The organism is Desulfobacter vibrioformis DSM 8776 (assembly GCF_000745975.1).
Taxonomy (GTDB): domain Bacteria; phylum Desulfobacterota; class Desulfobacteria; order Desulfobacterales; family Desulfobacteraceae; genus Desulfobacter; species Desulfobacter vibrioformis.
The window spans coordinates 230687-288357 of sequence record NZ_JQKJ01000002.1 but is presented as its reverse complement, the minus strand read 5'-3'; the positions used below and the strand labels follow the sequence as shown (position 1 = coordinate 288357).

General features: G+C 50.4%; 44 protein-coding genes and 1 other RNA gene (2 of these 45 running past the window's edge). 30 read left to right on the top strand and 15 right to left on the bottom strand.

The features are described 5' to 3' along the window. The 5 genes from Q366_RS03045 to Q366_RS20005 form a co-directional block, all read left to right on the top strand. On the top strand, positions 1 to 226 hold the 3' portion of the coding sequence (locus Q366_RS03045) for a bacteriohemerythrin (RefSeq protein WP_035236156.1). It extends 194 nt beyond the left edge of the window; only the last 226 of its 420 coding nucleotides appear in the window; its start codon lies beyond the left edge, outside the window; it ends in the stop codon at positions 224 to 226. After that, positions 223 to 2181, top strand: coding sequence for an ATP-binding response regulator (locus Q366_RS03040; RefSeq protein ID WP_051957789.1), 1959 nt, complete (start codon positions 223 to 225; stop codon positions 2179 to 2181). Before Q366_RS03045 ends, Q366_RS03040 begins: the two co-directional genes overlap by 4 nt. 16 nt (positions 2182 to 2197) lie before the next feature. Next, the gene (locus Q366_RS03035) at positions 2198 to 3649 is read left to right on the top strand and encodes a sigma-54-dependent transcriptional regulator (protein WP_035236155.1); all 1452 of its coding nucleotides are present in this window, start codon (positions 2198 to 2200) and stop codon (positions 3647 to 3649) included. A gap of 180 nt (positions 3650 to 3829) precedes the next feature. Next, entirely contained in the window at positions 3830 to 4237 is a 408-nt protein-coding gene (locus tag Q366_RS03030) for a hypothetical protein (protein ID WP_035236153.1), read from the top strand. A 39-nt stretch (positions 4238 to 4276) separates the two neighbouring features. Continuing rightward, positions 4277 to 6277: a HAMP domain-containing methyl-accepting chemotaxis protein gene (locus Q366_RS20005; RefSeq protein WP_051957788.1), complete on the top strand. Its 2001-nt coding sequence runs from the start codon at positions 4277 to 4279 to the stop codon at positions 6275 to 6277. Between the two features lie 167 nt (positions 6278 to 6444). On the opposite strand, the gene Q366_RS03020 is transcribed toward Q366_RS20005, so the two are convergent. From Q366_RS03020 to Q366_RS03010, 3 genes are read right to left on the bottom strand one after another with little or no spacing between them, the layout of a single operon-like run. Beyond that, positions 6445 to 8370 carry an oxidoreductase gene (locus tag Q366_RS03020; protein ID WP_035236152.1) on the bottom strand — a complete coding sequence of 642 codons (1926 nt, stop codon included), beginning with the start codon at positions 8368 to 8370 and terminating at the stop codon, positions 6445 to 6447. Between the two features lie 44 nt (positions 8371 to 8414). Beyond that, complete coding sequence (locus Q366_RS03015) at positions 8415 to 8711, bottom strand: hypothetical protein (RefSeq protein WP_035236150.1); 297 nt, start codon at positions 8709 to 8711, stop codon at positions 8415 to 8417. 9 nt (positions 8712 to 8720) lie between these two features. Further along, entirely contained in the window at positions 8721 to 9032 is a 312-nt protein-coding gene (locus tag Q366_RS03010; RefSeq protein ID WP_035236149.1) for an STAS domain-containing protein, read from the bottom strand. Positions 9033 to 9226: 194 nt separating this feature from the next. Between Q366_RS03010 and ffs the strand changes: the two genes are divergently transcribed. The 6 genes from ffs to nadA all read left to right on the top strand — a co-directional run bounded on the left by ffs (position 9227) and on the right by nadA (position 15503). Then, positions 9227 to 9323: signal recognition particle sRNA small type (gene ffs, locus Q366_RS20705), an RNA gene on the top strand. A 154-nt stretch (positions 9324 to 9477) separates the two neighbouring features. Further along, positions 9478 to 10083: a nucleotide exchange factor GrpE gene (gene grpE, locus Q366_RS03005; RefSeq protein ID WP_035236147.1), complete on the top strand. Its 606-nt coding sequence runs from the start codon at positions 9478 to 9480 to the stop codon at positions 10081 to 10083. 22 nt (positions 10084 to 10105) lie between these two features. Continuing rightward, positions 10106 to 12016, top strand: coding sequence for a molecular chaperone DnaK (gene dnaK / locus Q366_RS03000; RefSeq protein WP_035236145.1), 1911 nt, complete (start codon positions 10106 to 10108; stop codon positions 12014 to 12016). A 296-nt stretch (positions 12017 to 12312) separates the two neighbouring features. Continuing rightward, positions 12313 to 13902, top strand: a complete 1590-nt coding sequence (locus tag Q366_RS02995) for a class I adenylate-forming enzyme family protein (protein WP_035236143.1) — start codon at positions 12313 to 12315, stop codon at positions 13900 to 13902. A 15-nt stretch (positions 13903 to 13917) separates the two neighbouring features. Further along, entirely contained in the window at positions 13918 to 14589 is a 672-nt protein-coding gene (locus Q366_RS02990; protein WP_035236141.1) for a LolA family protein, read from the top strand. Then, on the top strand, positions 14589 to 15503 hold the full coding sequence (nadA, locus tag Q366_RS02985) for a quinolinate synthase NadA (protein WP_035236139.1): 915 nt from the start codon (positions 14589 to 14591) through the stop codon (positions 15501 to 15503). The genes Q366_RS02990 and nadA overlap by 1 nt, the downstream gene beginning before the upstream one ends. 52 nt (positions 15504 to 15555) lie before the next feature. Here the strand turns inward: nadA and Q366_RS02980 are convergent, their stop codons facing one another. The 10 genes from Q366_RS02980 to Q366_RS02935 form a co-directional block, all read right to left on the bottom strand. Then, the gene (locus tag Q366_RS02980; protein WP_035236136.1) at positions 15556 to 15927 is read right to left on the bottom strand and encodes an SMR family transporter; all 372 of its coding nucleotides are present in this window, start codon (positions 15925 to 15927) and stop codon (positions 15556 to 15558) included. A gap of 12 nt (positions 15928 to 15939) precedes the next feature. After that, positions 15940 to 17622 (bottom strand): phospholipid carrier-dependent glycosyltransferase, encoded by a 1683-nt coding sequence (locus Q366_RS02975; RefSeq protein ID WP_051957787.1) that lies wholly within the window; start codon positions 17620 to 17622, stop codon positions 15940 to 15942. Further along, entirely contained in the window at positions 17619 to 18545 is a 927-nt protein-coding gene (locus tag Q366_RS02970) for a polysaccharide deacetylase family protein (RefSeq protein ID WP_035236134.1), read from the bottom strand. Before Q366_RS02970 ends, Q366_RS02975 begins: the two co-directional genes overlap by 4 nt. Then, positions 18524 to 20530 carry a bifunctional UDP-4-amino-4-deoxy-L-arabinose formyltransferase/UDP-glucuronic acid oxidase ArnA gene (gene arnA, locus Q366_RS02965; protein WP_035236132.1) on the bottom strand — a complete coding sequence of 669 codons (2007 nt, stop codon included), beginning with the start codon at positions 20528 to 20530 and terminating at the stop codon, positions 18524 to 18526. Before arnA ends, Q366_RS02970 begins: the two co-directional genes overlap by 22 nt. After that, the gene (locus Q366_RS02960) at positions 20527 to 21549 is read right to left on the bottom strand and encodes a glycosyltransferase (protein ID WP_051957786.1); all 1023 of its coding nucleotides are present in this window, start codon (positions 21547 to 21549) and stop codon (positions 20527 to 20529) included. Before Q366_RS02960 ends, arnA begins: the two co-directional genes overlap by 4 nt. Beyond that, a complete protein-coding gene (locus Q366_RS02955; protein ID WP_035236130.1) occupies positions 21546 to 22694 on the bottom strand; it encodes an aminotransferase class I/II-fold pyridoxal phosphate-dependent enzyme in 1149 nt (382 codons plus the stop codon). Before Q366_RS02955 ends, Q366_RS02960 begins: the two co-directional genes overlap by 4 nt. A 429-nt stretch (positions 22695 to 23123) precedes the next feature. Then, positions 23124 to 24206 (bottom strand): ribosome small subunit-dependent GTPase A, encoded by a 1083-nt coding sequence (gene rsgA, locus Q366_RS02950; RefSeq protein ID WP_035236128.1) that lies wholly within the window; start codon positions 24204 to 24206, stop codon positions 23124 to 23126. 53 nt (positions 24207 to 24259) lie between these two features. Continuing rightward, the gene (locus Q366_RS02945) at positions 24260 to 26341 is read right to left on the bottom strand and encodes an EAL domain-containing protein (RefSeq protein ID WP_035236125.1); all 2082 of its coding nucleotides are present in this window, start codon (positions 26339 to 26341) and stop codon (positions 24260 to 24262) included. 30 nt (positions 26342 to 26371) lie between these two features. Next, a complete protein-coding gene (gene typA, locus Q366_RS02940; protein ID WP_035236123.1) occupies positions 26372 to 28231 on the bottom strand; it encodes a translational GTPase TypA in 1860 nt (619 codons plus the stop codon). Positions 28232 to 28240: 9 nt separating this feature from the next. After that, positions 28241 to 28714: an outer membrane lipoprotein gene (locus tag Q366_RS02935; RefSeq protein WP_035236121.1), complete on the bottom strand. Its 474-nt coding sequence runs from the start codon at positions 28712 to 28714 to the stop codon at positions 28241 to 28243. 693 nt (positions 28715 to 29407) lie between these two features. Here Q366_RS02935 and mads1 point away from each other — a divergent pair. From mads1 to Q366_RS02855, 16 genes are all read left to right on the top strand, one after another. Continuing rightward, positions 29408 to 29611 (top strand): methylation-associated defense system helix-turn-helix domain-containing protein MAD1, encoded by a 204-nt coding sequence (gene mads1 / locus Q366_RS02930; protein ID WP_035236119.1) that lies wholly within the window; start codon positions 29408 to 29410, stop codon positions 29609 to 29611. A gap of 6 nt (positions 29612 to 29617) precedes the next feature. Continuing rightward, complete coding sequence (locus Q366_RS02925) at positions 29618 to 30229, top strand: DUF1819 family protein (protein ID WP_035236117.1); 612 nt, start codon at positions 29618 to 29620, stop codon at positions 30227 to 30229. 21 nt (positions 30230 to 30250) lie between these two features. After that, entirely contained in the window at positions 30251 to 30841 is a 591-nt protein-coding gene (locus Q366_RS02920) for a BREX protein BrxB domain-containing protein (RefSeq protein ID WP_035236311.1), read from the top strand. 14 nt (positions 30842 to 30855) lie between these two features. After that, positions 30856 to 34425: a BREX system P-loop protein BrxC gene (brxC, locus tag Q366_RS02915; protein WP_035236115.1), complete on the top strand. Its 3570-nt coding sequence runs from the start codon at positions 30856 to 30858 to the stop codon at positions 34423 to 34425. After that, positions 34422 to 35540, top strand: coding sequence for an AAA family ATPase (locus Q366_RS02910; protein WP_035236113.1), 1119 nt, complete (start codon positions 34422 to 34424; stop codon positions 35538 to 35540). Before brxC ends, Q366_RS02910 begins: the two co-directional genes overlap by 4 nt. After that, positions 35540 to 36037 (top strand): hypothetical protein, encoded by a 498-nt coding sequence (locus tag Q366_RS02905; RefSeq protein ID WP_035236112.1) that lies wholly within the window; start codon positions 35540 to 35542, stop codon positions 36035 to 36037. Before Q366_RS02910 ends, Q366_RS02905 begins: the two co-directional genes overlap by 1 nt. Positions 36038 to 36039: 2 nt before the next feature. Then, positions 36040 to 39591 carry a BREX-1 system adenine-specific DNA-methyltransferase PglX gene (gene pglX, locus Q366_RS02900; RefSeq protein ID WP_035236110.1) on the top strand — a complete coding sequence of 1184 codons (3552 nt, stop codon included), beginning with the start codon at positions 36040 to 36042 and terminating at the stop codon, positions 39589 to 39591. A 3-nt stretch (positions 39592 to 39594) separates the two neighbouring features. Beyond that, on the top strand, positions 39595 to 41316 hold the full coding sequence (locus tag Q366_RS02895) for a DUF262 domain-containing protein (RefSeq protein ID WP_035236108.1): 1722 nt from the start codon (positions 39595 to 39597) through the stop codon (positions 41314 to 41316). A gap of 2 nt (positions 41317 to 41318) precedes the next feature. Further along, complete coding sequence (pglZ, locus tag Q366_RS02890; protein ID WP_035236107.1) at positions 41319 to 43817, top strand: BREX-1 system phosphatase PglZ type A; 2499 nt, start codon at positions 41319 to 41321, stop codon at positions 43815 to 43817. A 14-nt stretch (positions 43818 to 43831) separates the two neighbouring features. Next, positions 43832 to 45895, top strand: coding sequence for a BREX system Lon protease-like protein BrxL (brxL, locus tag Q366_RS02885; protein ID WP_035236105.1), 2064 nt, complete (start codon positions 43832 to 43834; stop codon positions 45893 to 45895). Positions 45896 to 46320: 425 nt separating this feature from the next. After that, complete coding sequence (locus Q366_RS02880) at positions 46321 to 46863, top strand: hypothetical protein (RefSeq protein ID WP_035236103.1); 543 nt, start codon at positions 46321 to 46323, stop codon at positions 46861 to 46863. Positions 46864 to 46875: 12 nt separating this feature from the next. Then, positions 46876 to 48108 carry a toxic anion resistance protein gene (locus tag Q366_RS02875; protein ID WP_035236102.1) on the top strand — a complete coding sequence of 411 codons (1233 nt, stop codon included), beginning with the start codon at positions 46876 to 46878 and terminating at the stop codon, positions 48106 to 48108. A gap of 3 nt (positions 48109 to 48111) precedes the next feature. Next, the gene (locus Q366_RS02870) at positions 48112 to 48771 is read left to right on the top strand and encodes a DUF4178 domain-containing protein (protein WP_035236100.1); all 660 of its coding nucleotides are present in this window, start codon (positions 48112 to 48114) and stop codon (positions 48769 to 48771) included. After that, a complete protein-coding gene (locus tag Q366_RS02865) occupies positions 48746 to 50380 on the top strand; it encodes a hypothetical protein (RefSeq protein WP_035236099.1) in 1635 nt (544 codons plus the stop codon). The genes Q366_RS02870 and Q366_RS02865 overlap by 26 nt, the downstream gene beginning before the upstream one ends. A 12-nt stretch (positions 50381 to 50392) precedes the next feature. Continuing rightward, positions 50393 to 51289, top strand: coding sequence for a DUF350 domain-containing protein (locus Q366_RS02860; RefSeq protein WP_035236098.1), 897 nt, complete (start codon positions 50393 to 50395; stop codon positions 51287 to 51289). Further along, positions 51279 to 53000: a polyamine aminopropyltransferase gene (locus Q366_RS02855; RefSeq protein ID WP_035236096.1), complete on the top strand. Its 1722-nt coding sequence runs from the start codon at positions 51279 to 51281 to the stop codon at positions 52998 to 53000. The genes Q366_RS02860 and Q366_RS02855 overlap by 11 nt, the downstream gene beginning before the upstream one ends. A 385-nt stretch (positions 53001 to 53385) precedes the next feature. On the opposite strand, the gene Q366_RS02850 is transcribed toward Q366_RS02855, so the two are convergent. After that, positions 53386 to 54372 carry a potassium channel family protein gene (locus Q366_RS02850; RefSeq protein ID WP_084691680.1) on the bottom strand — a complete coding sequence of 329 codons (987 nt, stop codon included), beginning with the start codon at positions 54370 to 54372 and terminating at the stop codon, positions 53386 to 53388. Positions 54373 to 54530: 158 nt separating this feature from the next. On the opposite strand from Q366_RS02850, the gene Q366_RS02845 reads away from it, so the two are divergent. From Q366_RS02845 to Q366_RS02835, 3 genes are read left to right on the top strand one after another with little or no spacing between them, the layout of a single operon-like run. Next, positions 54531 to 55187 (top strand): protein-L-isoaspartate(D-aspartate) O-methyltransferase, encoded by a 657-nt coding sequence (locus tag Q366_RS02845; protein WP_035236092.1) that lies wholly within the window; start codon positions 54531 to 54533, stop codon positions 55185 to 55187. A gap of 44 nt (positions 55188 to 55231) precedes the next feature. Then, positions 55232 to 56371, top strand: a complete 1140-nt coding sequence (locus Q366_RS02840; protein WP_035236091.1) for a DUF368 domain-containing protein — start codon at positions 55232 to 55234, stop codon at positions 56369 to 56371. A gap of 48 nt (positions 56372 to 56419) precedes the next feature. Further along, complete coding sequence (locus Q366_RS02835) at positions 56420 to 57208, top strand: HD domain-containing protein (RefSeq protein WP_035236090.1); 789 nt, start codon at positions 56420 to 56422, stop codon at positions 57206 to 57208. Positions 57209 to 57323: 115 nt separating this feature from the next. Here Q366_RS02835 and Q366_RS02830 read toward each other — a convergent pair whose 3' ends face one another. Beyond that, positions 57324 to 57671, bottom strand: the final stretch of a protein-coding gene (locus Q366_RS02830; protein WP_035236089.1) for an Hsp33 family molecular chaperone HslO. 600 nt of this gene lie beyond the right edge of the window; the window shows 348 of its 948 coding nt (coding positions 601-948); the start codon falls outside the window, past its right edge — the gene reads right to left on this strand; its stop codon occupies positions 57324 to 57326.

Genomic DNA, 57671 nt, shown 5'->3' with positions numbered 1-57671 from the left:
AGAAAATTTAATGATGAAAACCGGTTTTCCCGGCCTTAAGGCGCATAAACTTCTTCACCGGTATCTTCTGAGCAATCTGAACGACAGAATAAACTATTACAGGTTGTCCCGGGAATCCGAAAAAGAGATAATAAGATTCCTCATAGACTGGTTTACCCGGCACACATTGGAAGAAGACCGTCTGTTCGGTCAATTTATGTGTGAAACGTCCAACCCGAAGAGATGACACAGACAGCTCAATCCATTTTTATCATATCAGATAACCGGAAATCCGGACTTCTGGCTGAAATCCTGTCCGGTCAGGGATATTGCCTTTTCCATGCATCACCCAAGGATGATATCTCCACATTGGTTAACCATGCCGGACCGGATCTGGTACTGATTGATATCGAACGGTCAATACGCAGCGGGATAAAGATCTGCCGGTCTTTGAAAAGGGAAAAAATATCAAAAGCGATCCCTGTTATAATAACAGCTATGCTCCCGGACCTGCAGGACAAAGAAGATGCCTTCAAGGCCGGCTGTTCTGATTTTATCACCAAACCTTTTTCATTTGCCGAAGTGATTGTACGAATAAAAAACAGTCTGCTTATCCGGAAAAATATGGAATCGCTTGAGCAGGTTGTCGATATTCAGACAAAACAATTAAAGGCCGAAAAAGAGCGTTTTTCAAAATTGTTCCTGTCAAGCCCGGATGCCACATGTCTTATCCGATTGCCAGACAGATGCATGATTGACTTGAATCCATCCTTTGAAATCATGTTTGGCTATTCAAAAGAGAAATGCGTTGGCAGGGGATTTGATGAACTCAACCTGTTTGCGGACAGTCAAATAAAAGAGGTCATGTTTGATTTGCAGGGCAGCCAAAAGCCGGTGAGGGATTTCGAAGGCAGGGCAATAAGGGCCTGCGGGGAAATATTTGACGTATCCGTATCTTCGGATGCCGCAACAATTGATGAAGAAAGCTGTTTGATTGCCATCATCAGGGATATCAGCGCGCGCAAGGCCTCTGAAAAGGAGAGAAAGGTGCTTGAAGATCAACTTCAGCAGGCCCATAAACTGGAATCCATCGGGACCCTGGCCGGCGGAATTGCCCATGATTTCAACAATATCCTTTCTGTCATCATCGGATATACCCAGCTTGCCATGCTCCATATTAAAAATGACCGTGAAACCTGTGGAAAGCTTGAGCAAGCCCTGGCGGCAAGCAGCCGGGCCAAGGATCTGGTGTCACAGATTCTTATGTTCTGCCGGAAGGAGACCCGGGAACTTAAACCCCTTAACGTCCAGATTATCGCAAAAGAAGTGCTGAAATTTTTGCGCTCGTCCTTTCCCAGCACAATTAAAATCAAACAGGATATCGCCCCGGATTGCGACATGATCCTGGCCGACCCCACCCAGATTCATCAAGTGATTATGAATATCTGCACCAATGCCTTTCATGCCATGAAACAGAGTGGCGGGACTCTGGATGTTTCCCTGAAACAGGTAGAACTTAGCGATCCCCCTGCGGCGGGTCTGGTTTATCTGAAACCGGGACAGTATATCAGAATACAGGTTAGCGACACCGGATCCGGCATTCCAAAAGATACCCTGCACAGGATTTTTGAACCCTACTATACGACCCGGCCAAAGGGAGAGGGGACAGGTCTCGGGCTTGCTGTTGTTCACGGCATCGTAACCGGTCTTAAGGGGGGGATAACCGTGGAAAGTGATCCGGGAAAAAAGACCATGTTCCAACTTTTTTTTCCGGTGGTCCCTCCCCTGGAAAAAAAAAGCCCCGAAGAAATTTTGACCGTCCTTCCGAGGGGCAATGAACGGATTCTTTTTGTGGATGACGATCCGATTTTGGTGGAGGTGAATCAGATGCAGCTTGAGGCTTTCGGTTACACAGTCACGGGCGTATCAGATAGTCTGACGGCTCTGGAGTTTTTCAGAAAGGATCCGGATGGATTTGATCTGGTCATCACGGACATGACGATGCCGGATATGACGGGTGATGTCCTGGCTGGTAAAATACTTGAGATCAGGCCGGAAATACCCATAATCCTTGCGACAGGATATAGTGAAAAGATCAACCCGGAGCGGGCTGAGGCCAAGGGAATTCGCGGCTACCTCAATAAGCCTTTTCTTCAGCGCCACCTTGCTTTTAAGATCAGGGAACTGCTGGATCAAAATTAAAAATGGGAGTTGACTGATGGCCAACATATTGATCGTTGACGACGATCCCCTGATCAGGACCCTGCTGATTGACAGTTTAACCCCCCTTGATCATTCGCTCATGGTTGCCGAAACGCTGTCCGAGTGCCTTTCCGTAATATCAACCGGCAAATTTGATCTTGTTCTGCTTGATGTCAACCTGCCGGACGGCAGCGGTCTTGATGCACTTCCCGATATCAGGCGAGTTGTATCCGATCCTGAAGTCATCATCATCACCGGTGAAGGGGATGCTGCCGGGGCAAAAATGGCAATAGAACATGAAGCCTGGGATTATATTCTCAAACCGTTTTCCCTGGAAAAAATCATTCTCAGCGTTGGACGGGCCCTTGAATTCAGGGCATCAAAACAGATATTCACTCCCGCCCCTGATTCTGTTTTTGACCGCAGTAATATTATCGGGACCAGCCCAAAGCTGACCGCATGTCTTTATCAGGCGGTGCAATGCGCCGGAAGTGATGCCGATGTTCTGATTACCGGGCCCACCGGAACCGGCAAGGAGCTGTTTGCCAGTGCCATTCACCAAAGCAGCCGTCAGAAAAAGCACAATTTTATTGTGGTTGACTGCGCTGCCCTGCCCGAGCAGCTGGTCGAGTCTGTTTTATTCGGAAACGTAAAAGGCGCTTATACCGGAGCGGATGCCCCAAGGGAAGGGCTGGTCAAAAAGGCGGATAACGGCACTCTGTTCCTGGATGAAATCGGAGAATTGCCCTTGTCCATTCAAAAAAAATTTTTACGGGTCCTGCAGGAGCGAAAATTCAAACCCGTTGGTGGAACAGACGAGATCCGAAGCAATTTCAGGTTGATATCGGCAACCAACAGGGATCTTCACCAGATGGCGGAGGATAATGAATTCAGGAGAGATCTGTTGTTCCGGATCAGAACCATCCACATCCAACTGCCGTCCCTGAAAGAGTGCCGTGAAGACATAAAGCCCCTGTCTCTTCATTATATCCATTCCCTGTGCACTCATCACGGTCTGGAAACAAAGGGATTCGGACCTGAATTCCTTGACGCGCTTGAATCGTATGACTGGCCAGGCAACACCCGGGAACTGATCCGCAGTCTGGAACAGGCGATTCTTGCAAATGTGGATTCGAGCATGATTTATCCCAATTTCCTGCCTCCCCATATTCGGCTCCACCAGATTCAGTCCTCACTCAAGATCAAAACAGGTTCTTCAATACCAGCTCCCGATTTCAACTCCGCCGATACAGGCGTAACAATATCCCTGCCCCGGGAATTACTCGACCCCATCGCACCGCTTAAACAGGTAAAAATCTATGCTGCAGGTGAAACTGAAAAACTGTATCTGTCACGCCTGATGACAGTCTCAAACGGGGACATGGAAAAAGCCTCGGCCCTTGCCGGCATCAGCAAGAGCCGCCTTTATTCTCTTTTGAAAACCTGTAGAACAGACGTTAATGAATAGACTGTCTTAAAAAACTGGAAATTCGTACTAAAAAATAAGAAAACTTCTTTTTTCAAAAACAAAGCTTTTGGGTTGTTTTGTTTATCTGATTGATATTATTGTAATTTATTTATTGTGTCGATTTGGCACGCCTTTTGTATTTCCTTGACATTAAACGACAATTAAACAAAAGGCAGCCACATGGACATCATTATCTATTCTCAACCGGACAACCCGCAGAAAGATATTCTGCTGAAAACGTTGTCTGAATTTATTAAGCCGGTGCCGGTTATGGTTTTTGACTTTGACGGGTTGTTTTGCCAGCTTCGCTCAAGAGTATCCGGCAGTGCCATTATCATTTTACTGATCAGTCATGAAGAAGAACTCGAACAGCTCATGGAAGACCGTTCCCGCCTTTTCAACACCAAGTGTATCGTTGTTCTGCCGGAAAACGGGGATGACCTGGCCATGAAGGGCTTAGCCCTTCACCCCAGGTATCTGGGGTATGCGGATTCGGATTTTTCCGACATCTGTCAGGTGCTGGAAAAAATGATGAACAAACACCGCCCCAGCCATAAAACCGGAATCTGGGGTTTCTGTGGCAGGTAGTTGCTATAAACAATTAATAATAAAAATATTGGAGAAAAAATGGATTTGAAAAATGTAACATTAAAAACAAAACTGGTTGCCGGGTTTAGCGTTGTAATCATCATGATGCTGATCGTTGCAGGGGCGGGATTCATTGCATTAAAACAAGCCGCTTCAGGATTTGGGGAATATCGTGAGATGGCAAGGGATACCAACCTGGCCGGACGTCTCCAGGCGAACATGCTTGAAGTGCAAATGAACGTGGAAAATTATTTGATATCCGGAAGCGATGAGGCCCTTAAGAATTACAACGCACGGTGGGCCTTGATGTCCAAATTCCAGGCCCAGGCCCAGGAGGATATAAAGGATCCCAAGCGGGCCGAAAAGGTTGATGAAATTGAAACACTGCTCAAGGATTACAAAAAAGGATTTGAAGCAGTGACTGCCCACAAAGCAAGGCGGAACCACTTGGTTAACGACGTCCTGAACGTTAACGGTCCGATCATGGAAAAATCACTGACTCAGATCATGATTTCGGCCAATGGTGACGGAGATGTGACTGCAGCCTATAATGCCGGAATGACCATGAGAAACCTTCTGCTGGCCCGTCTTTATATGGCAAAATTCCTGGATACGAACGATCAGGCCGCCGTGGACCGCGTTCATGGGGAATTCGCTGAAATGAAAAAGGCCTTGGACGTTCTGGACAGGGAGCTGGACAATCCCGGGCGCAGGGAAAAACTGGCCCTTGTCCAGGACGCAGAGAAAATTTATCTGAAAGCGTTTGACGACCTGGTTGTCACTATTTTTAAACGGAACGATGTTATTGAGAATACCTTGGGCCGGATCGGTTCGGAAGTGGCTGACAAAGTTGAAGCGCTTAAGCTTGATATTAAAAAGGTTCAGGATGAAATCGGGCCCCGGCTTCAGTCCTTTAACCAGAAGTCTGTTACCGTTATTTCAATCGTCAGCGTGCTTGCCCTGATATCCGGCATTCTGATCGTTACTTTTGTCACCAAGGGGGTTATGGCACAGCTTGGCAGTGATCCCCTTGAAATTTTAAAAATCGCTGAAAGCATAGCTGCCGGAAATCTCGTATTTAAATTTGATGAGAACAGTTCTAAAAACAGGGGGGTGTATGGCAGCATGAAAAATATGTCTGAGAACCTGTCAAAGATGATTAAGGACATTGCCAATGGGGTGGTGGTTCTTGATTCCTCTTCCGGGGACCTGTCTGCAGTATCCGAGCAGATGGCATCCAACGTCGAGCAGACTGCGGAGAAATCCAACAATGTGGCTGCCGCATCGGAAGAGATGGCTACGAGCATGAATTCAGTGGCAGCGGCTACGGAACAGGCCACGGCCAATATCCAGACCATTGTTACCGCAGTCGAGGAAATGTCTGCCACCATCAGCGAAATCGCAAGGAACACAGCCAAGGGCGGCGAAACAACAGCCCGGGCGGTTGACACGGCAGAGCAGGTATCCGGCAAAGTAGACGATCTGGGCCGGGCCGCGGCTGAAATCAGCAAGGTTACGGAGACCATTGCCGATATTTCCGAGCAGACGAATCTGCTGGCCCTGAACGCCACCATTGAGGCGGCAAGGGCTGGTGAGGCCGGCAAGGGATTTGCCGTTGTGGCCGCTGAGATCAAGGCATTAGCCCTGCAGACTGCCGAAGCCACCAGCGGGATCAGCTCCCGGATATCAGGTATCCAGTCCACCACCCGGGAATCGGTGGAAGCCATCAGTTCCATTGTGGCCATCATCAATGAGATCAATGAAATCGTCACCAGCGTGTCCGCGGCCATAGAAGAGCAGTCCGCCACCACCCAGGAGATTGCCAGCAACGTGAGCCAGGCCGCCGCCGGAATCAACGAGGTGAATGAAAATGTGAACCAGGTGTCGGCCGTTGTCGGTGAGGTTAATATGGATATCAATCTGGTGAATCAAGCGACGGATGATGTTCGTTCCGGTGGGCTCCAAGTGAAATCCAGTGCAAACAAACTGTCTGAACTGGCCGGAGAACTGAGCAACATGGTCGGCCGGTTTACGGTGTAAGCCCTGCCTCAATGCCGTTTCCTTGCTTGTTGTGGGTTTGAGGCCCATGTAAGTTTTATATGAAAAAGCTTAACCACGGAAATCACAGAAGACACTGAAGATAGAATCCTGTGATTTCTGTGGTTAAAATGTTTTTCATAGTTTGTTGTGTCCGCCAGGTCAGGCCCTTATATGGACCGGCCGGCTTCTTCGGCTTCAGCAACGCAGAACATTAAATGTCTGGGGGTTTTGGCATCTCCGATCATATGAAATTTTGCCCGGCTTTGTTTTTCCAGGTGTCTGGCATCCCTGACCGGCTGGTGTTTTTCCGAAACGACAACCGTATCAAACCCCTCAAGGGTCACGGGTTCTCCCCTGGACGTAAAGATTACGCCGTCGTGGGTAAAGGACTTAACAGCCACCCTCTTATATAAAGTGACGCCGCAGGCCTTCAGGCGTTCCCGCAGATAATACCGGTCATTGGAGGACATCTCTTCGGCAAAGCTTTTTTTGCGGTTCAGGACCACCACTTCTTTTCCTTGGTCACCCAGTTTATGGGCCGTGATCAATCCGGTGAAGCCGCCGCCGAGCACAATCACCCTGTTACCAGGAGGCTGTGCGCCGGTGAAGACATCCACACTGGTGATCAGCGTCATCTTGCTTTTAAACAGCCCTTTGACCACGGGCATATCCGGCATGGAGCCCGTGGCCAGAATCACATGATCAGGGTCAAAGGAGGCCAGAAGCTCGGAAGACAACGGGGTATTGTAATCCACAGCCACATGAAGACGCTCAAGTTCGTTTCTGAAAAAGCGTAAAATATCGCCCAGCTCCCCCCTGCCGGGGGCAGTGGCGGCCAGGGCCAGAAGTCCGCCCTGGTCCGGACCTTTTTCGCAAATTTTCACCTGATGCCCTCTTTGGGCAAACACCCTTGCGGCAGCAAGCCCGGAAGGTCCGGCCCCGGCCACAAGGATTTTCTGGCTTTTTTCCGGCCCCTTTTCTTTGGCCGCTTTATATTCCCGGCCCACGTCGGGATTGACCACACAGGAACCGGGTTCCTTGGCAAGCACGGCATGGATACACCCCAGGCAGCAGCCCACACAGGGCCGGATAAGTGAGGCATTTCCGGCTTTGGCCTTATTCGGATATTCCGGGTCTGCAATAATGGAGCGCCCCAATGCCACCATATCTGCTTTTCCATCCCTGATGGCGGCATTGGCCATGGCCGGGTCCTTGATCCGCCCTACGGTGATCACAGGCACATTGACCACCTGCTTGACCGCCTCGGCCAGATGTATAAAGCACCCCTGGGGCGTATACATGGACGGGATGGTCAGCTCTGTGGATCCGTAAACACCACCGGACACATGAATGTAAGCGACCCCGGCCTGTTCCAGGAGCGGGGCAATGCGCAGGGTATCTTTAAGTTCCCATCCGTTTTCAATGTAATCATTGCCATTGATGCGGATTCCCACGGGAAAGTCTGTGCCTGCGGTATTCTTTACCGCGTCAACCACCTCAAACAGAAACCGGGTGCGATTCTCAAAACTGCCGCCGTATTCATCGGTGCGGATATTGGAATTTGGTGCAAGGAACTGGTTGATCAGGTATCCATGGGCACCGTGCAGTTCTATGAAATCAAACCCGGCCTCCCGGCACCGCCGGGCTGCCTGTCCAAAACACTGGGCCAGGTTTTTTATTTCCTCTTTCTCCAGGGCACGGACCTCTCCTTTAACCACGGCAGGTGCCGGAATAGCAGACGGTGCCACTTTTTCCGGCAGATAGGACTGGCGGCCTCCGTGCAGCAGCTGAACCCCGAAACAGACATCATATTCCTTAATCCGGTTAACCATTTTTTTCAGGGCCGGAATACATGAATCCTCATACATCTGGGGAAGCTCAGGCAGTTCCTGGCCGCTGGGGTGAACCCCGCCACCGCCCACAAGCATCATGCCCACACCGCCCCTGGCCCGGGCCGCGAAGTATTCCGTAAGCTGGTCCGTGACATGGCAATGCTCATCCACGCCGAAATTAATGCTCATGGCCGGCATGAGCAGCCTGTTTTTGACTTCCAGGTGCTGGATTCGGATGGGGCTGAAAAGATCTGACAGCATAAGCAAGCACGCTCCTAATAGGATTGAGGCGGTTACATCCGGCCTTATTCATTGACTAATTTAATTTTTACAATTTCGCCTTTTTTGTTTACATAGGCAATCCCCTGACCAAGGGGGGTTCCGGAAGCGGTGTCAACGATAATAATTTTCTTTTCATCCAATACGTTCGTTGATAATTCTTTTTTACGTGCATCCTTTTCTGATTCCTCAGCCAGGCGGTAGCGCATCTTATTTCTCTCGGCAATGAGCTTACCAACACCAGCGTAATTGTCGTCCTCGTTTTTGCAGGCCGGCAATACAGCCATAAAAAAAATCAGAAAAGAGATCAGAAAAAAACGCATGTATCTATCCTAATCTTGGGCCGCTTCCACGGTAAAACGGCGGTTCAGCCTCATGGTTGAAAACAGGCCGTAAATATCCTGTGCAACATTGATGACCTTTAACTGACGGTTGGACTGGCTCAGGGAATTATAGGCGGCAATAATCACACCAATACCAACGGAATCCACCATGCTCACGCCACCAAGGTCAATAACCAGGTTACCCTGGGAGGCGTTGACAGCGGAAAGCAGTTCCCCCTTAAATCCTTCAGCCATGGACGCAACCACATCTTCACCCGGCTTAACGGTAGTCTGGTCCACATCAGTGACTATTTCACTCATTTTTTTCTCCTTGTTGTAATGACAGCTTGAATTAAATCTTTATATTATCTTAAAACCTGTTTTTGTTCAAATTTAAAAATCATCTTCAAATTCAAAATCATCAACGTATTCACATTTATTTTCTCCTTGAATTTAAATTGAAAACCACGTATACAATATATCTTCCCGGCTGATCAAGTCGGGCGGATAATTCTGACCGGTCGCCTCGTAACAAAAGGCCATGAACCTCGTCAGGTCCGGAAGGAAGCAGCGATAAGTGATCCCTTCTGTGTCGTGGATTGATCCCGGTTACGCAATTATCCGCCCTACTTGTTCAGCCGGGTTTTCTTTTTTTACCCCCCTTTTTATATCTTGACATGTTTTCAAACAGACTTATTTTTCAGCCATAATTTATCATTAATTAATTTTTAAACACTTAGATATAAGGGATTTTGGAGCAAATACATTGGTACTCAAAGAGAATAAAAATACAGCTGACGGGAAAGAGGGAAAAACCGATTCCCCGAATACTCCTGAGACAGACGAGCAAAAAAATTCCGATAAAGGAAATAACCCGGAAGCCAAGGATGATCTCAAAGGGCTTGAAGATCAGTTAAATGAGCAAAAAGATAAGGTACTCAGATTATCTGCGGAATTTGAAAATTTCAAAAAGCGTAAGCAAAGAGAAATTGATGATTTTAAGAAATTTGCCAACGAAACCGTTTTCAGACAGCTTCTTTCAGTGGTGGATAATCTAGAGCGGGCCATTGATTCGGCCACAGATTCAGTAGAGGAAACCAGTCTGCTTGAAGGCGTAAAACTGACCCACAAAGAGCTTCTCAAACTGTTTGAATCCTTCAGCATAAAGCGGGTTGAGGCAGAAAATCAACCCTTTGATCCCGCGTTCCATCAGGCCGTCACCCATGCAGAGAATAATGACGTACCGGACAATACCGTCACCAATGTCCTTCAAAAAGGATATCTGCTTCATGACAGACTGCTCAGGCCGGCCATGGTGGTTGTTTCAAAGGGCGTTGAAAAACAGACTCAAGAAAATACGATAGAAGACTAAAGATATTTAGAAAGGAATTGTTATGGGTAAAATTATTGGAATCGACCTTGGCACAACCAATTCATGTGTCGCGGTTATGGAAGCTGGTGGAGAGGTAAAAATTATTACCAATGCCGAAGGCGGCAGAACAACGCCGTCCATTGTAGCTGTCACTGAAAGCGGGGAGCGGATTGTAGGCCAGACGGCTAAACGCCAGGCCGTAACAAACCCTGAAAATACAATTTTCGGTGTAAAGCGTCTCATCGGCAGGAAATTCAACTCAAAGGAAGTCCAGGACGATATTCCCATACTTCCTTATCTATTAGAAGCCGCCGCCAACGGCGACACCCGGATCAATATCAGGGGCAAGCAGTACAGCCCTGCTGAAGTATCCTCGTTTATTTTATCCAATATCAAGAAAACTGCCGAGGATTACCTTGGAGAAGCCGTGACCGAAGCCGTTATTACGGTTCCGGCCTACTTTAATGACAGCCAGCGCCAGGCCACCAAAGATGCCGGCAAAATCGCAGGGCTGGAAGTCAAACGCATCATCAATGAACCCACCGCCGCCTCCCTGGCCTATGGCCTGGATAAGAAAGGCGAAGAAAAAATCGCGGTTTTTGACCTTGGCGGCGGTACATTCGACGTCTCTGTCCTTGAAATCGGTGACGGGGTTTTTGAAGTAAAATCCACTTCAGGTGATACACATTTAGGTGGTGAAGACTTTGACCTGCGTGTCATTGACTACCTGGCAAACGAATTCAAAAAAGACCAGGGCATTGACCTGCGAAGCGATAAAATGGCGCTTCAACGTCTTAAAGAGGCTGCTGAAAAAGCAAAAATGGAGCTGTCGACCTCTACGGAAACCAGCATCAACCTGCCCTTTATTACAGCGGACGCATCCGGGCCCAAGCATCTGGACATGAAACTGACCCGGGCAAAACTGGAGTCCCTTGTGTCCGATCTTCTGGACAAACTGGAAATTCCCTGCACAACAGCGCTGAAAGAAGCACACATGAAACCCGGAGATGTGGATGAGGTGGTGCTGGTTGGCGGCATGACCCGTATGCCTGCGGTTCAGGAACGTGTTGAAAAGATCTTTGGCAAAAAACCCCACAAGGGCGTTAATCCGGATGAGGTGGTTGCCATGGGCGCAGCGGTCCAGGCAGGCGTGCTCCAGGGCGATGTCAACGACGTGCTCCTGCTGGATGTCACCCCGCTTTCCCTGGGCATTGAGACCCTTGGCGGCGTTATGACCCGGCTGATCGAAAAGAACACCACCATCCCCACCAAAAAGAGCCAGGTGTTCTCCACGGCGGGTGACAACCAGCCGGCCGTGTCCATCCACGTACTCCAGGGTGAACGCCAGATGGCAGCAGACAACAAGACCCTTGGTCAGTTTGAACTGTCCGATATACCTCCTGCACCCAGGGGCGTTCCCCAGATTGAGGTCACCTTTGACATTGATGCCAACGGTATTGTTCACGTATCAGCCAAGGACAAAGCCACAGGCAAAGAACAGTCCATCCAGATCACGGCAGCATCCGGCTTAAGCAAAGATGAGATTGAGCGCATGGTAAAAGACGCTGAGATGCACGCTGAAGATGACAAGAAGAAACGGGAACTGGTGGATACCAAAAACCAGGCCGAGGCCCTGGTGGACCAGACCGAAAAAACCCTGAAAGAGCATGGGGACAAAGTGGATGAAGCCACCAGAAAATCCATTGAGGATGCAGTCCAGGCCCTGAAACAGGCCAAAGACTCCGACAACCTTGAGGATATCAAGGCTAAAGTCGAAGCCCTGTCCCAGGCCTCCCACAAACTGGCCGAAGTGATGTACCAGCAGGCACAGACAGACAGCCAGGCCGGTGGTGCTGATGCCGGTGCCGGTCCTGCCAACGACGATGATGATGTCGTTGATGCGGATTTTGAAGAGGTCAAAAAAGATAAATAAAGATATTTGATACGCCCCGTCTTGGATCATATCCTTCGGATCCAGGGCGGGAATTTGATGTTGAATATAATCCTGCCGTGGTCTATATTGCCCGGCAGGATTTTTATTGGCGATGAATTTTAACACTAGGGCTGTGAACCACGGAAAACACGGAAGGACACGGAAATGGGCTTGATTTTTGAACAAGAGGCGTCAACTTTGACCGTCACCCAAAAATACAAATTGAGCGATTGTCGTCCTAACGTTCAGTGCTTTCCGTGTCTTCCGTGGTCATAAACAGGAAATGTTGATTTAATATGATCATCACCGACATCCTCCGGCAGAACAACGCACGTTACCCGGAAAAAACAGCTTTAATTGAACGAACCCCGGCCACGGGCCGGCGCGTCCAGATTACCTGGTCCGGTTTTTACCGGCAAAGCGTTCAGACAGCCAATGCCCTGCAGGCCAAAGGCATTAAAAAAGGGGATAAAGTGGTCCAGCTCATGACCAATTGCCTGGCGTGGCTGCCCATCTATTTCGGGGTATTATATACCGGGGCCTGGATTGTTCCCCTGAACTTCAGGTTTGAATCAGATAAAATCCGTTTGTGTACCGTAACAGCAGAAGCCAAGGTTTTTATTTTCGGCCCTGAATTTGTGGACCGGCTGGAAGAAATCAGACAGGAATTATCCCGGTTTGTGGAATTGTGGATATACACAGGACCGGAGAATGACTGTCCGGACTGGGCCTGTTCTTTTGACCAATTTATCTGTGAAGCAGACGGCCTCACGACTCCGGATGTGGACATAACCCCTGAAGACGATGCAGCCCTGTATTTCACCTCCGGAACCACCGGCACCCCCAAGGCGGTTCTGCACACCCACAGGGCGTTGATGCACGCATGTAAAGTGGAAAATGAGCACCACAGCCAAACCCATGATGACGTATTCCTGTGTATCCCGCCCCTTTACCACACCGGTGCTAAGATGCACTGGATGGGCTCTTTTCTGGTGGGGGGCAAATGCGTTCTGCTCAACGGTGTCAAGTCAGAATGGATCATTGAGGCTGTATCCGAAGAGAAGTGTACCATTGCCTGGTTGCTGGTGCCCTGGGCCCATGACATTCTCATTGCCATTGACAGCGGCCGGATCAATCCCGCTGACTACAGCCTTTCCCAGTGGCGCCTCATGCACATCGGGGCCCAGCCTGTTCCGCCAAGCCTGATCCGGAACTGGCGCAACCATTTCCCCGGTCAGGATTACGACACCAATTATGGTTTGACCGAGTCCTCAGGCCCCGGGTGTATCCATCTAGGCGTGGCAAACGCGGACCGGATCGGCCCCATAGGTCTTCCCGGATATGGCTGGCAAGCCCGGATCGTGGACAAGCAGGGCACCCATCTGCCCTTTGGTGAAACCGGTGAGCTTATTGTCAAAGGGCCAGGGATGATGAAAGAATATTACAAAAATCCCGAAGCCACGGCCAAAACCATAAAAAACGGATGGCTGTTTACCGGGGACATGGCCAGGTATGACAAGGAGGGGTTTATCTGGCTTGTGGACCGCAAAAAAGATGTGATCATCTATGGCGGGGAGAACATTTTTCCTGTGGAAATTGAAAATTTTTTTCTCAAGCATGAAAAAATCCGGGATATTGCGGTGATCGGCGTGCCTGACGAACGTTTAGGAGAGATCCCTGCCGGTATTATCAGCCTTAAACCCGATACCATGATGTGTGAACAGGATATTCTTGATTTCCAGAGTGAGCTTCCCAGGTACAAGCAACTGAAAAAAATATTTTTCGGTGACGTACCCAGAAACCCCACCGGTAAAATAGAAAAACCGAAACTGCGAAGAATTTATGCCGAAGACAAGCGCAAATCCATGGAATTGCTGCTCAAATAATAAAGGGGAAATAAAATGAAATATATGGCCAGGCGTTTTACCGCATGGGCAATGGCGGTTTTTATCTCCATGATACTGGTACCCTTGTCCTGCAATGCGGCCCCGTCCTTTGATGGTAAAACCGCCGAAATCGTCTCCGGTATTGAGGCAAAATACGCCAACAAAAGTTTCAGTGCCGATTTTGAACAAGCCTCACGTCTGACCGCTCTGGACGTGACTGAAATCGCCAAAGGCAAAGCCTGGTTCAGCCACCCGGGAAAAATGAAATGGGCATATGAAAGTTCAGACAACCATGAAATCATCACCAATGGGAAAAATCTGTGGATTTACCGTCCCGAAGAAAACCAGGTGATGACCGGAGATGCCGCCCCGTTTTTTCAGTCCGGCTCAGGCGGCGCATTTCTGGCAGATATCCGGAAAATCAGAGAAGAGTTCATCATTGAACCGGGCAAATCGGGAAAAAACTTTGCACAGCTTATGCTGACCCCGAAAAAACAGACCCCAGAGCTTGCAAAAATACGTATCACAGTGAATCTTCCAGGATATGAAATCTCTGCGGTGGAAACCGAAAATATTTACGGGGACACCACCAGGTTCATATTTACCAAAATCACGTTCAGCACGTTTGACGAACAAATATTTGAATTTACCCCCCCGCCGGGGACAGAAATGATAGAAATGGACTGATGACGACTAAAAATTCTACACTCCACCACCAAATCCGGAACCTGGCCAAGGCAAAGAAGGCCATTATCCTGGCCCATAATTACCAGCCTGCCCAGATTCAGGACCTAGCGGATCTGTGCGGCGATTCCCTCGAAATGAGCATAAAGGCGGCTGCCACGGATGCGGACATTATTGTCTGCTGCGGGGTCCGCTTTATGGCCGAAACCGCAGCCATCCTCTGCCCGGACAAAATAGTACTCATGCCCAATCCCGATGCCGGGTGTCCCATGGCAGATATGGTGACCCCCCAGGCACTGGTCAGACGCAAGGAAGAGCTTGGCGGCATCCCTGTCATCACCTACGTCAACTCATCTGCTGCAGTAAAGGCGGTATCTGATATCTGCTGCACCTCCGCCAATGTGGTCAAGGTGGTAAACGCCTTAACGGCGGATGAAGTGCTCATGACACCGGACCGGAACCTGGCCCTTTATGCTGCGGCCAATACCGGTAAAAAGGTCCATTTGTGGGAAGGATACTGCCCCTTTCACAACGATTTAAGTGTTGACGCGGTCAACGCATCGAAATCCGCTCACCCCAAAGCCCTGTTTGTGGCCCACCCGGAGTGCCCCCCTGATGTGCTTGAACTTGCCGACAGCATCCAGTCCACATCGGGAATGATCCGGTTTGCCGGTGACAGTTCTGCCGACCAGTTTATTCTGGGCACGGAGACAGGCTTGATCCATGCCATTTCAAAGGCACACCCTGAAAAAACCTTTTTTCCCGTATCAGATCAACTGGTATGCCCGGACATGAAGAAAACACGATTGCAGGATATTATGAACTGTCTTGAAAATATGTCAGGACAGGTGACGGTTGAAGAAACAATCCGTATCAAAGCCATGAATGCTGTTAAAAAAATGATTAATACCAAATAGATGAAAGGTGATCCTGGTTTTAACGGTCATGGTCCCCCCTCGTGTCAGGTGTTCAGGCGGAACGGGTGATCAGCCAGACCCCGAGGCAGATGACGGCGATTCCGGCCCAGCGTGTCAGGCTGATATTTTCCTGAAAGAAGCGCCATCCCGCAAAGGCCGTGACAATATAGCCGATGGACAGCAAAGGATAGGCATAGCTGACCTCGACCCTGGAGAGCACCAGCAGCCAGACCACCACACTGACGACGTAACAGGCCAATCCGGCAAGAATATACGGACTTGAGGCAACGGCAAAAAAAAGAAGACCGCTGTTCTGCAGGGAAAACTCAAAGTAACCGATTTGCCGCATTCCCTGTTTAAGCGCCAGTTGGGCGGCCGCGTTCAGCAGGACGCCGAAAATAATCATAGGAAGGTAGATGGCCATGTTTGTTTCCTTTTAATACCGCAAGAACACATATCCTGCGGGACCGTTCCGGTCTTGAAAAACAGGGGCAGGGAACTGATTTTGCCATTGAGTCACATTTCTGACCCTGGCAATCAGAATCGCCTTGCCCCGGTTTTCTCGGATCAGGCCGGCTGCAGCTTTGGCATCAAGCTGTCTGCCCTTGGCATCCGGATATGTCAATCCATAATCCATTTCACCGGCCCCCCCAAGGATATAGACGTCGTTTCGTTTCAAATACCAGCAAACCGCCCTGAGCGAATTCTCATCGGAAATGATGATGTCGTCACGGGAAACATTTTGCCTGTACTTTTCCAGAATAGGTCCGGGACATTTAACTTCACGGGTCAGATCCGGAATGGTGAAGTGGGCGATAAAAAAGAAAAACAGGGGGGCGGCACCGAAGAGAATGAGTTTGACCTGCGGGTGGCGGCTTTTCAGCGACCAGGCGCTGAGCAGCACAAAAAAAGCCAGGCCGTTGATGACCATCATCATTTTCCAGGATTCGCTGAAAGGCCTGAATCCGTTGAAGCCGAAAAACTGAATCATGGGGAAGGCAAGCAGAATGACTGCGAACAGCATGGCGGTTACCGCCGTCCCTCCCTGGAAAAACCGGTTTGGCCCCGGTTCCTTGAACCGGTGCCGGAACCCGGTCGCCATGAGAATGGCAAAAGGCGGAAAACAGGGCAGAATATAGGTGAGCAGTTTTCCCCTGGAGAGCGAGAAGAACAAAAAGGGCAGGATCAGCCAGCAGAGGCTGATCCGCAGCAGCCGATGCTTTGGGCCGTCCCCGCGGAACTGGGCGGCGATCCCCTGGATAGCGGCCGGGCTTACAAATGTCCATGGAAGGAACATCGCCGGGGCTGCCAGAAAGAAAAACCAGAAGGATTCACGGTGCTGGGCATTGTCTGCCAGGAACCTGCGGATATGTTCGTTCCAGAAGAAAAAATGCCAGAAATCCGGTTCCTTTAAATGAATGAGGATGCTCCAGGGCGCGGCTGCAATCAAAGCCGTCAGGATCGGCAGCCAGCTCATCCGGAACAGATCCTTGTATCTTCGTTCCCAGACCAGATAGGGGGCAAGCGTCAGCACGGGTACGGCAAAGGCCAGAAACCCCTTGGTCAGGAATGCGAAACCGCAGAAAATGCCGGACACCAGCAGTAACCCTTTTTCCCGCGTCGAGCCGGGCCCGGCTTCAGACGCAAGGTAAAATCCGGTGATGGTGGCGGTCAGAAAAAATGAAAACAGAGTGTCCAGTACAGCGGTATTTCCCACGCCAAAGACCTCAAAACAGGAGAGAAAGATCAAGGGGGCCAGCAAGGCGTAAAACTGCCTTTGTTCATCCTTCCGGCTGCCTGCATTCTGCATCAGAAAAAAGATCAAAACGGCGGACAGGCCAACCGCCAGGGCCGATGGAAAGCGCACGGCAAAATTATTCTCCCCGAAAAGCTTAAGGGATGCGGCATGAACCCAGTATCCCATGACCGGTTTTTCAAAGTAGCGCAGCCCGTTGATACGGGGAGAGATCCAGTCGCCGCTGGCAATCATTTCCCTTGGCACTTCGGCGTACCTGGTCTCATCCGGCACCACAAGATCTCTGACCCCCAAAGGCAGGATATAGGCCAGCAGAAAAAAAGAGACCAGCAGCAGGACGGTAAATTGGTTCGTTTTACTCATTGGGGCAATTTCTCCAGGTTGACACAGGTTTCAGACAGGGGGGCCTGGCAGGAGATCCATCCTTCCCTGCCGGCTGCAGTGACTTGGGCCAGGTGTGATTTTTTAATCTCAGGAGTGCCGGCATAGATCTCTCCCAGGGGCGAAAAGCCGATTCCCCGCTTCCCGGCTTGACTCAGAAAATTATCGAACAGGTTCAGGCAAAGGATGCCCTCCACCTCGGCATGGATGGTCAGTACGTTAAACCGTCCTGGCTGAATCAGGTTCAGCAGGTGGGCGTTATAGGTTTCCGGCGTACATTGCCTGCCCACCAGTTCATCATAGGTCGGCAGGGTGGCTGGGATCTGGGGGTGGCAATGGCAGCGTTGGCCTGTTACCGGATAAAAAGGGGCCTCCCCCCTGCAGTTCGATTCAAACCGGAAGGGGAACTGTTCCAGGGCGGACAGGCCCTCCGGGGTAACCTTCCAGGCCGGGGCGGCAAAACAGTCCGGAGGCCTGCCGATAATTTTTTCCAGCAGTTCATACCCTTTCCGGATTTCCCCTGTAAGGGTTGCCGGGTCCATCCGCTCAATCTCCTTTTGCCAGCGGTGGTGGTCCCAGGCGTGGAGTCCCACCTCATGGCCCTCTGTTGCAGCCCTGCGCATGGGTTCAGGGCTTTTTTTGCCGATGACAGGTCCGGGCCACAGGGTTCCCCTCAGTAGAATGTCCCATCCGTAAAGGCTGGCTGCCTTTGTCCTGAGCATTTTTATCAGAAAACCCGGCCGCACAAGCCGCCAGAGATGACGGCCCATATTATCCGGACCCACGGAAAAGAAAAAGGTTCCCTTGATCCGGTGGCGCTCCAGCAGCGCCAGCAAGCTCGGAACCCCTTTCCGGGTGCCGCGCAGGGTATCCACATCTATTCTTAGGCCGACTTGAGTTTGCATTCTTCGGTTTTCACCTTCTCCACAGCGTTGAGGAAATAATCCAGGGTCTCTGCCACGGACTGCTCAAAGGGGACCGCCGGGGTCCATCCCAGAAGCTTCTGGGCCTGGCAGATGGACGGCCGTCTGTGCTGGACATCCTGGTAACCGGACCCGTAATAAGCCCGGGCTTCGATACACTCTGTCCCGCCGTCCGGAGGAAACTGGGATCTGAGCGGATGTTTGGCGAATTCCCGCTTCAGAATACCGGCAAGGTCGGCCATGCTGTATTCGTTATCCGGGTTGCCGATATTGAAAATACGGCTGTTGCACTGGCCGTTTCTGTTTTCGATGATCCTGAACAGGCATTCAACCCCGTCTTTGTAATCGGTGAAGCAGCGTTTCTGCTGGCCGCCGTCCACCAGCCGGATGGGAGCACCTTCCACCAGGTTTAAAATAAACTGGGTGATCACCCGGGAACTGCCGATCCTGGCGGACTTAAGGGAGTCCAGTTTGGGTCCGACCCAGTTAAAAGGCCGAAAAATGGTGAACGGCAGCCCCTGGGTCTTCCCATAGGCCCAGATGACCCGGTCCAGCATCTGCTTGCTGCAGGAGTAAATCCAGCGCTGCTTATGGATGGGGCCCAGGACAAAGTTGGAGCATTCCTCGTTAAACTTGTCATCCTCACACATGCCGTAAACCTCTGAGGTGGAGGGAAAAATCAGCCGCTTCTTATATTTGACGCAGTACCGGACAATGCGCAGGTTTTCCTCGAAATCCAGCTCAAATACCCGCAGTGGATTCCTGACATATTCGATGGGAGTGGCAATGGCCACCAGGGGCAGGACAATATCGCATTTGCGGACATGATACTCAATCCACTCCCGCATGATGGAGATATCCCCCTCTGTATAATGGAAATCCGGATGTTCCAGCAGATCCTGGATGCAGTCTGATCTCAGATCCATGCCGTGGACCTCAAAGTCGCCGCTGTCCAGCAGCCGTTTGCTCAGGTGGTTGCCAATAAAGCCGTTGACCCCGAGGATCAGGACATGCTGTTTGCGCCTTGTGGCCAGCACAGACCCGGTTCCTCCGTAAAAACGCATGCCGGGCGCAAGCTTCAGCTCCTGGGCAAGCTGCTTCCCGCTCATGTAAAGGCTGTTTTCCCCCTGGCCGTAGCGCACCTCCACCGCACCGCTGCCGCAGGCGATACAAAAGGGGGCCAGGGAGAGGATGGTGCCTGGGGCGGCATCCGAGGCAAAGGCAACCTCTGCCACATCCCAGAAAAGGCACTTCCGGTTGCCCAGAAAGGAAAAGGCGCCGGGATAGGGCCGGGTCACAGCGCGCACCAGGTTCCTGACAACCCTGGCGCTTTTTGTCCAGTCAATCTGTCCGTCCCCAGGCCTGCGGCCCTTAAAGTAACTTGCCACAGCGTTTTTTTGGGGCATACGCGGGGCAGTACCGTCCAGAATCTTTGGCAAAAGCTCTGCCAGAAGCCCACCGGCAGCCTTGCCGATTTTTTGGTGCAGGGTCAGGGCGGTGTCCGTTTCAAGGACAGGCACCTGTTTTTGGCCCACGATGTCCCCGTCATCCGGCCGGGGGGTCATGTGGTGCAGGGTGACCCCGGTTTCAGTCTCCCCGTTGACCAGTACCCAGTTCACCGGGCACCGGCCCCGGTAGCGGGGCAAAAGGGAGCCGTGCAGGTTCATGCAGCCTTTGGGGGGAATGGCCAGGATTTCCTGCCCCACCATATTGCGGTAGTAAAAGGAAAAAATTTGATCCGGGGCCAGGGCCCTGATCCGTCCGACCCAGAGGGGGTGGTTGATATCTTCAGGAGAATAGACCGGGATCCCGCTGGCTGCGGCCAGTTCCGCCACAGATGCGAACCATACGGCTTCATGGGGATCATCCCCATGGGTAAAGACCGCCTGGATGTCGTATCCATGGTCCAGAAGGGCTTTGATGCCGATGCATCCGATATTATGATAGGCCAGTACAACGGTTTTCATATTGACTCCTTAATAATGTATTGCCCTGGGTCAGTGGCAGACCCACAGGGTTTATCCGCCTTTTCCGCCTGGGTATTCAGCGGTGCGGCAGCGTTGATTTCCTGGATGAAAAAACGGGGACGATTCCGTACATCGTGATAGATACGTCCGATATATTCTCCGAGAAGCCCCATACCGATGAATTGGGCTCCGACAAAGAAAAAGAGTACAGCAAACAAGGTAAATATGCCTTGGGCAGCCCACTGGGCCCCCCAGGCGAACCGCAACACCATCAGCAACAGGCCGAAGCCGATGCCGCTGGCGGCGATCACCGATCCGATCAGAGAAAGAAGCCGCAGGGGATAAGTGGACATGGAGGTGAGCAGGTCAAACTGAAGGGAAATCAACTTGAAAAAGCTGTACTTGGATTTTCCGTTTTCCCGGGATGCATGATCAACAGGGATCTCAACGGAATTGCCGGCAAAACTGTTGGCCAGAATGGGAATAAAGGTGGACCGTTCACGGCACTGGAGCATGGCCTGGACAATGGGACGCCGGTAGGCCCTGAGCATGCAGCCGTAATCTGTCATCATCACGCCGGTTGCCTGTCTGACAAGCCGGTTGATCACAGCGGATGCGCTGCGGCGGAACAGGGAGTCCTGCCGGTTCTGGCGCACTGTGCCCACTACGTCCACACCGCGGTCTATCTCCGCCACAAGCCTGGGGATCTCTTCCGGCGGATTCTGGAGGTCGGCGTCCAGGGTCACCACGATGTGACCGCAGCTATGTTCCAGTCCGGCAAAGACCGCCGGGTGCTGGCCGTAATTCCGGTTTAAAAATATCCCCACGATTTCCGGGTGATGGTCAGCCGCATTTCGAATGAGTTCCCTGGACCCGTCCCTGCTGCCGTCATCCACCAGGATGACTTCAAAGGGCCGCCTGAGGGGCTTGAGGGCAGACAGGCAGCGGCCTATGAGTTCAGGGAGGTTTTCCTTCTCGTTGTACACCGGGATGACCAGGGAAATGTCCAGTTCCTTCACGCCAGTACCTCCTTAATCGCTTTCACAACGCGGTCCACGTCCTCCGGGGTCATGTCGGGAAACAGGGGCAGAGAGCAGATCCGCTCTGAATTCCACTGGGTATGGGGCAGGTTTGCTGCGGCCAAGGGCATGGTTTCCCGATAGTATTTCTGGGTATGCACGGCTTTGAAGTGGATGCCGGTGCCGATGTTTCTCTGTTTCAGCCCGTTCATAAAGGTTGCCCGGTCCATTCGCGCCCCTTTTGTGTTCAGCCGGACCACAAACAGGTGCCAGGCGTGGCGAATGGAATAGGACGGCTGGCCCAGGGGCAAAATTTCATCCACCTCTGCCAGAAGTTTCAGGTAGCGGCGGGCCAGCAGGGTCCTTTTTTGAATAAAGTCTTCCAGCCGGTCCAGCTGGCCCATGCCCAGGACTGCAGCCATGTCGGTGAGGTTGTACTTGAATCCTGGCGCCAGCACTTCCGCCTGGGAAGACCTTCCCTGCATGGTCCGGTCATAGGCATCCACACCAAGGCCGTGGAATTTCAGCCGGCGGAGCGCCGATAAAAGGGCGGGATCATCTGAGCAGATCATTCCGCCCTCGCCGGATGTCATGTTTTTGATGGGGTGAAAAGAGAAAACGGCCGTGGACCGGCAGCCTATCCTCTCTCCCCGGTATTCGGTACCTGCGGCATGGGCCGCATCTTCAACCAGAGGAATATTCCGTTTCCGGGCCAGGCTGCGTAAAGCATCCATATCTGCAGCCGCTCCGGCAAAATGCACCGGGACGATCAATCTGGTCCGTTCGGTGATGAGATGCTCGATGTGCTCAGCAGAGATCATCAGGGTGTCACGGTCTACGTCAGCAAAGATGGGGGTGGCACCGGCCAGCTTGATGAGGTTTACTGTGGAAACCCAGGTCATGGACGGGGTGATCACCTCGTCGCCAGGGCCAATGTTCAAGGCCGCCAGCACAAGATGCATCCCGCCCGTGGCTGAGCACAGGGCAACCGCTCCCCCTGCATGGCAATAGGCAGAAAAAGCGGCTTCAAATTCAGCAGCCTTTGGCCCGGTGGTAATCCATCCGGATCGCAGCACATTTGCGACAGCATCAATTTCAGGCTCGCTAATGGACGGTCTGGAAAACGGCAAAAATTGAGGTCTCATATGTTCCTTTTTTTTAACAAAAATTTTCCAAATAGACGCTCTGATATACACAGGCGGTTACGGCTGGGAATTATGTCATACGGAAAATGAAGATTTTATGAAGAGATTGAACGTGATGCCGACCCCAGGCACCTGAATACTGCCACCGCGACGACTTTGACGACGGTTTAAATTTTTTTTAAGAATCAGAGTTTATTCAGGCCCCAAGGCTGTCCAAGCCTTGGGGAGGGGGGGAGGGCGAGACTTGACTATACCGTTGACTGTGGCTCGGCATTTGCGCTTAGTGCCTTACTCCTGAGCTTCTGTCATAAAAAACAAGAAATTGTTAGACTCCTTTCTTCTTGTTTCTAGTTTCCAGTCTCTAGTTTCTGCGGCTCTGCCGCCTTAGGTTTGATGAGTGGATAAAATCAAATTAAAAAATAATACAAATTAAAAGGGCTTTTTGGCGGATATGGATTTTATTTTCATGGTCACCTCTTTCCACCGTTCTTTTTCCACACGATCTGCACTCTTGTTTCTCCGGGAGGAAATATATTCCAGTTCCCGTTTCATTTTGCGGTAGTTTTCCAACCTGGCTTCGGTCAATTCTCCGTCCTGGACGGCGGTAAGAACCCTGCACCCGGGTTCGTGGGTGTGGGTGCAGTCTGAAAAACGGCATTCGTCCCCCAGCGTTTCTATTTCCGGAAAGGTCGATTCAACACCCTGGTCAATATCCCAGAAACTGATTTCACGGATACCGGGATTGTCAATGATCATTCCGCCCTGGGGCATTAGGATCAGATCCCGGGACGTGGTGGTGTGGGTCCCCTTTCCCACATGGGCACTGACCTCGCCGGTTGCCTGGACGGTTTTACCGTACAGCCGGTTGATCAGCGTGGATTTGCCTGTGCCGGAAGATCCCGCCATGACACAGGTCCGGCCATGCCCCAGATAGGGCGTCAGGTCGGACAGCCCTGAATTATCCAAAGCAGATACCAGATGTACGGGAACGCCGAATGCAATGGTTTCCACCTGGTTCACAAAATGTTCGGGAGCCTGGTGAAGATCCGCCTTTGTCAGGATGATTACCGGATTCAGCCCGCAGTTATAGACCAGGGTCAGGTAGCGCTCAATGCGGCGCAGATTAAAATCCCGGTCAAGTCCGGTAACGATAAATACGCTGTCAAGATTGGCCGCGATGATCTGCTCCCGGCCCTCGCCTGATTTTCGGCTGCGCATGCCTGAAGCGCCCCGGGTCAGGGTGTTTTTTCGCGACAATATCCGGGTGATAACTGTTTGTCTGGTCATAACCCAGTCTCCGACAACCGGATATGTGCTGCCGCACTCATGTTGAAGTTTCCCGGATAGGGTTGTTGTCCGCTCTCCTTTTCCGTCATTGATAAAAAAACTGTTTCTCCTGACCCCGGTCACCCTGGCCGGGATAAGAGAATTATCGTCAATATTTTTCAGCTGTGACTGGAAACAGGATGCCCAACCCAAATGGGAAAGATGTTTAAAATGATGGTCTTTCATACGCTAGGTTACTCCTCGTTATGACATGTATCAATTCGGTGTTCAGGCACGAACTATTTACTGATGGCGCTTTTAATCAGAACCTGCAGGTTGCGCTTGGACGCCTCAAGTGTCTGCCACAGGGCCTGGTGGTCGGCACCGGACTGAATTTTTCTGACAAATTTTGCATAATCGGTGTGCCACTGCCGGTGGGCTTCTTCAATTTCGGCATGGCCTCCGATCTTGCATATATTTGCATGTAAAGGACAGGATTCTGCGGTTTGCAGGCGATTCACATCTATCAGGTCGGGAATCGTGTGCAGGGCATTACGCATGGAAAAAAGCCTGCCAATATGACCTGAATACCAGCCGTAAAGGGTCTGGGGGCTCTTGGGCTCAGGCGTACACGGGTTGTACCGGGCCAGCCAGACAGCGAGGTCTTCAGCGGGCATCGGCTTTGCGTAGGCATATCCCTGGAAAAAAATATGCCCCTTGCTCATATGGAACAAGGTCTCTGCAATATCTATATTTTCAACACCTTCGGCAATACATTCAAGCCCGCGGTTCTGTGCCAGAAACCGCAGGGAGAGAATCAGATCAATATTTTCAAAGCTGTGGGGCAAGGAACGCACAAAGCTCTGGTCTATTTTGATCCCGGAGACCGGCAGGTTCACCAGACGCAACAGAGAGGATTCGCCGGCCCCCACATCATCAAGGAAAATGCCGTAACCTGCTTCACGCAGGGCGAATAACTGTTTCATCACCCCGGGATCATCATGGAGCGAGGATTCAAGGATCTCAAGACATACCCGCTGGGGATCCGCGCCTGCCTGCACAAGATATCCCGGCAGTTTCCCAAGCCACTCTTTATCCAGCAGGGCCTCGGGCGGCAGATTAATGCTGCACATCACCGGCGTCTTGCTGACCCGGGACAAGTTTTCGAGCACCTGGGCCAACCCGATCTCAAACAGGTCCCGCAGATGACTTGTGCCAAAGGAGGGCAGAAACAGTCCCGGGGAAATAATCCGCTCCCCGTCCACCAGCCGGGCCAGGGCCTCTACTTTCACCGTACATCCGGTGGCAGGATCAATAATCGGCTGGTAATACATATTCACCCGCTGGCGTGCCAGAAGCTGCCGGTACGTCAGTCCGTCGGACAGGCGGCTTTGCCGCTTGGCCCGGGAGCGTTCAATCATGTCAAAATGACCCCCAATCACGTCTGCCAGGTGATTCCAGTAATACCTCATGGATTTGTCGGAAAAATATCCGGGGAATTTTCCGCACACAAGCAGATATGCTTTGGGGGCATATTTCAGGTCGTGGAGCATGAAAAAACCAAAAGAACGGATCCCTTTGGTGACGCAGGCTTCTTTGAGGCTGCCAAATGATTCGGAACAGTCATATACATGATTTTTCACAAACGACTGTTCGTTGAACCAGGCTTCTTCTATTGTAGGTATTTTAACTGTGGGGTATCCGGTGTCACTGCCATGTTCCGGCCCAAAGGGGACATGCCCCATGGAGAGCATATGGCGGTAAGTGCCGTTCTTCACGCTGCCAAAGGCCACGCCGGAAATGCTCTTTTCAAACGAATTCATGAGCAGATTCAACACGGCTCCCATTAAATCCAGGGTGGTTTCCGGGTCTTTTAGACGGCTGACCTGGTTATAGACGTCAAGGCGGGTGTGCTGGACTGCCGCATAGGCCTCTATTTGTGTGATCACATCAAATTGCAGGCGCCGGGAAATCAAACGTTTAAGTGCATCCTCATCGGCGCCTGCGCCTGAGGTCAGAAGACCTGCAATATCGGCATAAAGGATTGAAGACTCTGTGAGCAGATCTGTGGATACCCCCACAAAACAGTGCATGTAACCGATCTTCAAAGCCATTCGGCGATGCTCATCTACGGTGATACCCGGGGACACGATCATGGTCAGATAAGCGGCCTGGGATTTTTTCAGCCGGTCAAACTCCCGGCCGGAGATATTTCCCAGAATTTTTTCTGCGGCAGGAATCTTTAACAATGTGTGATAAAAATTATCCACTGCCCCGGCAATCTGTGCCCTGGCCGGTCCAAGGGTGGAAAGCATTTTATCCGCCCCCGGACCATAGGCGGATTCAAGCCATATGGGTGTTCTGTTGCTCTCTTTATCCATCACATCACCTTATTTCAGGCTTGTGCAGCGTTATCGTATCAGGTCTTCTGTATCCTTTTTCTTGAGCTTTCCGGCCAGGATATGCCGTTTGGCAGCATTGAGTTCCACCTTGCGGATGCGGATGGATAAGGGGGTCACCTCAACCATTTCATCATCCCTGATAAAATGGATGGCCTGTTCAAGGGTCATGGGTTTAATCGGAGAGCAGATCGTGGCATCGTCTTTGCCCGAAGCCCGCATGTTGGTCAGCTTCTTTTCCTTGCAGGCATTGACGTCAATATCAGAATGGCGGTTGTGTTCGCCAATGACCATGCCCTCGTATACCGGTGTTCCGGGCGTGATCAGCAGCCTTCCCCGGGGTTCCAGATTAAACAGGGCATAGGGCACGGCCTTACCCTGGCGGTCACACACAATGGAGCCTGTGTAGCGCACGGGAAACTCCCCGCGATGGGGTTCATACCCGGACAGATAGGAGTTCAGGATGCCCGTGCCCCGGGTGTCGGTCATGAACTCGTCCCGGTACCCGATCAGGGAACGGGACGGGATAGAGAACTCCAGGCGGACCCGGCCCTTGCCGTTGTTTACCAGGTTGGTCATCTTGCCTTTTCTGACAGACAGTTTTTCGGTGACCACGCCCATGAAATTCTCATCGCAGTCCACGAACAGGTGTTCAATGGGCTCCAGGATCTGTCCGTTCTCTTCGCGGTAAATAACCTTGGGGCGTCCCACGCACATTTCAAAATTCTCCCGGCGCATGGTTTCAATGAGAATGGCCAGCTGCAGTTCACCGCGGCCCTTGACCACAAAGCTGTCGTCATCACTGCTCTCTTCCACCTCAATGGCCACATTGAGCAGGGTTTCCTTAAGCAGGCGCTCCCGGATTTTCCTGGACTGAACATTTTTACCCTCTTTGCCGGCAAAGGGGGAGGTGTTAATGGCAAACCGCATGAACACCGTGGGTTCGTCCACTGTAATCCTGGGCAGGGCCAGGGGATTTTCCCGGGTGCAGATGGTATCACCGATTTTTACATCCTCAATGCCTGCCAGCACAACGATATCTCCGGTGTCTGCCTGATCCACCGGCACCAGCGTCATGCCGTCATAGGACTGGAGTTTGGACACCTTGAGCTGTTTCTGGCCGCCGTCCTCATTCATACACACCAGAGACGCATTGGAGGCGGCAGACCCGTTGAATACCTTGCCAATGGCGAGGCGCCCCAGGTAATCGGAATAGCCGAGGTCTGATACCAGCATCTGGAAAGGGGCGTCAGGATCATAGGACGGCGCGGGCATCTCATTGACAATAATATCAAAAAGGACCTTCAGGTTATCCACCTCTTCTTCCAGTTCCCGTTTGACAATCCCGTCCCGGCCAATGGCGTAGAGATAGGTAAAATCCAGCTGCTCATCCGTAGCGCCAAGATCGATAAACAGGTCGTAGACCATGTCCAGTACCTCGTCGGTCCGGGCATCCTTGCGGTCAATCTTGTTGATGATCACAAGTACGGGAAGGCCGGCCTCAAAGGTTTTTTTAAGCACAAACCGGGTCTGGGGCAAAGGCCCTTCAGAGGCATCCACCAGCAGAATGGCGGAATCCGCCATGGAAAGGGCGCGCTCCACCTCACCGCCGAAATCGGCATGGCCCGGGGTGTCAATAATATTGATCTTTACTCCGTTGCAGGTGACCGAGCAGTTTTTGGCAGCAATGGTAATGCCCCGCTCCCGCTCCAGGTCCATGGAGTCCATGAGCCGGTCATCCACTTCCTGGCCTTCACGGAACATTCCGCTCTGTTTAAACATGGCATCCACCAGCGTGGTTTTCCCATGGTCAACATGGGCGATGATGGCAACATTTCTTAATTTATCATTTACTGCACTGTTTTTTTTCATACGCTCCTGTTATCTAGATACCCGGGTGGTGCCGTCCGGTGCTGTCAACACCCGCACCCGGTCCCCGGGATACATTGGTACATCCGCCTCCTGGACCACCACAATGGTGCGTCCTTTGTCAAGATTAACAACAATTTCAAGCCCGTCTTTGGTTCCGGCTTCCTTTTCAATGACTGCCCCCAGGGCCGCACCAGCCAGGGCCCCGGCAACGGTGGCCACACGCCGGCCCGAGCCCTGGCCGATGGTGCTGCCGAGCACACCGCCGGTCACTCCGCCGATGGCCCCACCGGCAACCGGGGGATTTGAGGCCTGGATAATGACGGATTTTACAGATTCCACAGTTCCTGTATCCACGATCTGGGCCTGCATGGCCTGTTCATGGGTATATACATTGGAACTGGATGACGCGCACCCTGCCATGGCCAGCATTGCTGCAGCCATGATGCAAACAATAAATTTCGTTCCTGATCCAACTATATTCATGTTTCACTCTCCCGGGTTTATACATAAAAAATGTGCGCCAAAGGCGCTTCACCCTCTTGTTTCTTGTCTCCGGTATCTTGACACGTGCCATTATACCGCCTGCAATCGACAAAAGGAAGTAATCATTGCATGGGATAAAGTCAACGCTGTGACAAAGAGGATTTTGAGACCCCAATGCGTGTAATCAACATCGCATTGAAATTTCAACTCCTTGTGTATCAAGCGTTTTTTCGTCCTACTTTTGGTTTCGTTTGGAATTGTTTTTAATTATTTGACCTTGACGGGTACAATTTAGGCACAGGCAGGCACACCACAGACCAACGGATTATTGTCCGTTGGTCATCTTTTCTAAACCCACTAATCAGATCAAGCACCCTTTTTTTATCTTAAAATGATTTGCTGGAAAATCTCTGCCTTGGCTTTACGCTCATTTTTACGTATCCCTCTCGGGCATTTTCGAGAAAGGGGAATGTGGGTTACTCCAGCAACGATGATTCAACCGATTGTATTCCTGTCCAGCCCATGTGAGCGCTGATAAAATTTAGAGTACAATCGGTTTGAATCGGTTAAGATCGTTTGACATCGGGTAGGTTCTTAATTTAAAATTTTAATTCAGAGAATAAATGGTATCCTCTATGTTTTCATTTAATAATTACAGGGCTTAAACTCAACCTTCTATCAGGGGCTTGAAAAATGACTGAGATGGAAGACCGTTGGTTATCGATAAATGAGATTTGCACGTATTTAGGGGTCAGCAATGACACCGTATACAAATGGATTGATAAAAATGAAATGCCAGCACATCGTATGGGGCGTCTATGGAAGTTCAAGAGAGATGACGTGGACGAGTGGGTGAAGGCTGGTGGTGCTGCCGAACATAACAAAAAGGAATCTTGAAAAGTAATGCGTGACAATAGATACAGCATGTCATTTACAACAGGTGGTCTTTTTCACAGAGAGTCGGTGAACCTGACCAAGCTGTATCTTGATTTAGGAGACTGGAACTCTGTCCGAAACAAGGTGGTCGAAGAGAATTTGCTGCAGGCAAGGACACAAAATACCCTTAAACGGGTTTGCAGCGAGGTGGTTTCCCGGCTTAAGCTGCTTAGTATAGTCGAACTTGAATTCCTTAATCAAGGAGGCCATCAAGAACAAGGCTATCTCCTGTGGCTTGCCGTTTGCCGGCGATATAGATTCATCGCTGATTTTGCCATTGAGGTTCTTCGAGAGCGCTTTCTCTCACTCAAAACCGATATAACCCATGAGGATTTTGACGCCTTCTTTAATCGAAAATCAGAATGGCACTTGGAGCTTGAACAGATATCTCCAGCAACACGAAGGAAATTGAGGCAGATCCTGTTCAGGATACTTCGCCAGGCAGATCTTTTGACCGCCGGCAACATGATAAACGCGGCCATGCTTAGCCCACAACTTTTGGAGATTCTCTGCCAAGAAGGACATTGCGATGTCTTATGCTTTCCGATGTTTGAATTCGATCCCAAGGAAGTGACTTAAGTGACAGCGGATATTATTAAAATGTCAATGCAAGACAAATTTCAGCACCTCTATGCAGTGATTTCAGGGCAGCGCTTTTTGAAAAATCACGGTCTTGGAAATGAAGTGCCGTTCTTCATATGTCCTTTTAAACCGGAAGAATCCGTTGACATGGAACGTCTCCGTCATAAACTGGTTAATCGCCTTGAACAGACCGGCATTCGAATTTTGCAGATCAATCTCTATGATCTCTCAATAGAAATACTGAAAGAACGAAATATCTGGAATCAAGTTCTTGAAATTGAGGCATCTGTCTCCAAAGATCAGCTCAAAGAGTTGCTGCAAGGCGTACTTGATCCTGAGACACATCTTGTCCCGGCTATAGCAGCCAAGCTGGCAGACGAGGATTTCGATGTTCTTTTTCTTGCCGGAGTCGGCGAGGTGTTTCCCTACATCCGTTCGCACAATGTTTTGAATAATTTGCAGAGTACTGCCAAAGAAAAGCCAACGGTCATGTTTTTTCCAGGGGCCTTTACCCATACACTTGAGTCCAGGGCTTCTCTTGATCTTTTCGGAAAGCTTCATGACGACAAGTACTACAGGGCATTTAACATTTTTCACTGCGAAGCGTAAACATAAGGAACCAGATGACACTTAAGAACGTTTTTCATAAACCGGTTGATCGACCGATTGAAGGGGTCATTAAAGCTGACGACGAGGCCAGTCTTCGCCTGGAAATCGAAGAGTACGTCCTGACGAACGAAGTTGAAAAACGGCTGGAATCATTTCTGGACGCATACAATAACTACCAGGGCGCCAACGGCGTTTGGGTTTCCGGTTTTTTTGGGTCCGGCAAATCCCATCTTTTGAAAATGCTGGCACTTGTGCTTGAAAACAGGGAGATAGACGGGGCGTCAACTTTCGATCTGTTTTTGCCTAAGTGTGAAGACAACGAGATCCTGAAAGGGGATCTCAAACGAGCTGTCGGCATCCCTTCAAAAAGCATCTTATTCAATATTGACCAGAAGGCCGATGTTATCAGCAAAACACAAATCGACGCACTCCTTGCCGTATTTGTAAAAGTGTTTGATGAGATGTGCGGTTATTACGGCAAACAGGGTCATATTGCCCAGTTCGAGCGTGATCTTGACAGCCGTGGCCTGTATGGGCGATTTAAATCCGCCTATGAATCCATTGCCGGCAGAGCATGGGAAAGCGGCAGAGAGCAGTCCCTGCTGGAGTCTAAAAATATTGCAACATCCTATGCTCAGGTAACCGGTGAAGAAGAAGCACAGAGTCTTGGGATACTGGACAAATACCGCAGCCAATACCGCGTTTCCATTGAAGATTTTGCCGAGCAAGTTTTTGCATATATCGAACGGCAATCCGGGCAAGAAAATCAAAAAGGGTTCCGGCTGAACTTTTTTGTCGATGAGGTCGGGCAATATGTTGCTGATAACGTTAAACTCATGACCAACCTCCAGACCATTGCCGAGAGTCTGGCCACCAAATGCCGGGGGCGGGCCTGGATCATCGTGACGGCCCAGGAAGATATGGGAAAGGTGGTGGGAGAGATGGGCAAACAGGAGGGCAATGATTTTTCAAAAATCCAAGCCCGGTTTGCCAATCGTATGAAGCTGACCAGTGCCGACGTGGCCGAGGTTATCCAGAAGCGCCTGCTCTCGAAAACAGACCAGGGCGCCCAATCCCTCTCAGACATATACCATGAGCAGTCCAACAACTTTAAGACCCTGTTTGATTTTGCCGACGGTTCCCAAACCTACCGAAACTTTAAAGACAGGGATCACTTCATACACAGCTACCCGTTTATTCCGTACCAGTTTGCACTGTTCCAGGCAGCCATTCAAAATTTATCCCAGCATAACGCCTTTGAAGGCAAGCACAGTTCGGTGGGTGAACGCTCCATGCTGGGTGTATTTCAGCAGGTGGCAATTCAGATCGGGGATCATAAAATCGGGCAGTTGGCGACCTTTGACCTGATGTTCGAAGGAATTCGCACTGTCCTGAAATCCAACATTCAGCGGGCCATTATTCAGGCGGAAAACCATCTTGAGAATCCCTTTGCCATACGGTTGCTGAAAACACTCTTCCTGGTCAAATACGTCAAAGAGTTTAAATCCACAGTTCGAAACCTGTGTATTCTGATGCTGGAAGGTTTTAATCTGGACCTGCCTGCATTGAGGAATCGTATAGAAGAAGCCTTAAACCTTCTGGAACAGCAGACCTATATCCAGCGCAACGGGGAAATCTATGAATACCTCACCGATGAGGAAAAGGATGTCGAGCAGGAAATCAAAAACACAGAGGTAGAATCGCCGGAAGTTGCCGACGAGCTTCAGAAGATTGTTTTTGACCACGTCATCAAGCACAGAAAAATTCGATATGATGAAAACGGGCAGGACTACCCGTTTTCCAGAAAGCTCGATGACCGGCTCCATGGCAGGGAATACGAGCTTTTCATCCATGTCATCAGTCCGTTTAATGAGAACGTTGATAATGAAATGACCTTGAAAATGCAGGGCTGGGGCCGGGACGAGCTGCTGGTTCTCATGCCTGCAGATGAACGCCTCGTTCGGGATATCCTGATGTATAAGCGAACTGAAAAGTACATCCGCCAGAATATCTCGGTCACACAGCAGGAGGCGGTGAGGCGCATCCTTACAGACAAGGGATTCCAGAACAGAGAACGGTATGCCCAGGTACAGCAGCAGGTCCAAAATCTGATGAGCCAGGCAAAATTGTTCGTGGCAGGGGCGGAAATTGAAATCGGTTCCGAAGATGCCCAAACAAGAGTGGTACGCGGATTTCACGAACTCATCTGCCGTTCCTATCCAAACCTTCGGATGCTGCGCGGCATCAGCTACAGTGAAAACGATATAGCCAAATGCCTTAAGGGGGCGCAGGATGGGTTGTTCGGCAATGACGCAACATCCCTTGCCGAATCAGAGCAGGAGCTTCTGGCGTTCATCCAGAGTAATAACCGCAGTGGCGTGCGAACTACACTGAAGACGCTGCTGGAAAAATTTGAGATCAAACCCTACGGCTGGAGCTATGCCGCAGTGCTTTGCACCCTGGCCAACCTCTGTGCCCGGGGTAAGGTGGCGGTTCGTGCCGACGGCAATCTGCTGGAGGAGAATGAGCTTGAACGGGCGCTGCGCAACACTCATGGGCACGGCAATGTGGTACTGGAACCCCAGATTGAATTTACAGCGTCCCAGGTCCGCGCCCTCAAGGAATTTTTTGAAGATTTCTTTGACACGCCGCCTGCCGCCTCCGAGGCAAAGTCCCTGGGCAAAGAAACCGCCACCGCCCTTCAGGACTTCATGAATCAGCTCACCCCATTGGCGGCATTGGTCTCCCAGTATCCGTTTCTGAATGCATTAACACCGGTGCTTGAAAAAATTAAGGCACTGACCGGCAAGTCCTACACTTGGTACCTTACCGAACTTACCCGGCAGGAGGATGCGCTGCTTGATATGAAGGAAGGGCTCATCGACCCTGTCCGAAAATTCATGGGAGGCCCCCAGAAAGAGATTTTTGACAAAGCCCGAGAGTTTATTCAAGCCCAGGAATCCAATTTTGCCTACATTGAAGGAGATGAAGCCGGACAGATAACCGGCCTATTGACTAAGCCTGATTGTTTTAAGGGCAATTCTATGCAGCAGGTAAAATTGCTCCTCCAAACTCTGGAAAATAAAGTCGACGCCCAAATTGAGGCTGAAATCGCCGAGGCCAAGGAGATGGTTGCTGCGCTGAAAAGCCGGATCGAGAGCATGGCTGAATTCGGCGTATTAAACGAGGAAAAGAAAGAACAGATTGCCCGCCCCTTTAACGAAGTCAAAGCCGGCATTGCGCGTCAGAAACTGATTGCCGTTATCCGGGACACCCTGCGAAGGTTTGAGGAAAGCGAGTACCAGCGGTTGCTTTCAAAGATGACGGCCTGGGCTCAACCAACGCCAACGCCTGACCCTGATCCTACGCCAGCATCAGGCGGACCAGCTACCCCGGAACCCGGTCAGAAACCCAAACCACCGGAAAAGACAAAACCGCACATAGAATATGTCTCCAGCCGTAATGTGAAGGTTTCATTCAATAAAGCCTGGCTGGCAGATGAGGCCGATGTGGATGAATACCTCAAATCCATGCGCAGCGCACTGCTGGAAGAGATCCAAAAAGGAAAAAGGATTCAAATATGATCACAAACCTGACTCTGAAGAACTTCACAGTCTTCAAAAACTTGTCCATCGACTTTTCCGCCAAGATCAATGTGATTATTGGTGAGAACGGTACCGGGAAAAGCCATCTACTAAAGGCTGCCTACGCTCTTTGTTCAGCAAATAATGGATTAAGCAACCAAGAAGAAGTATCGAATAAAGAAATAAAAGAGGCTGTGACGAATAAGCTTCTCAATGTTTTTCTCCCCCCTGATCTGAAGCTTGGAAAAATGCGCAAGATAGGGGTGGCTGAAGATGCTTGGATGGGGGCCAGTTTTGTTTTCGATAAAGAGATCGCACTGAGATTCCGCTCAAATTCAAAATCAGTCACAGTAGAGGAGAATAGTGATTACGAGCGCTATAGCTTAAGTCCTATCTTCATTCCCACGAAGGAACTCCTGACATTTTTAAGAGGTTTCGGTAACCTCGAGATGGATACGAGTGTTCTGAAACTCATTTTCGATGAAACCTATTTTGATCTTGCTACTAAACTGCTCAACGATGCTGGTCAGGAGCCGCGAGAAAAAGAAGAGTGGCTGCTTGAAAGCTTGGTGAACAAAATGGAAGGACGATTTTCTCTGGACACTGGAGAAATGTCGTTTCAACCAGGCACCTACACTGAATATGCCCACGGCAAGTCCAAGGATGGCAAGCTGACCTATTTTTCGCCGCAAAGAAAAGATGTGTTCAGCCCCAATATGATGGCTGAAGGGTTCCGTAAATTCGGTATATTACAAAGACTACTGCAAAATTGTTCCCTTGTTCCTGGTGTTTCAGGCACGTTGTTCTGGGATGAACCGGAGTCCAATCTAAACCCTCAGCTCATGAAGCTGCTCGTACAGACAATGCTGGAGCTGTCGCGCAGCGGCCTGCAGATCATTCTGGCGACCCATGACTATGTGCTGCTCAAGTGGCTTGATCTCCTCGTCAATACGGATGCAGGTGATCACATTAGATTTCATGCGCTTTCAAAGGAAAATGAGGGTGTGCAGATTCAGTCTGCTGATGATTATCGACATCTGAACAGCAATGCAATCGCCAATACATTCAGCGATCTGTACGATGAAGAGATCAAACGCTCTTTGGGAGGTGCTTGATGACAGTTTTAGCTGAGAATGACTTGGAATTTGATTTTAGCTCGGCCATGGAAGCGATCATCTTTGATGATGATGCCTTGCACAATCCCAGCACTATGAAGAGGGTAGACTTTATAGCAGAGTACACAGATCGGTGTCTCTTTCTGGAAATAAAAGATCCCGATCAGCCAGGAGCCGCCAATCCAGAGGCATTCAAAACAAAGTTGCTAACCGGAAACCTCATACCTGATTTAGCTGGAAAGTACCGGGACAGCTATTGGTTCCGCAGTCACAGTGGGAAAGTAACAAAACCCATCCACTACGTTGTATTGATCTCTATGGCCAGCCTCGAGCCGGCGTTGTTGCTGGCAAAACAGGATGAACTGAAGAAGTCTCTGCCGATCACGCATAAAGATTGGTCAGCGCCCTGTGCAGCTGGCTGCGCAATTTTGAATCTGGATCAGTACAAAAAACAGTTCGGCGCAAATTCAGTCCGGCGTCTGAGTGCGGGAGGCTAACGATGGAAACACTAAAATTAAAACGGTTCGCTCAATATGCCCGACGTACTCTGATTGAACAGGTCTCCGCCAAGCTGAAACTGGTACTCGCTGAAAACAGCGCCGCCCGGCGTGAACGTGTCGAGGCCGTCAAGAAACTCGAAGAGGCGATCAAGAATCACGGCAAAGAACAGGTCGTTGAGCGGGTGGCCTATATCTGGTTCAACCGCTTCTGCGCTTTGCGTTTTATGGATGTCAACCGTTACACCCGTATTAGCGTAGTTTCTCCGGCCGATCCCGGACAGTTCCAACCCGAGATTCTGGCTGAGGCCAAGATGGGACATCTGGACGAAGAGATGGTGCCGGAAAAAACACGGCAGCAGATTTTTGACTTTCTGGACGGCAAGGTACCCAGCCGGGACCCCCAGGGTGAAGCGTACCGCATGCTGGTGGTTGCAGCCTGCAACTTCTGGCACAAAGCCATGCCGTTCCTGTTTCAACGGATCGACGACTACACCGAACTGCTGATGCCCGACGACCTGCTCTCGGGCAACTCCATCCTCGCCTATACCCGGGAGGCCATGACTCCGGATGCTTGCCAGGATGTCGAGGTGATCGGCTGGCTCTACCAGTTCTATATTTCCGAGAAAAAGGATGAGGTGTTCGCTGGCCTGAAGAAAAATAAAAAGATTACGCCAGAAAACCTCCCGGCCGCCACCCAGCTTTTCACTCCAGGTTATATCGTCCATTATCTGCTGGAAAACTCCCTTGGCCGCCTGTGGCTGCTTAACCGTCCCGGCTCAGGGCTGGCCGAAAAGATGGACTATTACATTAAGCCCGAACAGGCTGAGACGGACTTTCTGCGCATCAATAAGCCCGAAGAGATCAGGATCTGTGATCCGGCCTGCGGTTCAGGCCACATGCTCACCTATGCCTTTGACCTGCTTTACGCCATTTACGAGGAGGAAGGCTATGAGCCTGCCGAGATTCCGGAAAAGATCCTTACCCACAATCTGTACGGTATCGAGATTGATGAACGTGCCGGGGAATTGGCTGGCTTTGCCCTGACCATGAAGGCCCGGGAAAGGCAGAGACGGTTTTTCAATAAAGGCGTCAAGCCGAATATCTGCGTGCTGGAGAATGTTCATTTCAGCGATAGCGAGATTAAAGAGTATATGGATTTTGTGGGACGGGATTTGTTCACTGCATCACTGCAAACCACATTACGCCAGTTCGAAGAAGCCGACAATTTTGGTTCTTTGATTCGTCCCGATATCACCAATGTGGACGGCATGCTTAAGATTCTGATGTCAAAAAATGTCTCCGGGCAGCTGTTTCTCAGCTTGACTCATCAAAAAGTGCTGAAAGCTCTGCGACAGGTTGATTACCTGAGCCCGAAATATCATGTGGTGATTGCTAATCCGCCGTATATGGGCAGCAAGGGGATGAATGGACGACTGGGAGCTTGGATAAAGGACAATTATCCGAACAGTAAGCCGGATCTATTTGCCACGTTCATAGAGCGTAACCTTTATTTTACCCAGAAGTATGGAGTGGTTGCGATGATAACCATGCAAAGTTGGATGTTTTTATCATCTTTCGAAACATTGCGTGCACGTCTTTTGGGGCAATACACAATGTTATCAATGGCTCACCTTGGTGCGAGGGCTTTTGACAGTATCGGAGGTGAAGTGGTTTCAACCACTGCCTTTGTTTTGGAAAACGCAAACCGCCTGGATTACAAGGGTGGCTACCTAAGGTTAGTTGCTGGCAATTCTGGAGCTGAGAAAAATGACGCTATCCGAAAAGCAGTTAAGAATCCTGATTGCGGTTGGCTTTATCGGTCCTGTGCCGTAGATTTTAAAAAAATACCTGGCAACCCTATTGCATATTGGGCAAATGATGAATTGTTCCAAAAATTTGAAACGCTCAAAAACTTATCGAAAATCGCTGCTCCCAAAAAAGGTCTTGTAACCAGCGATAATAATCGATTTCTAAAAAAATGGTTTGAGGTATCTTTCATAAAAATTGGTTTGAACTGTATTTCGCGCGAATCTGCCAATGATTCAGGAAAGAAATGGTTTCCAATAAACGCAGGTGGGGCTTATAGGAAATGGTTTGGAAATGCAGAAATTCTTGTAAATTGGGAAAATGACGGCAAAGAAATAATTGGGTATGCCGCTGAATTATACGGTTCAGCATCCCGCCAAATCCAAAACACTGGATATTACTTCGAGCCATGTATTACGTGGTCAAACATAACATCAACTGAATTTGGAGCTAGATATTCACCAGCGGGATTTATTTTCGGTGCGGCTGGTACCGCTTGCATACCAAATAAACTCGATTTCATATTTGGAGTTTTAGCTTTTTTAAATTCCAAAACTGCCAAACGAATACTACAAATTTTAAATCCAACTCTGAATTTCGTGGTGGCAGATATTGCAAACTTGCCCTTTGATGAAGCTGTCGCTTTGTCAGACGTTATTAGTAGCAATGCACACAAAAACATTCTTTTAGCCAAAGATGATTGGAACAGCTACGAAACCTCATGGGACTTCGCCAACCTGCCAGTACTGACCCCCAACTACCGTCAATCAACGCTAAAGGAAACCTACCAGAAACTCCGCACCCACTGGCAACAGGTGACTCAGGAGATGCAACGAATAGAGGGAGAGAACAACCGCATCTTCATTGAGGCCTATGGTCTTCAGGATGAACTGAAACCTGAGGTATCGATCAACGAAATCGCCCTGACCTGCAATCCGCATTATCGCTATGGAAACAGCAAAAGAGAAGATGAACTAGAGCCGTTGCTCCTGGCCGACACTATGCGAGAACTGGTCTCCTATGCCGTAGGCTGCATGTTCGGCCGTTACGCAATAGACAAGCCGGGGCTGATCCTGGCCAACCAGGGCCAGACCATCGAGGACTACCTGAAGCAGGTTCCGGAGCCCATCTTTCCGGCGGATGACGACAACGTCATTCCCATGCTCGACGGCAACTGGTTCACCGATGACATTGTTGAGCGCTTCCGCAAGTTCCTGCGCGTAGCCTTTGGGGAAGAACACTACGAGGAGAACCTGCGGTTTGTCGAACAGGCCCTGAACATCAAGGGTAAGCGCAATTACGGCATCCGGGACTATTTTTTAAGCGAGTTCTACACCGACCATTGGAAACGCTACAAAAAGCGGCCCATTTACTGGCTGTTCTCCAGCCCCAAAGGCAGCTTCAACGCATTGATCTACATGCACCGCTACCGGCCGGATACAATCAGCATTGTCCTGAATGATTACTTGCGGGAGTTTCGCACCAAGCTCTCCACACACAAGAATCACCTGGAGGCGGTGACCATCAATGCCGCCAGCAGCCAGAGCGAAAAGACCCGTGCGTTAAAGGAAATCGAAAAGATCACCAAGATGATATCCGAGATGGAAGAGTACGAGCGGGAGGTGCTCTACCCCCTGGCCACCGAGCTCAAAGAGATTGATCTTGATGACGGGGTGAAGGTCAACTATCCCAAATTCGGCAAGGCCTTGAAGAAGATTCCCGGGCTTTCTGCAAAGGAGGATTAAAAAATGGCCACCATGAATTTCAACACCCAGAATTCAACCTTCCGGCAGCTGCTGGGCAATGGCTTGAGCTACCATGTTCCCCCTTTCCAGCGGGATTATTCCTGGACAGAGGATGAGTGGGGTGATCTGTGGCAGGATATTCTCGGTCTTTTTGAGGCCGACGGCGAATCGGCTCATTATATGGGATACCTGGTTCTCCAATCCTCTGACAGCAAGCGGTTTGACATCATTGACGGCCAGCAGCGGCTTACCACGATCAGCGTGCTGATCCTGGCAGGACTTGGGCATCTTCAGGATCTGGTGTCAGCAGGCCATGATGCAGAAAACAATGCCAAACGTAAAGAGCAGCTCCAGAACAGTTACATCGGGTATATTAATCCTGTCAGTCTTGTGCCCCGGTCAAAGCTGGAGTTGAATCGCCATAACAACCGATTTTACCAGACCTATCTCGTGCCTTTGGAAAAACTGCCCCAAAGGGGATTAAACGCGTCAGAGCATCAGCTGCGCAAAACATTCAACTGGTTCAAGGATAAGCTTAAGGCCCGTTGCGGGATGACCGCTGCCGGCGGCCGGGAGATCGCCTCGTTTGTTGACAGCCTGGTGGATAAGTTATTCTTCACGGTCATAACGGTTACCGATGAGTTGAACGCATTTAAAGTTTTTGAAACGCTCAATGCCCGGGGTGTAAGACTCTCGGCAACAGATCTGTTGAAAAATTATCTTTTTTCGATTATCAGCACCCGGGACACCCATGAAACCGAATTAAAGGCCCTGGAAGAGAGATGGGAGCGTATCGTCGGGTTATTGGGCAGTGAGAGTTTTCCGGAATTTTTGAGAATATTCTGGAATAGCCGCAACAAACTTGTCCGGAAGGCGGAGTTGTTTAAAACCATCCGGAAACGGATCTCCAGCCGGGATGCCGCATTTGAGCTGATCCGCAATCTTGATCAATCAGCTGCCATATATGCGGCTCTTCGTGACCCCCAGGATGCATCCTGGAACGGCGAAGAAAAAAAATCCATTGAACTGTTGCAGATGTTCAATGTCCGCCAGCCCCTGGCCATGCTGATGGCCTGCCATGATCTTTTTTTCGACCCGGACAGAGCGGCGTTCACACGAATTATCAAGGCGGTTGCCGCCGTGTCATTCCGGTATAATGTCATCTGCAATCTTCAAACCCATGAACAGGAACGGTTATACAATGACATTGCCTGGAAAGTCTCCGGAAAGGTGCATGAAAAACCGTTGGATGTGATGACCGCGCTGCAGGAGGTGTATCCCGATGACAATCAGTTCAAAGCGGCCTTTGCAGAGAAGGAATTGAGGACCACAAACAGCCGAAATAAAAAGGTGGTGCGTTATATTCTTTTTGAGATCGAACGTCAGCGATCAGGCCGGGATTTTGATTTTGAGAGCGCAACCTATAATCTGGAGCATATCCTTCCCGAGCACCCCTCCGAAGCCTGGGGCTATATAGAGGAGTCAAAACAGGAACGATTAATCTATCGTATCGGCAACATGACCCCCCTTGAGACCGGGAAAAACCGTGACCTGGGAAATTCGGATTACACCGCCAAACGATCTGTTTACCAGGACAGTTCATTCCAGATCACCAAAGCCGTGGCGGAACATTATGATGCCTGGGACGAACAAAAGATAGAAGCCAGGCAAAAGCAACTTGCCGCAGTTGCCTCGGGTATCTGGAAGGTTGAATTCGGAGGATAATCTTGGGAAACCGCATCGCCATAGCCCTGACCAAACTCTTCGATCGGCACCGGATTATTTTCTGGTACGACGCCAAGAAAGAGTTGCGTGATGATTTCGAGGCGCTCTCGTTGCCCGGCATTGAGAAGATAGAACTGGCTAATAACGAGTACGGGCTAAAATACAAGATTTTACGCGAACAGCCGGAACAAAAATTCCTGCTCTACCGTGAAGGGCCCCAGCCGGCTGATCTGGATAACTGGCTGCTGGATGTGCAACTGGCCCATGGCGAGTTTCGCACCGATCAGGTGGCGATCTGGCTGTCCGAACTTGCCCTTGGCCTGGAATTTACGGATGTGGTACATACCCATGCTGAGTTTTTCACGGCCATAAAGCGCAAGGACGCTTTGAAGAAACTTTTGAAGCGTGATGACACTGCCGGACAGATCCGTCTTAAAATGCTTGCTGTATGCACCGTCACCGAGCCACGCATGGATGCTGTGGTGGAGAATCTGCTGCAGGAACTGGCCGAGGGCCGGGAGGAGAAGATCAAGCTGGTCGGCCGGTGCGGCCTGGACAGCTTTCTCTGGGAGCAAATGGTCCGCTGTTATGGTTACAGGTGCGATAAGCCGGGCGTACGTGATTTTGCCATTGAGCTGTTCAAATCCTGCTACGCATTAGGCACTGACGGCCAGGTCAAGTTGACCGGTGATGCGTTGGTGTTTCTCAAGCGCTGGAAGGACAGCCGGCAGTTTGAAGGCAGTTTTGAGACCCTTTCAAAAGAGTGTGCCGAAGTCCTGGGGATTGAGCAGGATCTGGCCAAAAGGGATTTCCGGCAACTGATCGAACTGGACTATTTTTGTCTGATTGACCAAAAGATCATCAGTGATCTGGTGAAGGCTGTGGCATCACGCACGGTTGGAAGTTCAGATGTCTCAAGCTGGGTCCGCCGGCGGCGGCAGGGCCACTGGTATCGTGAATACCGGCACCTGTATGAGGCTGTTGATCATGCTGCCCGGTTTATCCAGACCCTGGGCGAGGCCAGGCTTACCATGGACAGTCTTGCCGAGGGCGTACAGCGTTACAGCCGATTCTGGTATCAGCTGGATCAGCTTTATCGCAAGTTCTGTTTCCATGTCCGCATGTCGGGACAGGCATCTTTGATGGGAACGCTGACCGAACAGATCGAAAACCTCTACACCAACAATTTTCTGCTGAAACTGGGGGACCGCTTCCAGATCTTCGTGGATGCGGCAACCAAGTGGGAAGCCTTTCCGGTGCGCAAACAAAGTCAGTTTTTCTCCACGTATGTACAGCCATTCCTGCACAAGGGCAATAAGGTTTGCGTGATTATCTCCGATGCCATGCGCTATGAAATCGCTGATGAATTTATGGGTCTGATCCGGCAGGAGGACCGGTACCACGCGGAACTGGAACCGGCGCTTTCCATGCTGCCCAGCTACACCCAGCTTGGCATGGCTGCGTTGCTGCCCGGTAAGGTATTGATCATTTCCGACAATGAAACCGGGACCGTAATGGTGGATGGGCAAAGTTCCCAGGGGCTGGCCAACCGCATCAAAATTCTTGGGCAGGCGGCAAAGTTTCGGGCCACTGCCTGCAAGGCTAACGCGCTGATGGAGATGAAAGGAGATAACTGCCGGGCCTTGGTGCGTGACCATGACGTGCTTTACGTCTACCACAACCGCATAGACGACACCGGGGACAAGCGGGAATCGGAGGAACGGGTTTTCGAGGCTGTGGAAGAGACATTGCATGAACTGATTCGTCTGGTCAAAAAATTGAACAATGCCAATTTGTATAACTTCATAGTGACTGCCGATCACGGCTTTATCTACCAGAATCGCGCCATTGACGATAGTGATTTTTCAGGCGTCGATGTCGGGGGAGATCAGATTCTGTTCCGGGACCGGCGCTTTGTGCTTGGCAAAGGACTTGCCGAAGTCTCCGGCCTGCATAAGTTTACCCCGGATCAGCTTGGGCTGGCCGGTGATGTGGAGGTCCAGATACCCAGGTCGATCAATCGATTGCGCCTGAAGGGCTCAGGTTCCCGCTTTGTGCATGGGGGTGCCTGCTTGCAGGAGGTGGTGATCCCGATACTCAAAATCAATAAGAAGCGGCAGAGTGATATTACTTGTGTTGAGGTGGACATCCTGCGGGGACCCGGTTCAGTGATCACCTCCGGGCAATTGGCAGTGACCATGTACCAGGCAGGCCCGGTAACAGACAAAATCCAGCCAAGAGTGCTGAGGGCCGGTATCTACACGGAGGCCGGTGATCTGATCTCCGACAGCCATGATCTGACCTTTGATCTGGATCTGGACAATCCCCGGGAACGGGAGATTCAGATTCGCTTTGTGCTGACCCGAAAGGCGGATGAAGCCAATGGCCAGGAGGTTATTCTCAAGCTTGAGGAAAAGCATGCCGGGACCTCACATTACAAGGAATATAAGTCGCTGCGGTATTTGATGCGGCGATCATTTACCAGCGACTTTGATTTTTAAAGGATACGTGGCCGATGAATGACCTTGATCAGAAAATCAATACACATTTTCCAGGACTCGTTGTCCGCAAGGACCTTGTCAAGACGGTCAAGGGAAATGCCATCGTTCCCTCCTACGTGCTGGAATACCTCTTGGGACAGTATTGCGCTACCAACGATGAACCGACCATCCAGACCGGCATCGAGACCGTCAAAGAAATTTTGCGCAAGCATTATGTGCATCGTAACGAGGCAGGGCTAGTCCGTTCTAATATCAAGGAAAAGGGGCGGTATAAAGTTATCGACAAAATCAGCGTGTCCCTGAACGACAAGGCCGACGTTTACGAGGCGGAATTCTCCAATCTCGGCATCAAAAAGGTGCTGGTGGACTCGGGGACGGTCAAGGCCCACCCCAAGCTTTTGGTCAGCGGCGTGTGGTGCATTGCTGATGTCGAATACGAATTTACAGAGGACAAGAACGCCAGCCCCTGGATTTTGTCGTCTCTCAAGCCCATTCAGCTCTCCCACTTCGACTTTGATGGTTATGTTGAAGCCCGCAGGCAATTCACCACAGACAAGTGGATTGATCTGCTGATTCAAAGTATTGGTTTTAACCCGGAAATGTTCGGCAAGCGCAGCAAGCTGACCCAGTTGATCCGCCTGATTCCCTTTTGTGAGCGCAATTTTAACTTGATCGAACTTGGCCCCAAGGGAACCGGCAAATCTCACATCTACTCAGAGTTCTCGCCCCACGGCATCCTGATCTCCGGTGGAGAAGTCACGGTTCCCAAATTGTTTGTGAACAACTCTACCGGAAAAATCGGCCTGGTCGGCTACTGGGACTGTGTCGCCTTTGATGAGTTTGCAGGAAAACAAAAGCGCGTGGACAAGGCACTGGTCGATATCATGAAAAACTACATGGCCAATAAATCATTTTCACGCGGAGTCGAGACATTGGGGGCTGAGGCATCTGTCGTATTCGTAGGCAATACCCAGCATACCTTGCCTTACATGCTCAAGCACTCAGACCTGTTTTCCGAGTTGCCTGACAAGTTCTACGACTCCGCATTTCTGGACCGCATCCATTTTTATATCCCTGGCTGGGAGGTGGATATCATCCGGGGAGAAATGTTCTCTAACGGCTACGGATTTGTGGTGGACTATCTGGCCGAAATCCTGCGTTCTTTGCGTAACTATGATTATTCGGACCGCTACAAGGATCATTTCACTCTATCTTCCGGCATTTCAACGAGGGATCGTGATGGGATCAACAAAACCTTCTCCGGCCTGATGAAGGTTCTTTTTCCGGATGGGGGCGCAACTAAAGAAGAGGTCGAGGACCTATTGCGGTTGGCAATTGAGGGCCGCAAGCGTGTCAAAGATCAACTGATGCGGATTGATTCCACTTACGGCAATGTTAATTTTTCTTATTTGTGTGCAGATGGAAAGACCACGCCTGTCTTCACTCTCGAAGAAGAGGAATACCCCAACTATTACCACAAGACCATCTCGGAGGGTAAAGATGGGGAACTATTTGAAGATGTGAAATCGGGCTCATCTGAAGTTTCATCCGGACCGCTGAAAGATTCAGGGCCTTCCCTTAAAGAAAAGCACCTTACATTCCAGGAGAACCAGAAAGGCATTTCCTTTGATACGTTGTTTGGTCCCTACCTCAAAGGTGCCACCCAGATAACGGTCACCGATCCATACATCCGCCTGTTCTACCAGATGCGCAATTTCATGGAATTTCTTGAGACTGTGGTCAAGCACAAGGCTCTGGATGAAGAAGTGTCCGTGAATCTGGTGACAACAGAAGATGAGTTCAAAGGGGAACAGCAGAAAGAAAACTTAGAGAAGATGAAGGAATCGGCCGGTTCAGTGGGTATCAATTTATCTTGGGAATTCGACGGAACCGGCACAATCCATGCCCGCCACATCTTGACCGATCACGGCTGGAAGATCTCCCTGGATCGTGGCCTGGACATCTTCCAGCACTACGAGATGAATGACACCTTTATCTTTACAAACAGGTTGCAGCAGTTTCGCCCCTGTAAAGCGTTCGAGGTGACATGTATTCGGGCCGATGAAAACTTATTTTGATTTGTTCGATCGGATAACATTACAGCGGCACTTCAGAATTCCCGCCCTTTCAGGAGGGAATTTATAGCTGTAAATCAGCAAAAATACGATGATTTACAGCCCCATTTTAAAAGAACAAAGTGTCGCTGTAGTGCTAGCAAGTTTTCTTTATAAGAAAATAGAGACAAGATACAGGAAACAAGAGGGCGAAGCGCCTGAGGGCGCCCATTTTAGCCCGCATTGTTGGTGTCTTTAGTTTCATGCTTCGTTGTGTCCGCCAGGACATGGGGGTTTTAATCAAAAAAAGTGTCCCGGCTTAAATCGGTAGCCAGTGTCCTGGTCAACAGGACGGATTGACTTGAACTTCGTATCATTTAATGTATAACACAATAGTACCATCCAAGCCTAAAAGGCATTAAAATTATTAATTTGGAAGGGAATACTTCATGACAGTTATAATTATGGCTACTTTCTTTATTATCGCGCTATTTGTATTCAACCTGATTATCAGGCGCTTTAAAACCCATAGGGTGTCATTCGCCCCCGGGGAGCAGTCCCCCCCGGCCCCTCAGAAAAAAGATCCGGTTCATAAAAAAAAAGATCCGGGTGCTGATTTCAAACAGATCCTTGACACCCTGATCAAGCTGAATCTGTTGATCCGCACCGACCGTGATTTTTCTATGGATCTGATTGTAAAAATAGAATCCATTATTGACGATCTTAAAGCCCTTATCCCCGACATGATCAGCCGTTATCCGGGGGAGACCCTGACCTATGAACTGAAAAAGATCGGGAGCACCCACCTGTTTAAAGCGGTTAAAGAGTATCTTGACCTTTCCTTTGACAGCAGGCAGACCCAAAGACAGGCCTTTGAAAAAACCATTGAAAGCCTTCGTGACGTATGCGTCAGATCACGTCAGATTGTGGACAATAACGAAATCGCAGAATTTAAAACCATGGCCCATTTTCTTGAGGGTAAATTTTCATAAAGGAGAAAACCTATGTCCAGTTTGGCTCAGGAACTTGCCAGTGTGTCCGGTCAGGCCAAAGCCCCTGTATTAGCAGACGTTACACAAGCATCGGGGCAGGGGGCGCTTACCCCTGTTCAGCCCCCCACCCAGCTGGTGCCGGTCCAGCCCGGGCACCTTGCTGTTGAGGATATCAAGGCGCTTGAAGAGCAGGCCCAGGCCTTTGTGGAGAAGGTCAAAACAGACCCGTCCGCCTGGCAGCTTGGCAATTTTGTATTTTCCCTGGGCCGGGAAATCATGGAAAAAACCCAGGCCCAGGTATCCCTTTACGACCGGAAAATGGGTGCGGTGCTGAAAAACGTGGCCTTAACAGATAGCTCCCCTGTGGCAAAAAATATCCTGGCCGTAAAAACCGAGCTGGACAAGGTCAACCCCACCATGGTGGCAAAAACGCAAATGCCCCTGCCTAAAAAGGTGATGGGACTTTTCACCCGCACCGTAAACCGTCTGCCCAAAGGAGACGAGATTTTGCGCATTATTGCCGAACGCAGGGAAACCGTGAATTCCACCATTGACGGGATCCGGGACCACCTGCGCAGCGAGGCGGACCAGGTGGCCTTTGACGCGGCGGAACTGTCCCAGATCTGTGATGCCTTAAAAGAGATCCAACCGGCCCTTCAGGAACAGATTTACCTGGGCCAGCTGATCTGGGAAAAACTTACCGCCTACCTTGACACGGTGGAGGATCCCCGGGCCAAAGAAGCCCTGACCACCCTGACGTCGGATCTGGCCACGGCTGTTGTTGACCTGCAGACCATTGACAATTCTAATCTTCAGACCCGGTTCGGCGGTGAAATGATGGTCCGGAATTCCCACCTGGTCCAGCGCCTGGTCCAGCGTACGGACATGATCCTGGCCACGGCCGTGAAAAATGCCCTGGCCGTCCGGGTGGCGGCGGAACAGCAGATGGAGACGTTGCAACAACTGGACATGGTCCAGCAGGCAGCGGCTGAGACCATGACAGATACGGCAAAGATCATTGGCGATGCCGCGGTCAAAGGCGCAAAAATGAGCCAGAGCATGACCGTGAACATCCAAGCCCTGGAAGAGGCATGCAATACCTATGAGCAGGCATTTGAGGCCTACACTGCCATTTCAAAGGAGACCATCAGCATTGCTTCCCAAAGCTCCAATGCCCTGGGCGTTATGAACGAACGTTTCAGGGCAAGGACAGATGCATTAACGTCAAGACGTCAGGAGAACTGATTTATGATTTCCGTTTCCGAACAAAAATCCTTTGACCAGCGGTTTTCCCTGATCCGCACCCTGGCCCCGGACAAGATGCTGTCCCAGGAAGAACAGACCCGCCTGACCATCATGGATGCAGGTATTGGAGACAGTTTTACCTGTTTTGACAGCACTTATGTCATCCAGGAGATCAATACCTATCAGGAGGCCAGTGAGGACTATTCAAAGCTGAAAGACTACTTTGTCACCGAACTGACCTGCCTGTGCCTGGAGACCGGTGCGGTGGGGCATTTTGAATGGGAAATTGATGATGAACTGGAGGTGTGCATCACCCTGGACCAGACCAAATTCAAACGGCTGACCGATGATGAAGGCCAGCCCATTGATGAAGATGATCTGGACCAGATTGTGGATGATGAGGACTGTATTGTCTATGCCGGGGAAACCTTTGATTATGATGATGACTGGGCTGCCGTGTACCGGCGTAACGGCAAGGAAGAACATGTTTATATGTACGAATTTGTTAATAGTCACTCGTCTTTGTTCATTACCATTGAGGAGTGGCAGGACGGAGACAAAGAGGAATACCGGATTTATATTTCCAAACCTGTGGACCCGGCGGAACTGACGTTGATCAGCAGAGGGGAGGCAAACCATGAGGCACCGCAACCCCTGGTTTAAAACAGAAAAAATATATACAGGGCTTGGTTTGATTTTACTGGCCCTGGTATTTCTGGCTGGCTGTGGCCAGGGACTTTCCGATGCAACCAAAACCCGGGCCAAGGCAGTAAAACAGGACTTGAAATCCACCAGGGATTTTATCGAAGCCCAGAAGAAAAAATATGACAGCCTGTCTGCTTCCCCGGATTTTTCTGCCATGGCGGAGTATGCAGCAAGGGAAAAATGGGACACGGCATTTGCCAATGCCACCGCCACCCTGGCCCGGGCCCGGGCCGTGTATGATAAGGGGTTAAACCTCACCATCAAACAGGACAAACCCGAAGGCGAAGCCCTGGCCAACGTTCAGATCAAGCAGGTTAACTCGGTGATTCAAGAAGCGAAAAACCAGGCAAAATCGCCCTTTGAACGTGTCAGCAGGATCAAGGCTGCCATGACAGGGCCCCGGGCCATGGAGACATCCGCCCTGGCCTCGGCCGATACCATCCTGTCAAAGGTGCAAAGCCTGGAACAAGGACCCGTGGCCAAGGCCAGGGAAAAATTCCCTGGTTCAGCATCAAAAATTACGGCCCGGTTTGCCCCGTTTTCCAAAATGGCAGACGACACAAAGGCTGATACAGATATTGTAAAGGCCCAGTATCAGGCCCATACCGCAGGAAATGCCGACTATGCCGCCTTTGTCACGGCAGCCGATGCCATTGAACAGGCAAATGCGACACTTTCCAAGGACGGCCCAAAATTTGAAAAGGATCTGGATCAGCTTTACCAAAGCTATACCAAAATCCTTGAAGATATGAAGGTGGATTATTATGTCACCATAAAGCGGGAGTCCTGGGATGACCGTTCAGACTATTACAATCCGGCGGTTACCTCATTTGTCCGGCAGGTTTCCTTTGCCACATTCCAGGCGCTGACCGGGTCCGAAGCCGAATCCATTGCAGATTTGTCACCTGGTTTCAGCGGACTGAACTTTCGTCCCCGGCCGGGTCTGGAATCCGCCTTTAAGGCGCTGAAAATTGACCCGGTTGAAAAATGGCCCGGCGCGGGTCACAATGCCGCCACCTTCTACCTTGACAGCACCCAATTAAAATATTTTCATAAATATCTTAAGGAAGAGAACGGGGAAACCTCGGAAACCGGCTGGGAAGCGGTGAATGCCTCTTTTTATGAACAAAACCTGGAAAACCTAGGCATGGCGATTCTGTCCAAGCCCTATGGCGAGTTTGAGCCCGATTCCCAGGCCGCCCCGCCCGGCATGGCCTATGTGGGAAATGCCAAATACGGGGAATGGAAAAAGGATGAAAACGGCAATAATTTCTGGTCCTGGTACGGCCGGTATGCATTTTTCTCCCATCTGTTTTTCTTCCCGCCCCATTACTACTCCTATGGATCATGGAACCGGTGGAACACGGGCTACAGACACCAAAAACCCTATTACGGCCAGACCAATACAGGATACACCTACGGTACCCGGGGCACCCGCATGAACCAGTCACCACGGTACCAGAACAGTACCTTTTCAAAAACCGGCGGGCTTAAAACCGCTTCTGCCTCGGTAAGGGGCGGCGCTTCAGGGCTCAGGGGCGGCGGTCCCAACTCAAAAGGTAAATAAGGAGAACAACGTATGAGTTTTAATTTTACAGCAACCTTAAGCAGCATGGTTCATGGTTTGTGCTATGCCCTGGTGAGCGTTGTATTCATTTTTCTGGCCAAAAAACTGGATGACTGGCGGACCAAGGACTTTGATGATGACCGCCATATTGACGACGGCAATGTGGCCGTGGGATTGAGACGGGCAGGGCTTTATCTCGGCATTGCCATCGGCATGACCGGCGCGCTGTCAGGGGACTCCGCAGGATTCGGGAACGATATGCTTTATCTTTTGGCAGACGGTGTCGTCATCACAGGCTGCCTTTTTCTGTCCCGGTTTATCAACGATTGCATCATGATGGGCAATATGGACAACGACCGGGAGTGCGTAAAAGTATTTATCCTCGGAGACGGGCGCACCACTGTCGGCAATACCGCCCTTGGCATGGTGGAGGCAGGCATGTACATTGCCACCGGCTTTATTCTCAGCGGCAGCATGTCCGGGGGCGGGGGCAGTTTTTTTCAGTCCCTGGCATCGGCCCTGGTCTTTTTTATTCTGGGACAGGTTGTGCTCCTGATTTTTGGCCTGGTCTATGAACTTATCACTCCCTTTCACGTCAGGGATGAAATCAAGCAGAACAATCCGGCCGCAGGCATTGGCCTGGCCGGGATTCTGGTGGCCCTGGGCATTATTCTCAAGGGCAGTCTTGCAGGTCCTTTCACCGGGTGGGTAAATGATATTACCGGATTTTTTATTTACACGGTATTTGGCATGATTCTGCTGCTTGGATTCAGTGTGCTTGTGGACCGCTTTCTTCTGCCGACCACAAACATTGCAACTGAGATTAAAGAGGATAAAAATGTTGCGGCCCTGGTGGTGGTCCAGGCGACCATCATTGCCCTGGCTTTGATCATTGCCCATGCCATCTGATCTTTCCGGGAGCGCCCGGGCGCCCGGAGGCTCCCGGCTCAATCCGGCCTCGGCCCTGCTGTGCCTGTGCATGTTTGCATCCGGGGCCTGCGGCATCATTCTTGAGTATATCCAGGCAAGCCTTGCCTCCATGATCCTGGGCAATGCCTTTGAACAGTGGGCCATGGTCATCGGCCTGATGATGTTCTGGATGGGGTTTGGCAGCCTGATCCAGGCAGGGATTTCCAGGGAACGCCTGGTACATGCCTTTATCGGCATTGAAATTGCGCTGGCCCTTGCAGGAGGGTATTCACCCACCCTGACTTATCTGTCCTACGGATATACCAGCCACTACAGTCTGGTGCTTTACTTTTTTGTTTCCGTGATCGGCATTCTCATCGGACTTGAAATTCCGGTGATCATACGGATCAACAACGATTTTTCAAAGGAACTGTCCACCAATCTGGGTAATATCCTGTCCGCGGACTATATCGGGTCTTTGGCAGGTGCCCTGGTCTATGTGTTTATCCTGCTGCGGTTTTTTCCAATCACAGAGGCGGCTTTTTTAACCGCCGGTATGAATTTTTTTCTTGCCCTGGTTACCGTTATCTATTTTACCCGCAAACAAATTATCCATCGTAATATCCCACTGCTTGGGATCATGGCCGTTACTTGTGCGGCTGTGATTTTCGGGTTTATGAACAACCGCCAGTGGCAGCTCACCAACGAACAGTCCCTGTATGACGACCCAATCGTTTACTCTAAAACCAGCCAGTACCAGCACATCGTTATTACGCATTTCAAACCGTTGGACGAAATCCGGCTCTTTTTAAACGGAAACCTGCAATTATGCAGTACGGATGAGGCCCGGTACCATGAATCCCTGGTTCATCCGGCCATGGCCCTGGCCCGGGACCGCAGCCGTGTGCTGATTCTTGGCGGCGGTGACGGCTGTGCATTAAGGGAGGTTTTAAAGTACCCGGATGTTGACGCGATTACCCTGGTGGATCTGGACCCGGCCATGACAAGGCTTGCGGCCACCCATCCGCTGCTGTCCCGGCTCAATGATCATGCCTTTGACAACGCCCGGGTGAACACCCTGACAGGTTCCGGGACTTTACCCGGGGATTTTCGCCAGATATATCAATCTGCTTCTGACAGAAAAAGAAAACCGGTCGATTCGTGGCGTGTCGCCGATTCACGGCACGTGGCCGAGGTCCGGGTCATGAATCTGGATGCAGACAAATTCCTGGAACAGGTCAAGGGCGTCTGGGACGTCATCATTGTGGATATGCCGGATCCGTCCACACCGGAACTGACCAAACTCTACTCAAAGCAATTTTATCTTAAAGTCCGGCACAAGCTGGCAAAAGACGGCATTGCATCTGTTCAGTCCACCTCGCCTTACCTTGCCAGGGAAAGTTATCTTTGCATTGGCAGGACATTGGCCTCTGCCGGATTTTTTATTTTGCCATACCATGAAAATGTGCCTTCGTTCGGGGACTGGGGCTGGTTTTTATGTACCCGTAAAGATTGGGGAAGCGCGTTTTGGCAACAACGAATTGCAGCACTTGAATTTAGTGTTCCCACCCGGTTTTTAACCCCCGAGGTGTTCAGGCGCGAGCTTGTATTCGGCAAGGGCATGACCCAAAGTCGTCACACCGAGATCAACACCTTGCTTTTCCCTGTGCTGCTATCCTACTACAATCACGAATCCTGGCTTCTGGAATAGTGTTTGGACCCGAAGTCACCTTTTTGTGGGTACAGGCACCTGTCGTTTGTCCGGGTTAATCAATGTGGATCTGCCGGATTATCACCGGGGCGCTGACATTTTTTAGAATTTTGGACTCAGGCGCTCCCATGGCGAACTGCTGGTCCAAGAGGGCTGCCGGTTTGTTCATACGCTCCCATGGAAACTTTTTGGGCCGTGTCCAGCAAAATCTTAAAGAGTTTATGGGTTTCGGTTTGGTCCATAGGGTTTAAGCATCCTGATTTTTATATGAAAAAGTTTAACCACGGAAATCACTGATGACACTGAAGATAGAATTCTGTGATTTCCGTGGGTTCCGTGGTTAAAATATTTTTCATGGTTTGTTGTGTCCGTCGGGTCATGGCCGTTATATAATATTGCCAAGCGCACGCCTGAATGCCTTCAGATCGGCGGTTTTGCCCATGACAATCAGTGTGTCGCGGGGGTGGATAATGGTTTCAAAATGGGGGGCAAACACCATGTTGTCTGACTTTTCTTTGATTGCAATGATGATCAGGTTGTAATTCTGCCGGATGCCGGAATCCTTAAGCGGTTTCCCGGCATAATCCGATGTCTCCGGTACAAAGGCCTCTTCAATCTGGATGGCATCGCTTTCCCGGGACAGTGCCGTGTTCAGAAAACTGGAAACCGTAGGGCGCAACAGTTTCAACCCCATGGAAACCCCGCCGATATCATAGGGGGATTCCACCTGGTTGGCACCGGCCACATAGAATTTCTTTCCCACCAAGGGGTTTGCGGCCCGGGCCATAATATAGATGTCCGGATTGAGTTGCCTGGCTGTAAGTACCAGAAACACATTTGCCGTATCCGTTGCAAGGACCGCCACCAGGGCTTTTGCGCGTTTTATCCCGGCTTTTTCCAGAACTTCCTCGTTTCCGGCATCTCCGATGATATAGTGGATTTTATCCTTTTCCAGAACATCTTTGAGCGCGTCATTCTGTTCTACGACGACAATGTCCTGGGTATCTTCGCCCACGAATTTGCACAGCACTCTTCCGATGCGACCGTACCCGCAGACAATGTAATGATCGTTCATTTTTTTTATTTTGCTGTCCAAACGCTTCCTCCCCAGCATGCTTTTAATTTCACCGTCCACCACAGAACTGATGAAAACGCCGCCCAGATACAGAAAGTACCCTACACCTGTAAATATCAGAAAAATGGTGAACAAGCGTCCGCCGTCTGACAGATCGTGGACTTCCATAAATCCCACAGTGCTCAGGGTAATGGCTGTCATATAGGCGGAATCAAGAATACTCCAGCCTTCAATGGCCATGTACCCGGCAGTGCCGAATATAAAAAACAGAACCGCGATAATTACGGCCATTTCCATTTTTAACGTTTTATCCATGGCTTTTTATTTACGTTTACTGACGCCCAAACGCAAGGGAAAGATGAAAAGCGGCTAATTCCCATAACGGCTTTTATTACGGGCTTTAAACCCGTTTTCTAATGCTTGACGGCCCCGGCGGTTGCTGGTATTAAAAGGCCATGACAGACGAACCCACAAAATTTTTGCGCTGGCGCAGGGATATGGTGGAAAAGCAGATCATTGCCAGGGGGATAAGCGATCCTCTGGTAATCCAGTCCATGATCCAGGTGCCCCGCCATCTTTTTGTCAGTGAAGCCCTGGGGGACAGCGCTTATGGAGATTTTCCGCTTCCCATCGGTGAGGGCCAGACCATTTCCCAGCCTTTTATCATCGCTGAAATGACCCAGAGCCTGACCCTGACAGGCCAGGAACGCGTCCTTGAGATCGGCACAGGCTCCGGTTACCAGGCTGCTGTGCTGTCACGTATTGTTTACAGGGTGTATACCATTGAACGGAATAATACCTTGTATTTACAGACCCGCAAACTGTTTGACCGTCTGAAATACCATAATATCGTAACCCGCTATTCCGACGGCACCCAGGGCTGGAAAGCCGAAAGTCCCTTTGACGCCATCATTGTCACGGCCGGGGGCAATCAGGTCCCTGAACCTTTAGTGAATCAGCTTTCAGAGGGCGGGCGCCTGGTCATGCCCGTGGGGGGGCTGCATTCCCAGGAACTTTTACGTATTGAAAAAACCAGCACCGGCATCAGAACGGTCAATCTGGGCGGCTGCCGTTTTGTCAAGCTGATCGGAGAACACGGGTGGCCAGCTTAGATCGTGTTTAGGTAGCAATTAACTCATCCTATAGGTAAATTTTCATGTTTTTTTCTTCTTCTGCCACCTCGGCAACCATAAAAGCGCTGCTCATGGGATTCTGCCTGGGCGTTGCCAATATTATCCCGGGGGTTTCCGGCGGGACCTTTCTGCTGGTTTTCGGGATATATGAACGGGTATTTTCAATTTTAAACCAGATCAATAAATCCTTTATTTTAAAATGCCTTGCACTTGTCCTTTCCTGTTTCATACATCCGGTCCAGGGGATTAAAAATTTTTATGCATTTTCCAGGGAAACCGGTTTTTCTTTCTTGTTTAAACTTGCGGCCGGGACCGCCGTGGCCATTCTGACCCTGTCCAGTCTGATGAAATATCTTTTGCTCCACAATTTTTCAGTAACCTATTCTTTTTTTTTCGGACTGATTCTGGTCTCTGTCATTATCCCGGTAAAGATGCTTAGGCGTTTTGATATCTGGGCAGTGGTTTGCCTTCTGGCTGGGATCGGCATCACTGTATGGGTATCAGCCATGGTCAATCCCTATGATAAAATCAAGATGAAGTCCGATCATCTTGCCCGGGCCTTCCAGGTCCAGTCCGTTTCTGCTGGCGGTCGGGGTGGTTTAGTGCCTGAATCGGGAAAACCCATTTCCTTTGTCCAGGGTTATTCTTCCGGGGACTATCTGTATATTGCACTTTGCGGTGCCCTTGCCATCTCCGCCACTGTGCTGCCCGGTGTCAGCGGTTCCCTGGTACTGATTTTAATGGGAACCTATTTTGACGTTATTTCAGCCATTTCCGAATTAAAATCCTTTCATTTGGAGACATTTATCTTTCTGGGGATATTCGGCCTGGGGGTGGGTCTGGGCGGTCTTTTGTTTGCCCGGCTGGTCAGCTTTGTCCTTTCCCGTTACTATAATGCCACCATGGCCTTTTTAGGCGGGCTGATGGTGGGGTCGCTTTATGCGTTGTGGCCCTTTAAAAAGACTGTATTCATGGCCCAGCAGTATGTAAAGCAGGCCGGAGACGTGGTCTGTCTTGAAAATGTGGCAGTCCAGACCAATATCAATGTCCTTCCCACCGGAGATGATCCTTTGATCGCAGCGTTTGTCTTTTTTGTCCTTGGCTGTATTATCATGATGCTTTTTGTCAGAAACGAGACAGTTGCTTCTCCGGCAGGCCAATAAATCATTAAGATTTGAAAATTGCACCTATTGTTTTCGGAAACCTGATCCATGATGACCCACGATGATTTTTTAAAGATAGAAAAACAGTTTTATGCATATACCGGCCCTTTTGTTGACAGGGCCGAAGATCCCTACCCATTTGTACTCAAACAGGAACATACTGCCCGGGTCTGCAGGGCCATGGAGATGCTTTGCGCATCCCTTGATCTTGACGGCCCGGAAACTGTCCGGGCCTGTGCTGCGGCCATGGTTCATGATATGGGCCGCTTCCCCCAGTTTGCCGTGTTTCACACCTATGCGGATGCCTGTTCCAAGAACCATGCAGCCTTAGGGTGCCGGGAAATCGTACGAAGCAACATGCTTTCCCATTTATCCGTCACAGACCGGCAGTTGATTTTGCGGGCAGTGGCCCTGCATAACCGTCCCCGGCTTTCCCAAAAGCTTGGGCGTGATTTGAGTCTTTTGGCCCGTCTGCTCAGGGATGCGGACAAGATTGATATTTTCAATGTAATAAAAAACCATTATCTGAATCCGGATTCAAGCCACGGCTTTATTACCTATAATCTGCATGATGACGGCAAAATACCGGAAACTGCTGCCCGGGTTCTTCTTGAAACCCGGCAGAACGATTCAAGCTGTGTCACCACGCTTAATAACATGAGGATTTTTCAGGCCGGAATGATTTATGATTTAAATTTTCCTGCCGCTGCCGCTGCTATCCTGGATTTGGAAGTCATCCCTGTCCTGTTCGGCGGTATTTCCCCATCAGATCTGATTACCCGGCTGGCTCAGGCGCTTTTGGATCATTTGAAAGCTCTTGCCGCATCCGGGAGTTGAACCACGGAAGAGCACGGAAATGAGTTTGATTACCGATCAACTTTGGCAGTCACCCAAAAGTATATATGACGGAGGTTTCGCTCAAACTTTTCAGTGTTTTCCGTGTCTTCCGTGGTTATCTAAAGTTAAGAATGCCGGTTAATTCCTTTTGGCTGAACCGGTAGACCGAATTACAGTGATGGCAACGAAGCGTCAGCGGAAAAGGACCGTTTGCCAGGATATCGGTACGGTCTTCTTCTGGCAGGTTCTTAAGGTAGCCTGCCATCCGCTCCTTTGCGCACCGGCAGTAAAATTCCACCCGGGAACTGTCCAGAAACCGTGGTGACAGGTCGGCAAAACCGGTCTTAATGATGGATTCCGGTGTCTGATCCGCCTGATCCGATTGATTCAGGGCAAAGCGGTGGCCTAAAGCGCCGATTTCCCGGATCATGGTCTCGGCCCGGGCAACGTTATCGGGTTGGGC

Bases quoted from the DNA above. Each gene is read 5' to 3' on its own strand.
- Q366_RS03030 (WP_035236153.1), top strand. From the start codon at position 3,830: ATGGACATCATTATCTATTCTCAACCGGACAACCCGCAGAAAGATATT.
- Q366_RS02995 (WP_035236143.1), top strand. From the start codon at position 12,313: ATGATCATCACCGACATCCTCCGGCAGAACAACGCACGTTACCCGGAA.
- rsgA (WP_035236128.1), bottom strand. From the start codon at position 24,206: ATGAAAGACCATCATTTTAAACATCTTTCCCATTTGGGTTGGGCATCC.
- pglX (WP_035236110.1), top strand. From the start codon at position 36,040: ATGGAAACACTAAAATTAAAACGGTTCGCTCAATATGCCCGACGTACT.
- Q366_RS02895 (WP_035236108.1), top strand. From the start codon at position 39,595: ATGGCCACCATGAATTTCAACACCCAGAATTCAACCTTCCGGCAGCTG.
- brxC (WP_035236115.1), top strand. From the start codon at position 30,856: ATGACACTTAAGAACGTTTTTCATAAACCGGTTGATCGACCGATTGAA.
- Q366_RS02865 (WP_035236099.1), top strand. From the start codon at position 48,746: ATGAGGCACCGCAACCCCTGGTTTAAAACAGAAAAAATATATACAGGG.
- Q366_RS02910 (WP_035236113.1), top strand. From the start codon at position 34,422: ATGATCACAAACCTGACTCTGAAGAACTTCACAGTCTTCAAAAACTTG.
- mads1 (WP_035236119.1), top strand. From the start codon at position 29,408: ATGACTGAGATGGAAGACCGTTGGTTATCGATAAATGAGATTTGCACG.
- Q366_RS03035 (WP_035236155.1), top strand. From the start codon at position 2,198: ATGGCCAACATATTGATCGTTGACGACGATCCCCTGATCAGGACCCTG.
- arnA (WP_035236132.1), bottom strand. From the start codon at position 20,530: ATGAAAACCGTTGTACTGGCCTATCATAATATCGGATGCATCGGCATC.
- Q366_RS03040 (WP_051957789.1), top strand. From the start codon at position 223: ATGACACAGACAGCTCAATCCATTTTTATCATATCAGATAACCGGAAA.
- Q366_RS02970 (WP_035236134.1), bottom strand. From the start codon at position 18,545: ATGCAAACTCAAGTCGGCCTAAGAATAGATGTGGATACCCTGCGCGGC.
- brxL (WP_035236105.1), top strand. From the start codon at position 43,832: ATGAATGACCTTGATCAGAAAATCAATACACATTTTCCAGGACTCGTT.
- Q366_RS02855 (WP_035236096.1), top strand. From the start codon at position 51,279: ATGCCATCTGATCTTTCCGGGAGCGCCCGGGCGCCCGGAGGCTCCCGG.
- Q366_RS02840 (WP_035236091.1), top strand. From the start codon at position 55,232: ATGTTTTTTTCTTCTTCTGCCACCTCGGCAACCATAAAAGCGCTGCTC.
- Q366_RS02905 (WP_035236112.1), top strand. From the start codon at position 35,540: ATGACAGTTTTAGCTGAGAATGACTTGGAATTTGATTTTAGCTCGGCC.
- Q366_RS02925 (WP_035236117.1), top strand. From the start codon at position 29,618: ATGCGTGACAATAGATACAGCATGTCATTTACAACAGGTGGTCTTTTT.
- Q366_RS03010 (WP_035236149.1), bottom strand. From the start codon at position 9,032: ATGAGTGAAATAGTCACTGATGTGGACCAGACTACCGTTAAGCCGGGT.
- Q366_RS02880 (WP_035236103.1), top strand. From the start codon at position 46,321: ATGACAGTTATAATTATGGCTACTTTCTTTATTATCGCGCTATTTGTA.
- dnaK (WP_035236145.1), top strand. From the start codon at position 10,106: ATGGGTAAAATTATTGGAATCGACCTTGGCACAACCAATTCATGTGTC.
- Q366_RS02955 (WP_035236130.1), bottom strand. From the start codon at position 22,694: ATGAGACCTCAATTTTTGCCGTTTTCCAGACCGTCCATTAGCGAGCCT.
- Q366_RS02990 (WP_035236141.1), top strand. From the start codon at position 13,918: ATGAAATATATGGCCAGGCGTTTTACCGCATGGGCAATGGCGGTTTTT.
- Q366_RS02975 (WP_051957787.1), bottom strand. From the start codon at position 17,622: ATGAGTAAAACGAACCAATTTACCGTCCTGCTGCTGGTCTCTTTTTTT.
- Q366_RS02845 (WP_035236092.1), top strand. From the start codon at position 54,531: ATGACAGACGAACCCACAAAATTTTTGCGCTGGCGCAGGGATATGGTG.
- Q366_RS02875 (WP_035236102.1), top strand. From the start codon at position 46,876: ATGTCCAGTTTGGCTCAGGAACTTGCCAGTGTGTCCGGTCAGGCCAAA.
- typA (WP_035236123.1), bottom strand. From the start codon at position 28,231: ATGAAAAAAAACAGTGCAGTAAATGATAAATTAAGAAATGTTGCCATC.
- Q366_RS02850 (WP_084691680.1), bottom strand. From the start codon at position 54,372: ATGGAAATGGCCGTAATTATCGCGGTTCTGTTTTTTATATTCGGCACT.
- Q366_RS03015 (WP_035236150.1), bottom strand. From the start codon at position 8,711: ATGCGTTTTTTTCTGATCTCTTTTCTGATTTTTTTTATGGCTGTATTG.
- Q366_RS02860 (WP_035236098.1), top strand. From the start codon at position 50,393: ATGAGTTTTAATTTTACAGCAACCTTAAGCAGCATGGTTCATGGTTTG.
- Q366_RS02945 (WP_035236125.1), bottom strand. From the start codon at position 26,341: ATGGATAAAGAGAGCAACAGAACACCCATATGGCTTGAATCCGCCTAT.
- Q366_RS03020 (WP_035236152.1), bottom strand. From the start codon at position 8,370: ATGCTGTCAGATCTTTTCAGCCCCATCCGAATCCAGCACCTGGAAGTC.
- Q366_RS02870 (WP_035236100.1), top strand. From the start codon at position 48,112: ATGATTTCCGTTTCCGAACAAAAATCCTTTGACCAGCGGTTTTCCCTG.
- Q366_RS02980 (WP_035236136.1), bottom strand. From the start codon at position 15,927: ATGGCCATCTACCTTCCTATGATTATTTTCGGCGTCCTGCTGAACGCG.
- Q366_RS02920 (WP_035236311.1), top strand. From the start codon at position 30,251: ATGTCAATGCAAGACAAATTTCAGCACCTCTATGCAGTGATTTCAGGG.
- Q366_RS02835 (WP_035236090.1), top strand. From the start codon at position 56,420: ATGATGACCCACGATGATTTTTTAAAGATAGAAAAACAGTTTTATGCA.
- Q366_RS02935 (WP_035236121.1), bottom strand. From the start codon at position 28,714: ATGAATATAGTTGGATCAGGAACGAAATTTATTGTTTGCATCATGGCT.
- Q366_RS20005 (WP_051957788.1), top strand. From the start codon at position 4,277: ATGGATTTGAAAAATGTAACATTAAAAACAAAACTGGTTGCCGGGTTT.
- nadA (WP_035236139.1), top strand. From the start codon at position 14,589: ATGACGACTAAAAATTCTACACTCCACCACCAAATCCGGAACCTGGCC.